Here is a 56261-nt window from a genome sequence, read left to right as displayed (position 1 = left end):
ACGGCTTCTCGCCGCTGGAGGCCGCGGCCTTCGCGATCGACGTCCACAACGCCTCCAGCGCCTGGAACAAGGCGCTGCTGGACAATTCCGCCCGGCCCTCGGGGGCGCTGGTCTATTCGTCCAAGGACGCCGGCGACCGCCTGTCCGACGAGCAGTTCGACCGGTTGAAGACCGAGCTGGCCGCCGCCCATTCGGGTCAGGCCAACGCCGGGCGGCCCCTGCTGCTGGAGGGCGGTCTCGACTGGCGGGCCATGTCGCTGACCCCAGCCGAGATGGACTTCACCGAGGGCAAGCACGCCGCCGCCCGCGAGATCGCCCTGGCGTTCGGCACGCCCCCGCAGCTACTCGGTATTCCGGGTGACAACACCTACGCCAACTATCGCGAGGCCAACGCCGCCTTCTGGCGCGGGACGGTGGTTCCGCTGGCCGAGCGGGCGGCGCGGGCCCTGACCGGCTGGCTGGCCGGCAAGTTTCCCGGCGCCAGGATCGCGCCGGACCTCGACGCCGTCCCGGCCCTGTCGGCCGAGCGCGACGCCCTGTGGAGCCGGCTGCAGGCCGCGTCCTTCCTGACCGACGCCGAGCGCCGGCGGCTTGCGGGGCTGGAGCATTGACCGCGCCCGCGCAAGGCTGGCGGTTCGACCGCCAGGTGTCGATCGGCCTCGTCGTCACCGTCTTCCTGCAGGCCGCCGCCGCCCTGATGTGGGCCGGCCGCGCCTCGGCCCGGATCGACGACATGCAGCGCCGCCTTGAGGCCCAGGCCCCGGTGGCCGAGCGCCTGGCGCGGCTGGAGGAGCAGGCCGCCGCGACCCGCCAGTCGCTGGACCGCATCGAGGCCAAGCTGGAGCGCCGACATGACGGATGAGCTGAGGATCGAAGGCTATGCCTCGCTGTTCTGGACCCGCGACCTCAATGACGACGTCACCGCCGCCGGGGCCTTCGCCGAGAGCCTGGCCGCCGGCGCGCCCGTGGCGATGCTGCACCAGCACGACGAAGCCGAACCCGTCGGGGTCTGGGACGAAGTGATCGAGGACGCCAAGGGCCTGTTCGTGCGCGGGCGGATCCTGAAGACCACGCCGAGAGGCCGCCTGGTCGCCGCCCTGGTCGAGGCCGGGGCCCTGGACGGCCTCTCCATCGGCTTTCGGCAGGTGAAGGCCCGCACCCAAGGCCGCCTGCGCGTGCTGTCCCGCGTCGAGCTGTGGGAGGTGTCGATCGTGACCTTCCCGATGCTGCCCCAAGCGCGGCTGACGATCCGCTGAGGCTCTCCTCCCCCTCTGGGGGAGGTGGCCCAGAGGGCCGGAGGGGGCCGCTCGGCCTAGGCGGGCGACGTCCCCTCAGTCGGCTTCGCCGACAGCTCCCCCAGAGGGGGAGCAGATTCTTTATCAACCCCGGAGATCCCCATGAAGGAAACCAAACACGCGGCCTCGCCCGAGGCCCGCGCGGCGCTGGCTGACGTCTTGTCGGCGTTCGAGAGCTTCAAGGCCGCCAACGACCAGCGGCTGGCGGCCATCGAGACCAAGCGGGCCGATGTCCTGCTGGAGGAGAAGGTCGGCCGCATCGACGACGCCGTCGCCCGCGCCCAGGACCGTCTCGACCGGCTGATGGCGGACCTGCGTAGGCCGACGCTGGCGGGCGAAACCCCGGTCGCCACGGTCGACGAACGCAAGGCCGCCTTCGACCGCTACGTGAAGACCGGCGAAACGCCCGCCGCGCTGCTCGAAGCCAAGGGGCTGTCGGAAGGAACCGCCACGGCTGGCGGCTATGTCGCTCCGCCGGAGCTGGAGCGGCTGATCCTGCGTCGCCTGGCCGCGACCTCGCCAATGCGCGAGATCTGCCAAGTCCGCACCATCGGCGCCGGTACGTTCCGCAAGCCGGTCTCGCCCACGGGCCTGGCCGCCGCCTGGGTGGCGGAGACCGCCGCGCGGCCCGAGACGACCGCGCCCACGCTGGACGTCATCGACTTCCCGGCGGGCGAGCTCTACGCCAGCCCGGCCGCCACCCAGGCCCTGCTGGACGACGCCTATGTCAGCATCGACGAGTGGCTGGCCGAGGAGGTGCAGGACGCCTTCGCCGCCCAGGAGACCACGGCCTTCGTGACCGGCGACGGGGTCAACAAGCCCAAGGGCCTCTTGGCCTACACCGCCGCGCCGGAAGCTTCGTACGCCTGGGGTCAGGTCGGCTATCTGGCCACCGGCGTCGCCGGCGCCTGGCCGGCCAGCAACCCGACCGACAAGCTGATCGACCTGATCTACGCGGCCAAGACCCAGTACCGCCAGAACGGCCGCTTCGTGATGAACCGCCGCACGGTCAGCGCCGTGCGCAAGTTCAAGGACGCCCAGGGCAACTACATCTGGAACGCGGCCCTGCAGCCGGGTCAGTCGGCGAGCCTGCTGGGTTTCCCGGTCACCGAGATCGAGGCCATGCCCGACGTCGGCGCCAACGCCATGGCCCTGGCGTTCGGCGACTTCGAAAAGGGCTATCTGATCGTCGACCGCGCCGGCGTGCGGGTGCTGCGCGACCCGTACTCGGCCAAGCCGCACGTGCTGTTCTACACCACCAAGCGCGTCGGCGGCGGCGTGCAGAACTTCGACGCCGTGAAGCTGCTGAAGTTCGCGGCGAGCTAGTCGTCAGACCCGGTCACTTGCCCCCGCCTGACCGCTTCGCGGTCGTCCGCCCCCAGAGGGGGCGGAAGGTGATTCCTCTTCCCCCTCCGGGGGAGGAGCGCGCCAGCGCGGAGGGGGCAAGTGACCCCATTCCCGAAAGCCCCACATGCCCCAATCCCTCACCCTGGCCGAGGCCCGGGCGTTCCTGCGCGCGCCCGATGCGTCGGAGGACGCGCTCCTCACCCTGCTGATCGACGCCGCCGAGGCCCATGTCGCGGCCGCCGCCGGCGTCACGCTGACCCCGGCCAGCCCGGCGCCGTTGCGGCTATCGGTGCTGACCCTGGTCGCCCACGCCTACGAGCATCGCGCGTCCCCGGGCGACGCCGGCCAGCCGTCGCTGGCCCTCGCCCAGCCGTGGCTGACCCCTTACCGAAAGGCCCGGCTGTGAGCGACAAGCCCCTGATCGACGCCGTCGTCGCCAGCCTGAAGGCGGCGCCCGCCGTCACCGCGATCGTCGCCCAGCGGATCCACGCCAGCCCGCCGCGCATGCCGACCTATCCCTGCGTCGTCGTCACCCGCGCCGAGGGGCGTCCGGCGGGCGAGAACGACGCGATCGAGCATCTGCTGACCCTGACCTGCGCCAGCCGTTTCGGCGGGCCGGAGGAGGCGAGGGCCCTGGTCGCCGCCGTCCGCGCGGCCCTGCACGACGCCCGCCCGGCGCTGAGCGGCCGGCGGCTGGTCAATCTGCGCGTCCCCTATGCCGACGTCTTCGCCGGCGCCGACCGCGAAACCACCCTCGGGATCGTCCGCGTGCGGGCGGTGACCGAACTTCTTTAAGACAAGGAGACGATCATGGCCGCCCAAGCCGGCAAGGACATCCTGCTGAAGATCAGCGACGGGGCGGCTACGCCGGCCTTCGTCACCATCGCGGGCCTGCGCGCCCGCACCATCAGTCTCAACGCCAAGACCATCGACGCGACGGACAGCGACAGCGCTGGCCGCTGGCGCGAGCTGCTGGCCGGGGCCGGCGTGCGCTCGGTGGCCGTCTCGGGCTCGGGCGTGTTCCGCGACGCCGCCTCCGACGCCCAGGTGCGGACCAGCTTCTTCGACCAGTCGGCGCGGGTGTGGCGCCTGGTGGTGCCGGATTTCGGCCAGCTGGAGGGGCCGTTCATCGTCGCGGCGCTGGAATATGCCGGCGAGCATGACGGCGAGGCGGCGTTCGCGCTCAGCCTGGCCTCGGCCGGCGCCGTGACGTTCACGGCGATCTAGATGCTGCCGCCCAACACCGCCCGCGGCGAGGTCGTGGTCACCCTGGCCGGCGCGCCGCGACGCCTGTGCCTGACGCTGGGCGCGCTGGCCCGCATCGAGGCGGCGCTGGGGCTGTCGGACTGGTCACAGCTGCCGGACCGCATCGCCACGCTGAGCGCCGCCGACCTGGCCGCCGTGCTGGCGGCGCTGCTGGATGGCGGCGGCGAGTCCGCCGAGATCGCCGCCCGCGCCACGGTCCCGGAAGCCGCCAGCGCCCTGGCCGCCGCCTTGGCCGCGTCCGCGTGAGCTGGGTCGAGCCGTTGCGGGTGGCCGTCCGGCTGGGCGTCGCGCCCGAGGCCTTCTGGCGGCTGTCGCTGGTCGAGTGGCGGGCGCTGACCGAAGCGCCGGCCTCGCCCGTCCTGACCCGTTCGGGCCTCACCGACCTGATCGCCCGCTATCCCGACGAGGAGATCCCATGAGTTTTGAGCAAGATGGCCTGTCCGCCGTCCCCGCGCGCGCCGCCGAGGCCGCCGCGTCGCTGGAGGCCCTGAAGGCGCCGGCCGAACGCGCGGCCCGCTCGATCGACGAGGCCTTCGCACGGGCCGGGACGTCCCTGGCCCGCTCCCTGGCCCGCGCGGCGTCGGACGGACAGGTGTCGCTGGCGGAACTGGCCCGCGCCGTTCTGGGCGCGGCCGGCGCGGCCCTGAAGGGCGGAGGGCTCGGCGAAGCGCTGGCCAAGAGCTTCTCGGGCGCGCGCGCCGACGGCGGGCCGGTGCTGCCCGGCGGGAGTTATCTGGTCGGAGAGCGTGGGCCGGAGGTGTTCCGTCCGGCCTCGGCCGGCAGCATCGAGCCGGCCGGCGGTGGCGGGATCTCGGTGACGGTCAATGTCCAGGGCGGGGAGGCGTCGGGGCTGATCCGTTCCGACGCTCAGATCGCCCAGGCCTTGGCCAGAGCCGTATCGCTCGGCGCCCAGAAACTATGAGCCCTCCCCCTTGATGGGGGAGGGTTCGGGGGGATCAGATCGCCACCGCCGCGGCGTTGGCCGGGGCCGGGCCGTACTGGTTTTCGCGCGGCTGGCCGCTGCTGCAGCCGACCCACAGGGTGAAGGCCAGCCACACCGCGAAGGCGATGAAGCACGAGACGAAGAAGCCGCCCAGGGCCGTCAGGGCCGACAGTTCCGGCTCGCCGTTGGTGATCGCCGCGATGGCCGGCAGGACGCCGATCGACAGGGCCGAGCCCATGATCAGCAGGGGGCCGAACACCCAGGGCAGGACCTGCCACCAGCCGGTCTGCCCCATGTCGTGCAGGCGCTTGGTATGGATGCAGACGCTGGAATAGATCGTGGCTAGCGCGATGATGTGGCCCACCAGCGGCAGCCAGCCCACGGCGACGTTCACGCCCAGCAGGACGAGCCAGCCGATCCAGAACGACTGCCGGCCGATGCGGCCCTCAGGCGACAGGAACAGGGTCTTCCAATCCATTTTGGTCTCCAATCTCGAACCCATACGTAGGGCTCGACGACCCGTCCTTGAAGTGAAAACCGGGTCATGACGCAGACTTAATGGCGTTGGCCGCCCAATAGCTCCGCTTGGCGCCGATTTTCCGCAAACCTTTTCACGAATGAGGGATCGCGATGAGCGAGTTCCACGAGGCGCGCCTGCCCGCGCGCCTGGCGTTCGGCTGCACCGGTGGCGTCGAGCGGCGCACCGAGGTCGTCACCCTGGCGTCCGGGTTCGAACGGCGGACCAGTCCGTGGTCGCGGGGGCGCCGCCGTTACCTGATCGCCACCGCCGCCCGGCCGCTGGACGAGATCGCCGAGCTGACCGCCTTCTTCGAGGCGCGGGGCGGGCGCCTGGCCGGTTTCCGTTTCCGCGACCCCGCCGACTTCAAGTCGTGCGCGCCCTCGGCCCAGCCGGCGGCGGGCGACCAGCCGATCGGCGTCGGCGACGGGACCCGCAAGGCGTTCCAACTGACCAAGGCCTACGGGACGGCGTCGCGGACCATCGCCAAGCCGGTGGCCGGGACCGTCAAGGTCGCCGTGGCGGGCGTGGCCGCGCCCTTCACCGTCGATACGACCACCGGCCTCGTCACCCTGACCACGGCCCCGGCCGTCGGGGCGGCGGTGACGGCGGGCTTCGAGTTCGACACGCCGGTGCGCTTCGATCTCGATCGGCTGGACGTGACCCTGGAGGGTTTCGCCGCCGGCCGGGTCACCGCCTGCGCCCTGGTCGAGGTGCGGGTCTGATGCGCGTCCTGCCCGAGGACCTGGACGAGGCCCGCCTGTGCCGCGCCTGGATCGTGATCCGCGCGGATGGGGCGAGACTTGGCTTCACCGACCACGACCGCGACCTGGTGGTCGACGGCGTGACCTGCCGGGCCGGCGGCGGCTGGAGCCCTGGCGCGCGCGACGCGGCGGTCGGCTATGCGCCGGGGCAGGGCGCCGCGCTGGGCGTGCTGGACGACGCGGGGATCACCGAGGCCGACCTGGCGGCGGGGCTTTATGACGGCGCGCGGGTCGCCGAACTGCGCGTCGACTGGAGCGCGCCCTACCGCGTCGTGCGCCTGTGGACGGCGACGATCACGGCGGTCAGCCGCGAGGGCGAGGCGTTCAAGGCCACCCTGGCCGGCCCGCTGGCCGAGCTGGACCGGGTGGCGGGACGGACCTTCACGCGGCTCTGCGACGCCCGGCTGGGCGACGCGCGCTGCGGGATCGCCGCCCCGGCCGGCGGGACCTGCGACAAGCGCTGGGCGACGTGCGTGGGGACGTTCGCCAACGGCGTGAACTTCCGAGGCTTCCCGACCGCGCCGGGCGAGGACTTCCTGACGCTGTACCCCGTCGAAGGCGAGCGGAACGACGGAGGGCGGCGGTGAGTGGCGCGGCTAGATGCTCCCCCGCGATGCGGGGGAGCTGTCGCGAAGCGACTGAGGGGGCTAATGCGGCCTCGTTCCAGCTGGCCCCCCTCCGGCCCTCTGGGCCACCTCCCCCGCATCGCGGGGGAGGAACTGGTTGCACAGACCCGCCTCTGGCTCGGCACCCCCTACCGCCACCAGGCCTCCACGCGCGGCGCGGGCTGTGACTGCCTGGGCCTGGTCCGCGGCGTCTGGCGCGCCTTGCACGGCGCCGAGCCCGAGCCGCCGCCGCCCTATCGCCCGGACTGGGCCGAGACCGGCGGCCGCGAACTGCTGCTCGAGGCCTTTTCCGCTGGCTTATCCCTCTCGACGCGCCCGAGCCGGGCGACGTCCTGGTCTTCCGCATGGCCCCCGGCGCGGTCGCCAAGCACTGCGCGATCCAGTCCGGTCCCGACCGCATGATCCACGCCTATTGGGGGCGTGCCTGCGTCGAGAGCGTCCTGGGCCGCTGGTGGCGCGAGCGGCTGGCGGCCGTCTTCCGCTTCCCCGCAAACTGAAGGAGGCCGCATGGCCCAGGTGATCCTCTCCAGCGTCGGCGCGGCGATCGGCGGGCCGATCGGGGCCGTGGCCGGCGCGGCGCTGGGCGCGATGGTCGACCAGGCGGCGATCAGCGCTCTGAGTCCCACGCGTCAGGTCGGGCCGCGCATCCCGGAGCTGCGCCTGACCGGCGCGGCCGAGGGCGCGGCGCTGCCTTGCGTGTTCGGCCGCGCCCGCGTCGGCGGTCAGGTGATCTGGGCCGCCCGCTTCCGCGAGAAGCGGGTCGAGGGCCGGGTCGGCGGCTCCAAGGGCCAGAAGACGGCCAGCTACGCCTACAGCCTGTCGTTCGCCGTCGCCGTGGCCGAGGGGCCGATCGATGGCCTGGGCCGCGTCTGGGCCGACGGCAAGGTCATGGACATGACCGGCGTGACGATGCGCCTGCATCGCGGGGCCGAGGATCAGGCGCCCGACCCGCTGATCGCCGCCATCGAGGGCGAGGCCCCGGCCTATCGCGGCGTCGCCTATGTCGTGTTCGAGGACCTGCCGCTGGAGTCCTTCGGCAATCGCCCGCCGCAGCTGTCGTTCGAGGTGTTCCGCCGGCCGCGCGCCCCCGGGACCCTTGGCCTGGAGGAGCGGCTGAAGGGCGTGTGCCTGATCCCCGGGGCGGGCGAGTTCGTCTACGCCACCGAGGCGGTTCTCCGCCGCGAGGGCCTGACCCGCACGGCCTCAGAGAGCGTCCACAACGCCGAGGGGCGGCCGGACCTGGTCGTGGCGCTGGATCAACTTCAGGCCCAGCTGCCGGCCGTCGACCACGTGACCCTGGTGGTGGCCTGGTTCGGGACCGACCTGCGCTGCGGCCAGTGCGAGATCCGCCCCGGCGTCGAGCAGGCGGCCAAGGACACTCTGCCGATCGCCTGGAGCGTGGCGGGCGTCGAGCGCTCGGGCGCGCACCTGATCTCCCTGAAGAACGACGCTCCGGCCTATGGCGGCACGCCGGCCGACGCGGTGGTGCTGCAGGCGATCGCCGAGCTGAAGCGGCGCGGGCTGAAGGTGACGCTCTATCCGTTCATCCTGATGGACACGCCCACCTATCCTTGGCGCGGCCGGATCAGCTGCGCGGCGGGCGCGGACGGGACGGCGGCGGCGACCAGCCAGGTGAACGCCTTCTTCGATGGCGCGTGGGGCTTGCGGCGGATGGTGCTGCACCAGGCTAGCCTGGCGGTTCAGGCCGGCGGGGTCGACGGTTTCATCATCGGCTCGGAGCTGCGGGGCCTGACCACCGTGCGCGGCGCGGGCGGGACCTATCCGGCGGTCGCGAAGCTGAAGAGCCTGGCCGCCGAGGTCCGCGCCGTCGTCGGTCCCACGACCAAGCTCGGCTACGCGGCCGACTGGAGCGAGTATTTCGGCCACCAGCCGGGCGGCGGTCACGCGGTGTTCCACCTCGACCCGCTGTGGGCCGACCCGAACATCGATTTCGTCGGCGTCGACTGGTATCCGCCGGTCACCGACTGGCGCGAGGGCGACGCCCATCTCGACGCGGACGCCGGATTCCTGGGGCCGCGCGATCCGGCGTATCTGCGGGCCGGCCTGACGGGCGGCGAGAGCTTCGACTGGTACTACGCCAGCCCCGCCGATCGCGACGCCCAGGTCCGCGCGCCGATCACCGACGGCGCCCATGGCGAGCCGTGGATCTGGCGGGCCAAGGACCTCAAGTCGTGGTGGAGCAACCCGCATCACGACCGGCCGGGCGGCGCGCGCTCGGCCACGCCCACGGCCTGGATTCCGATGTCCAAGCCGATCCGCCTGACCGAGTTCGGCTGTCCGGCGGTCGACAAGGGCGCCAACGCCCCGAACCTGTTCGTCGATCCCAAGAGCGCCGAGAGCGCCCTACCGCCGTACTCGACCGGCGAGCGCGACGACTTTGGCCAGCGGCGCTATCTGGAGACCGTGCTGGCCTGGCTGGAGGAGCCGGCCGCCAATCCCGTCTCGCCACTTTATGGCGGGCCTATGATCGAGAGCGCCAGCGCCTGGTGCTGGGACGCGCGGCCGTTCCCCGACTTCCCGGCGCGCGCCGACGTCTGGAGCGACGGCGACAACTGGACCCTGGGCCACTGGCTGACCGGCCGGGCGGGCATCGCGCCGCTGCCCGAACTGATCGAGGCCCTGGGCGCGCGGGCCGGCGTGGCGATCGATCCGGGCGAGGCGGGCGGGAGCGTTGGTGGCTATGTCGTCGACCGGCCGATGCGGCTGCGCGACGCGCTGACGCCCCTGACCGAGGCCTTCGCCCTGGATCCGGTCGAGCGCGGCGATCATGTGAAGATGCTGGCCCGCGCGGGCCGCGCCGTCGGGGGCTGACCGAGGACGATCTGGCCCTGCCCGACGACGCGCCCCGCGAGACGCAGACCCGCACTCTGGACCCCGCCGCCGAAGCCCTGCGCCTGCGGTTCCTGGACGCCGCCCGCGACTACCAGGTCGGGGCGCTGGTCGTGCGTCGCGAGGCCGGGCAGGGGACCCGCGACGCCGACGCCCCGATCGTGCTGGCGGCGTCGGAGGCCGAAGCCGTCGCCCACCGGATGCTGGCCGCCGACGCGGCCGCGCGGCGCTCGCGGATCGTGCATCTGTCGCCCTCGGCCGCTCTGCGCCTGGAGGCCGGCGATCGCCTGGCCCAGGACGGAGAGACCTGGCGGGTCCAACGGCTGGATCTCGACGAGCGGCCGCGCGCCACCCTGGTCCCGACCCTGGCCGAGATCGGCGTGGGCGGCGGCGTCGACTGGACGCCCGCCCCGCCGCGCGACCCGCCGTCGCCGCCGCTGGTCCACGTGCTGGACCTGCCGGCCGACGGGGCTCCGACGGAGGATCCGAGGCCGCTGGTCGCCGCGGCGAGCGAGCCGTGGCGGCCCCTGGAAGTCCATGCCGGCGCCGGGGTCGAGACCCTGACGCTCCGCGCCCGCGTCGCCAGCCCGGCCACCCTGGGCGAGACACTGTCGGACCTGCCGCCGGCCTCGCCGCATCGCCTGGACCGCGCGGGCGTCCTGACGGTGCGCCTGGAGGGCCGGAGTCTCGGCCTCCGCCCCGCTGGCCGCCGTGCTGGCCGGCGACAACGCCCTGGCCGTCCGCGCGTCGTCCGGCGACTGGGAGGTCATCGCCTTCCAGGCCGCCGAGCTGGTCGCGCCGGACGTCTGGCGGCTCTCGGGCCTGCTGCGCGGCCAGCGCGACGGGCGCCGAGCGAGGTCGTCATCCCCACGGGCGCTCCGGCCGTGCTGCTGGACGCGGCGGTGGTCCGACTGGACGTCGCCGCCTTCGAGCGCGGGGCGCCGCTGGTCGTCCGCGCCGCGCCGGCGGGCGGCCCGCCCTCGGGGCCGGCGATGACGGAAGTGTCGACGACCTGGGACGGTCGCGCCTTGAGTCCGCTGGCCCCGGCTCACCTGCGCAGGCGGCTGGTCGGCGGCGATCTGCGCCTGGCCTGGATCCGCCGCGCGCGGCTGGGCGGCGACGTCTGGGAGGGCGAGGTCCCCTTGAGCGAGGGCGTCGAGCGCTATCGCGTGCGGGTGCTGGACGGCGGGGCGGTGCTGCGCGAGGCGGAGGTTCCGGAGCCGGCCTTCGTCTACACCGCCGCCATGCGGACCGCCGACGCGCCTTCGCCCTCGGCCCGGATCGAGGTGACCCAGGGCTCGTCGCTTTACGGTTGGGGCGTCCCCGCGACGACAGGTCTGTGATAAATTAGCCACATGGGGCCTTGCGCGGCGCGCTGGACGTTCTAGATGGAGGGCGGTAACCCAACCTCCCGTTTCTTGGGCCTATTTCTGCAGAGGATACTCCTTGGCGCGCGACCCCTATCAGGAACTCGGCGTTTCCCGCACCGCGACCGCGGACGAGATCCGCAAGGCGTTCCGCAAGCTCGCCAAGCAGCATCACCCGGACGCCAATCCGGGGGACAAGAAGGCGGAAGAGAAGTTCAAGCAGGTCAGCGCCGCCTTCGACATCGTCGGCGACGCCGAGAAGCGCAAGAAGTTCGACCTGGGCCAGATCGACGCCGACGGTCGCGAGACCATGCGCGGCTTCGGCGGCCAGCCCGGCAACGGCCCGTTCAACGCCGGCGGCTTCGGTCGCGGCGGCTTCCACCGGGACGAGGGGCCGGAGATCGACCTGTCGGACCTGTTCGGCGGCATGTTCGGCGGCGCCCAGGCCGGCGGACGCGGCCCGTTCGGCGGCGGGGCCAGCGGAGGCTTCTCGTCCAGGGGTGCGGACATCAAGGCCCGTCTCGACATCGACCTGGAAGACGCCATCAAGGGCGGCAAGAAGCGCGTGGCCTTCTCGGACGGCCGCACGATCGACGTCACCATCCCGACCGGCGCCCAGGAAGGCCAGACCCTGCGTCTGAAGGGCCAGGGCAGCCCGGGCCGTGGCGGCCAGGGCGACGCGCTGATCGAGCTCTCGATCAAGCCGCACCCGATCTATCGCCGCGAGGGCGACGCGCTGGTCATGGACCTGCCGATCTCGATCCCCGACGCGGTGCTGGGCGGCAAGGTCGAGGCCCCGACCCCGGACGGCAATGTGATGCTGAACGTGCCCAAGGGCAGCAACAGCGGCCAGACGCTTCGCCTGAAGGGCCGCGGCATGCCCGACGCCAAGGGCAAGCGCGGCGACCTGCTGGCCAAGCTGGTGGTGACCCTGCCGGAGACGGTCGACCCGGACCTGGAAAAGTTCGCCCAGGCCTGGCGCGATCAGAAGCCCTACACGCCGAAGCGGAAGTAGGCGGACGGTCTTCCCCAACCGCTCATTGTCGGTCCTACTGCCAACCTTGAGGGGGACGCGATATGACTGTTGGAGTGATGACCTTTCTGGGCGTTGCGGCGAAGGTCGTCGTCGGACCGCTGTCAGGTGCCTTTGCCGGGGCTTGGGCGGCTCAAGGGATCGCCAAGCGCAATGCGGGCGTCCAGCGTCGATTGGAAGAGCTTAGGGCGACCAATGCGGCGATCAGCACGACGCTTTCGATCCTGAGCACATGCGTTGCGCTGAAGCGACAGCACGTACTGCCGATGAAGACGAACTACGACGCGCAGAAGGAAGAACTCGCGCGAAGTCCTGGCGGCCCGCGGAGATAGGACGTTCAGTTTCACGGCTGATTTCAAGTCCGTCGTTCTGCCAGCGGTCGCCATGCCGGCTCTTGAGAAGTTGCTCTACGACCGGGTGAGTGCCCGGCCTGGCGCAATGGGACTGTTTGCGTATCTCACGCAGGCCGTTTCGAATCTCTCGAGCATGCTTGCTGAGCGAAATGCGTTGGTAGCGGAAGCAAGGGGAGCTTCTCGGAATCCGAGAGAAGTAGCTCCGATATATTTCGGTGTGGCAGATGACGCGGGGCGCGTTGATACAAGGTACCCCGACTGTATGTCGGCCATGTATCTTTATGCGGATGACGCCATTCTGTTCTCCTATCTCCTAATTCATGAGTTAGTTGCTCATGCGAAAACGTTGGCGCTGCCGAAGAGAAAGGGCTTCCCCTCACCAACGCAGGCGGATTTCACTGAGCTTCAAAGTTCTGGTCTCCTGCCCAAGATCGGTAAAGCTGAGATGCAACTGCTTAGGTCACTGCGGGTAGAGCCGGATGCGGCTCTGATCGTATCAGAGGCATAGGCTTGAGCAGGTCGGTGCAAGACCGAAGCCGGTTCGTTCCAGGCGTGTCCGGTCGTGACAGAACGTCGCAGCCCGTTCATAACCCGGACGTTCAGTCTCCATTCAGCCGCGACCCGTTAGACCGGAGAGCATGAAAACGATCCGCGCCATCATCGTCGCCGCCGCGCTGGCCGCAGCCCTACCGGGCGCGGCGTGGGCGCAGCGTCATGACCGAGGTCCCGACTCGCTGGGCGCCGACTGGCGCGCGCGAGTCGGACCAGGCGCGGGGCGGCGTGCAGTCGGGCCAGCTGGTGCCGCTGTCGCGGGTGATCGACATGATCGGCCGCCGCGTGCCCGGCCGCGTGCTGGACGCCGGCCTGGAAGGCTCGAACTATCGCGTGCGCTGGGCCGCCGCCGACGGCCGCCGCATCGACTTCATCGTCGACGCCCGCACCGGCCAGATCCTGAGCGGCGGCTAGATAGGATTTAGGAGTTTTCCATGCGTATCCTGCTCGTCGAGGACGATCCCGACCTGTCGCGTCAGCTGAAACTGACCCTGGGCGACGCCGGCTACGCCGTCGACCACGCCCCGGACGGCGAGGAAGCCCAGTTCCTGGGCGAGACCGAGCCCTATGACGCGGTGATCCTCGACCTGGGCCTGCCCAAGGTGGACGGGGTGTCGGTGCTGGAGCGCTGGCGCCGCGGCAATGTCGCCACGCCGGTGCTGATCCTGACCGCGCGCGGCGCCTGGAGCGACAAGGTCGCCGGCTTCGACGCCGGGGCCGACGACTACCTGGCCAAGCCGTTCCATACCGAGGAGCTGCTGGCCCGCCTGCGGGCCCTGCTGCGCCGCTCGGCCGGCCACGCCGCGCCGTCGCTGTCGTGCGGCGCGCTGCGGCTGGACCCCCGCGCCGCCCGCGCCAGCGTCAACGGCGAGCCGCTGCGCCTGACCTCGCTGGAATACCGCCTGCTGCACTACATGATGATGCACCAGGGCCGGGTGATCGGCCGCACCGAGCTGGTCGAGCACCTGTACGATCAGGACTTCGACCGCGACAGCAACACCATCGAGGTGTTCATCGGCCGTCTGCGCAAGAAGCTGGGCGCCGACCGCATCGAGACCGTCCGCGGCCTGGGCTATCGCCTGGCGCCGCTGCCCGGGGAAGAGGCCGCCTAAACCTTGCTGGACCTGCGCCGCCGTTCGCTGGTCCGCCGCCTGGTCCTGATCGCCGGGATCTGGACCCTGCTGGTCGTGCTGATCGCCGGGGTGTTCCTGACCGCGCAGTTCCGCAGCGCCGCCATCCGGCGCTTCGACCAGTCGCTGGCCGTGCTGACCGACGACCTCTATGCCGGCTCGACCGTCGAGGACGGCCAGCTGCGCGCGCCCGTGCTGACCGACATCCGCGCCACCCGCGCCTATTCCGGCCGCTACTGGGTGATCCTGGACAAGTCGCCAGAGGGGGCGATGCGGCCGGTCGAGCGTTCGCGCTCGCTGTTCGACAGCGACCTGATGCTGTCGTCCAAGCAGATCGACCGGCTGGACGCCGCCCCGGGCCAGACCCAGTACTTCAACATGCGCGGTCCGCAGGACAAGCCGCTGCGCGCCGCCGCCATCCTGGCCCGCCTGCCGGGCTATGCCGACCCGGTGGTGTTCCTGGCCGCGGAGGACCGCACGCCGATCGACGCCGACGCCGACCGCTTCGCCGGGGTCACGGCCATCGCCCTGACGATCCTGGCTGGCGGCCTGGTGCTGGCGACGGTGGTGCAGGTGCGGTTCGGCCTCACGCCGCTGTTCCGCCTCCGCCGCGAGGTGGCCGCCGTGCGCCGCGGCAAGGCCGAACGGGTCGACGGGGTCTATCCGGAGGAGCTGGAGCCGCTGGCTGTCGAGCTGAACGCCCTCCTGGCCCATAACCAGGAGGTCGTCGAGCGCCAGCGCACCCACGTGGGCAACCTGGCCCATGCCCTGAAGACGCCGCTGTCGGTGATGCTGACCGAGGCCTCCCAGCAGCCCGGCCAGCTGGCCGAGGTGGTCGAGCGTCAGGCCCAGACCATGCGCGAGCAGGTCGACCACCATCTGCGCCGCGCCCGGGCCGCCGCCCGCTCGCAGACCTCGGGCGAACGCACGCCGGTGGAGCCGATCCTGGACGAACTGGCCGTGACCCTGGAGCGGATCTTCCAGGACAAGGGCGTCGAGATCGACTGGCGCTGCCCAGAGGACCTCTGCTTCCAGGGCGAGAAGCAGGACTTCATGGAGCTGGCGGGCAATGTGATGGAAAACGCCGGCAAGTGGTGCAAGGGCCGGATCCGCGCCGAGGCCGCGCCGTCGGGCGAGGCGCGGATGCTGCTGACCGTGGACGACGACGGTCCCGGCCTGCCGCCCGAGGAGCGCGCCCAGGCCCTCAAGCGGGGGCAGCGGCTCGACGAGAACGCGCCCGGATCGGGCTTGGGCCTGTCGATCGTCGATGAATTGACCCGCGCCTATGGCGGATCGGTGCTGCTTGGTGAATCGCCCATGGGCGGATTGCGGGTGAGCCTGGACCTTCCCAGGGCCGAAACCTAACTTCCGGTTGCGTTCAATTGTTACGAGGCGGCCTGCCATGCACGCGATACCCGTGGCCTAAACTTCTGGTGGATAAAGGCTTTCAAACCGGGACACGCGGTCGCGCCCGGGGTGAATTTTTCACGATTTCGGAAATCCTTAACCTCGTTCCGAACATGGTTGACGCCTGTCGGAATCGGTTTCTCCGACACGGGGGACCATGGCCGCCATCGCCGCGCATAAATTGCAGATCATCCGGACGCTGGTGGAAACCGCTCCGGACGCGGCGCTGCGCAGCCTGGAGCTGGCCCTGTCGAGCGCCGGCGCGACCGGTTCGCTGGCCGCCGTGCGCGGCCTGGTCGAGGACGAAACCGCCCAACGCTTCGTCCGCAACAATATCCTCGGCCCCATCGTACCGCTGTGCGCCAAGCGCCGCGAGGGCCAGATCCAGTTCCCCTCGGCGGTGCTGCCGCGCTTGTGGCGGGCCCTGAGGGCGGTGTCGCCGTCGCGGGTCGAGGAGGCCGCCGCCAAGTGCAATCCGTGGGATCTCGAACAGGGCGTGCCCGACGTGTTCGACGATCTCTGCCGGGCCGCCGCCGCCGGTCTGCGCGATCCCGAGAACGCCGCCTTCGACAGCGTGCGCTCGATCTGCGACCCCGAGCAGCTGGCCATGTGCCTGCAACTGTCGGCCATCACCCGCTCGTGCCTGCCCAAGCTGTCGGAGTGGGTCAGCCGCATGTCGGACGAGCGCGCCGCCGCCGCGCGCCTGGCCTATCGCGACGCCTGCCGGATCAGCGATGACGCCGGCCCCCTGATGCTGGACATCCTCTCGGCCCACCTGCCCGACGACTGGCGCATCCTGCGCGTGATCTCGGCGGTCATGGACCGCCCCAGCGACCGCTACCTGGCCTCGTCGGAGGTCAAGGCGTTCGGCGAGCGCGTGCTGGCCGAGATCGACGCCGCCATCGTCCAGGTCGAGACCTTCAACTTTTCGGACGGCGAGCGCGCCGGCCGCGCGGCCGCGCAGGCCGCCCACAAGGTCCAGCTGCAGATCGCGGAGTTCCAGCAGTCGGTCGACGTCGCCAAGGACGGACCGTGGGGCAAGCGCCTGGCGCGGCACAAGCAGGCGATGGCCAAGGCGTGCGAGCAGCGCATGGACCAGGCCGACCGGACGCTGGAAGCGGCCCTGCCGCTGCGGTCGCTGTCGATGCTGTCCAAGAAGGGCAGCAAGGGCGCGGCCAAGCTGACCGACGAGCCGGACGAGGCGATGATCCGCCGCGCCCAGTCGGCGCTGGCCTTCATCGCCGAGCTGCGCGCGTGCGCCGACAAGGCCGGTTACGGCAGTTCGCGCAACAAGGTCCTGGAAAAGCTGAACAGCCGCCTGGATCCCTATATCGAGGACGTCCTCCACGTCGCCCGCACGGGCGACGGCGGCGATGCGGGGCTGGCCGTGAAATACCTGGACGTCGCCGCCGGCTTCATCGCCTACACCCGCGACGACAAGACCGCCGAGATCGTGCGACGCCGCGCGGCGGCCGCCATCGCGGCCTGACAAACCGGGGCTTTTGGCCGCCCTTACGCACTTTTCCTACTAACGGCGAACGCGGGAACAGGCTACCACGCGGCCATGATCGCTTTCTGGATCGCCGCGGCGGGGCTGTCGGTCGCGACGGCGGGGCTGGTGCTGCGGGGCGCGGCGCGCGCCCGGCCCGTCGACGACGCCCAGGCCCGGCTTGAACCGCATCGCCGCCGTCTGGCCGAGGTCGAGCGCCTGGCCATCGACGGCCTGCTGGCTGAAACCGAACTCAAGGCCGCCCGCGCCGAGGCGGGACGCGGCCTGCTGGCCGCCGCCGACCAGACCGAGACCTGGGAGCGCGACGGCGCCGGCCCCCGCAAGGCGGTGGTGATCGCCGTCGGCGCGGCCTGCGTGGCCGCCGTCGGCCTCTATGTGACCGTGGGCAAGCCGGAAATGGCCGACCAGCCCTACGCCAAGCGCGTGGCCGCGTGGAAGGCCGCCGATCCGGCCACGCTGGAGCCCGCCAAGATCGCCGCCGTGCTGGAAGGCGTCGCCGCCGACCGACCAACCGATCCCGAGCCGCTGGTGTTCCTGGCCAAGGCCCGGGCCGCCGCTGGCGACCTGCCTGGGGCCGAGGCCGCCCTGCGCAGGGCCGTGCGCCTGGCGCCCAAGCGCGGCGATCTCTGGAGCCTGCTGGGCGAGACCTTCGTCGTGGAGGCCAAGGGGCAGGTCGGCGCCGACGCCAAGCTGGCCTTCGGCGAGGCGCTGAAGGTCGCCCCGAACGATATCCGCGCCCGCTACTACCTTGGCCGCGGCAAGATCGCCGACGGCGACGTGGCCGGCGGTCTCGCCGACTGGCGCGCCGTGGTCTCCAGCCTGCCGGCCAACGATCCGGGCCGGACGGCGCTGGGCCAGGAAATCGCCCAGGTCGAGGCCATGGGCCGCCTGCCCAGCGACCAGCCGGCCGCCGACGCCAATCCCCAGGTCCAGGGCATGATCGTGGGCATGGTCGAGGGCCTGGCCGCGCGCCTGGCCCAATCGCCCGACGATCCCGAAGGCTGGGTCCGCCTGGTCCGCGCCTACGCCGTGCTCGGCGAGAGCGCCAAGCGCGACGCCGCCCTGGCCTCGGCCACCGCCCGTTTCAAGGATCAGCCCAAGGTGCTGTCGGCCCTGCGCCAGGCCGCCGACACGCCCGCTCAGAAGACCGTCCAGCCATGAGTTTCTGGCCCAAATCCCGCAAGGCGCGCCGTCGCCTGACCATCCTGCTGGCCGTCGCGCCGGTGCTGGCCCTGGCCGTGGGCCTGGCCCTCTATGGCCTGCGCGACAGCATCTCGCTGTTCTACACGCCGGCCCAGGCCAAGGAGGCCCATGTCGCCCCTGGCCGCAAGGTGCAGTTGGGCGGCCTGGTTCAGCACGGCAGCGTGGTCAAGCACCCCGGCGGCGACGTCGAGTTCGTGGTGGCCGACCAGCGCGCCACGGCCAAGGTGAGCTACCACGGCGACCTGCCGGACCTGTTCCGCGAAGGGCAGGGGATCGTCGCCGAGGGCGCGTTCGACGAAAGCGGCGTCTTCGTCGCCAAGCAGGTGCTGGCCAAGCACGACGAGCGCTACATGCCGCGCGACGTCGCCAAGGCGCTGAAGAAGCAGGGCGAGTGGCGCGGCGAGGGCGCGCCCCCGCCGAACTATGGCGCGCCCGCCTACGGAAAACCGACCACATGATCGTCGAACTGGGCGCCTTCGCCCTGATCCTGTCGCTGATGCTGTCGGTCGCCCAGACCGGACTGTCGGCCGTGGGCGGCGCGCGGCGTTCGCCCGTCCTGGCCGGGGCCGGACGCGGCGCGGCGGTGGCGACCTTCGTGGCCGTGGCCGTGGCCTTCGCGGCCTTAATCCACGCCTTCGTGGTGTCGGACTTCTCCGTCGCCAATGTGGCCAACAACTCCCACACCGCCAAGCCGATGCTCTACAAGGTGGCCGGGGCCTGGGGCAGCCACGAAGGCTCGATGCTGCTGTGGTGCCTGGTTCTGACCGGGTATGGCGCGGCCATGGCCTTCTTCGGCGACAGCCTGCCGCCGCGCCTGCGCGCCTACGCCATCGCCATCCAGGGCGCGCTGGGCGTGCTGTTCCTGGCCTATACGGTGTTCGCCTCTAACCCGATGGAGCGCCTGCTGGACCCGCCGGTCGAGGGGCGCTCGCTCAATCCGTTGCTGCAGGACCCGGCGCTGGCCTTCCACCCGCCGTTCCTCTACGCCGGCTATGTCGGATTCTCGGTGGTCTATTCGCTGTCGCTGGCGGCCCTGATCGAGGGCCGGATCGATGCGGCCTGGGCCCGCTGGGTGCGGCCCTGGACCCTGGCGGCCTGGAGCCTGCTGACCGTCGGCATCACGCTGGGCGCCTTCTGGGCCTATTACGAACTGGGCTGGGGCGGCTGGTGGTTCTGGGACCCGGTCGAGAACGCCAGCTTCATGCCGTGGCTGATCGGCGCGGCCCTGCTGCACTCGGCCATCGTCACCGAAAGGCGCGGGGCGCTGCCGGGCTGGACGGCGTTCCTGGCCCTGGCGGCCTTCACCTTCTCGATGCTGGGCGCCTTCCTGGTGCGCTCGGGCGTGCTGACCAGCGTCCACGCCTTCGCCGTCGACCCGACGCGCGGCGTGCTGCTGCTGATCATGATGGGCGTCGCGGCCGGCGCGGGCTTCCTGCTGTTCGGCCTGCGGGCCGGCAGCCTCAATCCCGGCGGCCAGTTCCGCCCCGTCAGTCGCGAGAGCGCCATCGTGTTGAACAACATCCTGCTGTCGACGGCGACGGCGGTGGTGCTGTTGGGCACGCTCTATCCGCTGATCCGCGAGGCCATGGACGGCGAGGCCGTCTCGGTCGGCGCGCCGTTCTTCAACCTGACCTTCGTGCCGCTGATGATCCTGGCGTTCTGCGTCCTGCCGGCCGGGCCGCTGCTGGCCTGGAAGCGTGGCGACGCCAAGGGCGTGGCCCGCAAGCTCTGGATCGTGCTGGCCGCCGCCGCCGCGCTGGGCCTGATCGCCTACGGTATCGTCCAGCCGCGCAAGGCCCTGGCCAGCGGCGGCCTAGTCGTCGGCTTCTGGCTGCTGGGCGGGGCGCTGCTGGAGATGGGCGAGCGCCTGAAGCTGCTGCGCGTCCCCGTCGCCGAGAGCGCCCGTCGCGCCCGAGGCTTGCCGCGCGGCGCCTGGGGCACGACCCTGGCGCACGCCGGCCTGGGCGTCTTCGTTCTGGGCGCGTCGTTCGAGACCGCCTGGCGGGTCGAGGCGGCCCAGGCCCTGAGCCTCAACGACAGCCACGCCCTGGGCGCCTACACCCTGACCCTGACCGATGTCGGCACGGTCGAGGGGCCGAACTACCTGGCCGAGCGCGGGATCGTGAAGATCACCGACAAGGCCGGTCGTGAAATCTGCCACGCCGAGCCCGAGCGCCGCTTCTATCCGACCGGGTCCCAGACCACCTCGGAGGTCGCCATCTGCCCGCGCGTGCTGGACGACATCTATGTCGTGCTGGGCGAGCGCCGGGCGGGCGAGGGCGGCGAGCCGGCCTGGCTGGTGCGCGCCTATGTGAACCCGTGGGTGCGGCTGATCTTCCTGGGGCCGCTGATCATGGCCCTGGGCGGGGCCGTGTCGCTCTCCGATCGCCGGGTGCGCCTGGGCGTTGGCCGTCGCGCCGGCGAGGCCGTGTCGTGAGCCGCGTCCGCGCCCTGCTGGTGGCCCTGGCCGCCGTCGCCCTGATGGGCAGCGCCTCGGAACCCACCGAGCGTCTGCCCGATCCGGCGCAGGAGGCCCGCGCCCGCGTCCTCTTCAAGGAAGTGCGCTGCCTGGTCTGTCAGAACGAGTTGATCGACGACTCCGAGGCCCAGTTGGCCGGCGACCTGCGACGAATTGTCCGCGAACAGGTCAAGGCGGGCCGCAGCGATGGCGAGATCCGCGCGTTTCTTGTGCAGCGTTATGGTGAGTTCGTGCTGCTGAAGCCGCGCTTTTCCGCTGGCAATGCAGCGCTTTCGGCTGGCGCCGGTCGGGGGTTCTGCTGGTGGGCGGAGTCCTGATGGTCGGCCTGCTGCGGCGTCGGCGGACGGTCGAGACAGAGCTGTCGCGGGAAGAAGAAGACCGCGTCGCCAGGTTGCTGCAAGACGATTGACACGATTGCGCCGAAATGGAGCCGCAAGAAGCGGGCTCCAATGACGCGAAGGTAATCCGAGAACCATTGCACCTTTCGCCGTCACGACTAGGTTCTCAGATCCAAAGGGACCGCGCGTAGGACGCGCGGGTGAGGAAAGCAGAGAATGACCGCTAGGAAGTCGGGTTTCGTTGTGGGCGCCATCGCTGGCGCGGGCGTGGCTTGCGCCGCTCTGGCCGGTGTGGGGATGCGCATGGGAACGGCGGCCGCCGAGGCCCCGGTGGCCCGTCCGTCGATGACGGGCGCGCCGACCTTCGCGCCGCCGCCGGGCGCGCCGATGTCGTTCGCCGACATCTTCGAGAAGGTTTCGCCCGCGGTCGTCCAGATCAACGTGACCTCCAAGGCCTCGCCGCAGGGTCTGCGCATTCCGGGTCTGGAAGGTTTCGACATCGTGCCGCGCGGCCAGAAGGGCAAGCCGGGCCAGGACGGAGAGGACGGCGACTCGCCGGCCACGCCGAAGCAGCAGTCGGCGGGCTCGGGCTTCTTCATTTCGGCCGACGGCTACATCGTCACCAACAACCACGTCGTGGCCGACGCCGACGACATCCAGGTGGTGATGAAGGACGGCCGCGAGCTGAAGGCCACCCTGGTCGGCCGCGACGAGGGCACGGACCTGGCGGTGGTCAAGGTCATCGACCCCAAGGCCAAGGGCGCGGACTTCCCGTATGTGAACTTCGAGAACCAGGCCAAGCCGCGGGTCGGCGACTGGGTCATCACCATCGGCAACCCGTTCGGCCTGGGCGGCACGGCCACGGCCGGCATCATTTCGGCCTATGGTCGTGACCTGGGCGACAACACCTCGTCGTTCGTCAACTACATCCAGATCGACGCGCCCATCAACCGGGGCAACTCGGGCGGTCCGTCGTTCGACATCTACGGCCGGGTGATCGGCGTCAACAGCGCCATCTACTCGCCGTCGGGCGGCTCGGTCGGCATCGGCTTCGCCATTCCGGCGGACATCGCCGAGGCCACCGCCAAGCAACTGATCTCGGGCGGCAAGGTCGTTCGCGGCTATATCGGCGTCACCATCCAGGATTTCAGCGCCGAGTCGGCCGAGGCCCTGGGCCTGAAGGACGTGAAGGGCGCGATCGTCGCCGAGCTGGTCCCGGGCGGTCCCGCCGCCAAGGCCGGCCTGCTGCCGGACGACATCCTGACGGGCGTCAATGGCGTGACGATCGCCAACCGCTCGGAGCTGACCCGCGAAGTGGCCAAGGCCCGTCCGGGCGAGAGCATCAAGATGTCGATCATCCGCGACGGCAAGCCGCGCGTGATCGACGTCAAGTCGGGCACCCGTCCGGCCGAGAACGCCCTGGGCCTGAACGACGACGATCAGGATCAGGACGGCGGGGCCGCCCCCGACCCCGGACAAGCCGGTCAGCCAGAAGGTCGACGCCCTGGGCCTGACCCTCGGCCCGATCGATCCGGCCTCGCGCCAGACCTACAAGATCGACAGCGAGATCAAGGGCCTGTTGATCACTGGCGTGAAGGGCGACAGCGACGCCGGCGAGAAGGGTCTGGCCAAGGGCGACGTGCTAGCCAACATCAACGGTGCGGCGGTGAACAGCGTCGTCGACGTCAACAACGCCGTGGCCTCGGCCAAGAAGGCCGGCCGCAACAGCGTTCTGGTCAAGGTGATCCGCCAGAACCGCCCGGTCTTCGTGCCGCTGAAGATCGCGCCGTAAGTTGAACGCTTAACTTCGAATGTCATGGCCCCGCTTCGAGAAATCGGAGCGGGGCTTTTTCTGTCCAAGGTTTAAGTTACGGCGCTCGCCGAAACCGCTATTGCAAGAGCAACTATCGCGCGATGCGCGGAATCGGGGGAACGTCGATCGTTCCGCCATTCCGCCTGAGCGCATGAGGGGCTCTGACGATGCGTATTCTGATTATCGAGGACGACCTGGAGGCCGCCGCCGCCATGGCGCATGGCCTGACGGAGGCTGGTTACGACGTCCAGCACGCGCCCGACGGCGAGGCCGGCCTGGGCGAGGCCCAGAAGGGCGGCTATGACGTGCTGGTCGTCGACCGCATGATGCCCAAGATGGACGGGGTCACCGTCGTCGAGACCCTGCGCCGCGAGGGCGACCAGACGCCGGTGCTGTTCCTGTCGGCCCTGGGCGAGGTCAATGACCGCGTGGTGGGCCTGAAGGCGGGCGCCGACGACTATCTGGTCAAGCCCTACGCCTTCCCGGAGCTGATGGCCCGCGTCGAGGCCCTGTCGCGCCGCCGCGAGACCGGCGCCGTGGCCACGACCCTGAAGGTCGGCGAGCTGGAGATGAACCTGATCAACCGGACGGTTCACCGCCAGGGCAAGGAGATCGACCTGCAGCCGCGCGAATTCCAGCTGCTGGAATTCATGATGCGCCACGCCGGCCAGTCGGTGACCCGCACCATGCTGCTGGAGAAGGTCTGGGAATACCACTTCGACCCGCAGACCAATGTCATTGACGTGCACATCTCGCGCCTGCGCAGCAAGATCGACAAGGGCTTCGACCGGGCCATGCTGCAGACCGTGCGCGGCGCGGGCTACCGGCTCGATCCGTAGGAGACAGGCGGCGACATAGCCGCCGGACCCGCCATGCGTCTGCCGCGCCTTCTCCGCACCACGCCGTTCCGGCTGACCCTGCTGTTCCTGGCCCTGTTCGCGGCGGCCGCCAGCGCCTTCCTGGGCTACATCTACGTGGCCACGGCGGGCGAGGTGAACCGCCGGGCCCAGGCCGAGATCAGCCGCGAGTTCGAGAGCCTTGAGGCGGCCTATCGCCAGGGCGGCGTCGACGCCCTGAACCAGACCATCGTCGAACGGGCGACGGGCGAGAAGCCGTTCCTCTATTTCCTGGCCGACAAGACCGGCAAGCGCATCTCGGGCTCGATCGAGGAGTCTCCGGTCAGCGACTTCACCGGCGACGGCCCGCAGTGGGCCAGCTTCAAGGTGACCGAGACCGACCTCGACGGGGCCGAGGTCAAGGCGGCCGCGCGCGGGGTGCAGCAGCGCCTGGACCACGGCGAGATCCTGTTCGTCGGCGCCGATGTCGACGCCTCCGAAGCCTATGTCCGCAAGATCGTCCGGGCCCTGTGGGGCGCTGGGGCGCTGGTCATCCTGCTGGGCATGGCCGGGGGCGTCCTGATCAGCCGCAATGTCAGCCGCTCGATGCAGGGGCTGGTGGACGTGGTCAACGACGTCCGGGCCGGCGATCTGCACGCGCGCGCCAAGGTGCGCGGCACGCGCGACGAGTATGACGAGCTGGCCGAGGGCCTGAACGACATGCTCGACCGCATCGAACGCCTGATGGGCGGCCTGCGCCACGCCGGCGACGCCATCGCCCACGACCTGCGCTCGCCGCTCACCCGCCTGCGCGCCCGCATGGAGGTCGCCCTGATCGACGCCGAGAACGGCAAGGGCGATCCGGTGGCGGCGCTGGAGACCGCCCTGCAGGACGCCGACGGCGTGCTGAAGACGTTCAACGCGGTGCTGGCCATCGCCCGCCTGCAGGCCGCCGGCTCGGCTCCGGACCAGCGTGTTTTCGACGCCTCGGAACTGGCCGGCGACATGGCCGAGCTCTACGAATTCGCGTGCGAGGACAAGGGCCTGGACTTCAAGGCCGAGATCGTCCCGGCCCTGACCATCAAGGGCAACCGCGAATTCCTGGCCCAGGCCCTGGCCAACCTGCTCGACAACGCCATCAAATATACGCCCGACGGCGGGGCGATCATGCTGCGCGCGCGGCGCACCTCGTCCGGCGAACTGGAGTTCTCGGTCACCGACACGGGGCCGGGCGTGCCGGAGAGCGACCGCGCCCGCGTGGTCCAGCGCTTCGTGCGCCTGGAGAACAGCCGCAGCGAGCCCGGCGCGGGCCTGGGACTGTCGCTGGTCCAGGCTGTCGCCGCCTCGCACGGCGGACGGCTGGAGCTGTCGGAGGGGCCGGGCGAATACAACGGCACGGGCCCGGGCCTCCGGGTGGCCCTGGTGCTGCCGCGGGTGGAATAGCGACGACGATGCTCCCCTCTCCCTGGGGAGGGGCGTGAAAGAGGATAGCCGAATGGATCGCCGACACTTCCTCGCTGGATCATTGCTCGGCGCCGTCGTCGCGCCGTCCGTGGCGCTGGCCCAGGCGCCAGCCTCGCCGCCGCCGTTTCCGCCCGTCGACGCCCGGAGCGTCTGGCTGGTCGGCGACAGCGCCCCGCCGGACCCCGTACGCACCGCCGCCCGCCTGGCCGAGCTGGTCCAGAAGGGCAAGCCGCGCGACGGCTATCTCTCAGGCGGCGCGGTGGGCGAGCTGGAGACGCGGTTCGCCGCGCTGCTGGGCAAGGAGGATTGCGCTTTCCTGCCCACCGGGACCCTGGCCAACCATGTCGCCGTGCGGATCCTGGCCGGCGATGCGACGCGGGTCATCGTCCAGCACGAGAGCCACCTCTATCGCGACGAGAGCGACGCCACTCAGCTCCTGTCCGGCCTGAACCTGGTCAACCTGGCCCCTGGCCGCGCCGGGCCCTCGCTGGACGAGATCAAGGCCGCGGTCGACGAGGCCGAGAACGGGCCTTACCCGTTGCGGATCGGCGCGATCTCGCTGGAGAGCCCGGTGCGCCGCGCCCGTGGCGAACTGCTGGAGGTTTCGGCCCTGCGCGACATCGCCGCCTACGCCAAGGGCAAGGGCGTCCGCCTGCACCTGGATGGCGCGCGTCTGCTGCTGGCCCCGCCGAGCTATGACGTGGCTGGCGCGGCGGCGCTGTTCGATACCGTCTATGTCTCGCTCTACAAGTATCTGGACGCGCCGTTCGGGGCGGTGCTGGCCGGTTCCAAGGCCGATATCGCCAAGGCCCGCGCCCTGCGCCATCAGTTCGGCGGCACGATCTATCAGGGCTGGGAGAGCGCGGTGCTGGCCTTGGCGGCGCTGGACGACTTCCAGGCTCGCCAGAAGGCCGCCTTCGCCACGGCCGACCAGGTGTTCGCAGCGCTGGACAAGGCGGGCGCCGCCAGGCTGAAGCCCGCGCCGAACGCCTCGAACATCCGCCAGCTGGTCGTGAAGCCCAAGGTCGCCGAGGGCCTGTTCGATCGGATGCGCGTAGCCGGCGTGCGACTGCCCAAGCCCGACAAGGACGGCGTAGTCGACTTCTGGATCAACGACACGATCAATCGCCGACCGGCCGAAGAGTATGTGAAGCTGTTCCTGGGTTAGGGCCGCTCCGGCCCTGGGCCCTCGACTGGCTCGGATGGCTCAGCGCTTGGCCTGGACCCAGACGATCGCGCCGGTATAGGGGTCGATCTGCGCGGCCAGGCCGGGCCGCAAGTCGCCGGCGTTAGGCCCTCGTGGCGCCACGCTCCACACCGTTCCCATGGCCGAGATCGCCAGGAACGTCATCGTCAGGAAGCCGATGATGTCCCGCGTCAGGCTGGGCTCCCGGCGGTTCAGCAGCGATACGCGCAGGATCAGCGGATGGGTGGCCCAGCCGCAGCTCAGCGGCGAGGCGGAGGCGTTCATCTGGGCCTTCATCAGCGCCCTGGCGTAGTCGGCGCGGATGTCGGAGCGCAGGGCCACGACCGTGGCGTCGCAGGCCAGTTCCTGGTCGATGCGCACCAGGACCGACGCCAGATGGATCATCGGGTTGCACCAGCCCAGCACGCCGATCACGGCGACGACCAGGTTGGCGATCGGATCGCCGCGGTTGATGTGAGTGCGCTCGTGCAGGGTGATCATCTCGCGCTCGCGGGCGTCGAAGCGCTGGGCGAAGTCGGACGGCAGCACGATGCGCGGCCACAGGGCGCCGACGACGGCCGGGCCGGCCTGGCCCTTGTCCACGCGGCGATGGAACAGGCGCTCGCGGAGAACCAGCACCGCGGTCGCGACCACGCAGCCGGCCAGCCACAGCAGCACGAGCTTTCCGGCCCAGGCGCCCCACGGACGGGCCGGATCGCCGATCTCCATGGTCTCGGCCAGGCTGGGGAAGAAGGCGGCGGCCGCGGCGGCCGGCACGATGGCCCACAGGCCGTAGGCGCGGCGCGGTCCGAACAGCCGGCGCGCCGACGGACGCAGGATGACGACGAGCAGCACCGCGGCGGCGGCGGCGATCTGAGCCCGGACCAGGGCGAGGGCGAAAAGCTCGATCATTGTCGGAGCGGTTCCTGCCGTTTCCTTCTTTGAATGGTTACAGCTGTAATTTTACTCGTCAAGCGATTGTGTTGGCTCGGCGCCCGCCCCGGCGTCGTCCCCGGCCTTTCGGGCGCCCAAGCCTCCGGCGTCTGGAAATAAACGCGTGTCGGGCCCCAGGAGAGGATGACCGCGGGGGCGGCTTCCGCTCAACTGGCGCCAGGCGGCGATCGAGGGATTTCCAACCATGGCCATGGCGACTTCTGGGGCGGCGCGCGCTGTTGGCGGGCCTGGGAGGTTGGAGCGCGGCGGGCTTGGCCGGTTGCGCTGGCGGTCCGACCCTTTCCGGCCCGTCGGCGGTTCGGCTGGCTCGGCCGCGTCTGCTGCTGCCGCCGGTCCGCGCCGAACTGGATCGCATCACGCGCGTCACCGTGTGTCTGAGGCCGTTCCGCAAGGCGGGGCCGCGCTTCGATGTCGAGACCGTTGGCGACAAGACGGTGGTCCACAACTATGGCCATGGCGGCAGCGGCTGGTCGCTGTCCTGGGGATCGGCCGAGGTGGCGACCCGCAAGGCCCTGGCGGGCGGGGCGCGGGACGTGGCCGTCATCGGCTGCGGCGCTCTGGGATTGACCGCGGCCACGGTGCTGCGTCGCGCGGGCGCGAACGTGACCATCTATGCCGCCGATCGCCTGGCCGACACCCGCTCGTCCCGGGCCACGGGCACCTGGTCGCCGGACTTCTCGCATCGCCGCCGAGGGCGAGACGGCGGCCGACTTTCCCGAGCTGTGGGAGGCGATGTGCCGGACCTCGTTCCGAGGCTTTCAGAACTATGTCGGCCTGGCCGGATCGCCGGTGGAATGGAGCGAGCGCTACAGCCTTCTCGAGGACGGACCCTCCGCGCCGACCCATGCCGAGGCCAGCGGCGCGCCCCGCTTCCTGTCGCTGATCGACCGCGTTCGCGACATCACCCCCAAGCAGACGCCGGTCCCGCCGGGCGAGAACCCGTTCCCGGTCGCCAACGTCCGGCGCGGAGCGTCGCTGCAGTTCAACGTCACCGAATACGCCCACGTGCTGATGAGCGACTTCCTGCTGGCCGGCGGACGGATCGAGACCCGGGCTTTCAACACGCCCGGCGAGCTGACCGCGCTGAAGGAGCCGGTGATCGTCAACTGCACGGGCTACGGCGCGCGGGCGCTCTGGAAGGACGAGAGCATCGTTCCGGTGCGGGGCCAGATCGCCTGGCTGATCCCGCAGCCCGAGCTGACCTACGGCCTCTATTACCGGCACATCTCGGTCCTGCCGCGACGCGACGGGATCGTCGTGCAGCAGGTCGGCGGCAGCGAGGCTTATGGCTGGGGCGACGACCGCGAGGTTCCCGACTTGACCGAGGCGCATGAGGCGGTGTCGACGATCGCGGCGCTGTTCGCGCGGATGGCGGCCGCCTGACCCTTGCCCAAGGGGCGGGGGCGGGCCACCGTGCCGCCATGACTCGTCTCGCTGATCGTCTGGCCGCCTGTGGCCCCGTCCTGGACGCCAAGGCGGCGGAACGCGCGCACGAGGCCATCGCCAAGCGGGTGGGCGAGGCGATGCCCGAGATCGAGGCCGCCTGGCCGGCCCTGGCGCCGGTCTTCGCCGCCTCGCCCTATCTGGCCAGCCTGGCGCGGCGCGACGGCCAGCGCCTGCCGATGATCCTGGACCGCGATCCGATGGAGACCCTGGCCGCGACCCTGGCGGCCGCCGAGGCCGTCGCCGCCGAACCCGACTTCGAGACCGCCCGGCGGGCGCTGCGCGAACTGAAGGCCGATCTGCATCTGCTGACGGCCCTTTGCGACCTGGGCGGGGTCTGGGACCTCGACCAGGTGACCGGCGCCCTGACCCGTTTCGCCGACGCGGCCCTCAAGGCCGCCTTGGCCCAGGCCGTCCGCCAGGAAGTCGATCGCGGCGCCCTGACCCACGTTGTCGAGGGCGAGGACGGTCCCGCGCCGGGGCTGTTCTGCATCGCCATGGGCAAGCACGGCGCGTTCGAGCTGAACTATTCCAGCGACATCGACTTCTCGATCTTCTACGCGCCGGAGAAGCTGCAGGTGGCCGACGGCGTCGAGCCGCAGGCCGTGGCGGTGCGGATCGCCAACCACCTGGGCCGCGTGCTGCAGGAGCGGACCGCCGACGGCTATGTCTTCCGCATCGATCTGCGCCTGCGCCCCGATCCGTCCTCGACGCCGCCGGCCATGCCGGTGGACGCGGCCATGGACTACTATGAGAGCGTCGGCCAGAACTGGGAGCGGGCGGCCCACATCAAGGCCCGGATCGCGGCCGGCGACCTGGCCGAGGGCCAGGCGTTCCTGGAGGCGTTGCAGCCCTTCATCTGGCGGCGGAACCTGGACTTCGCGGCCATCGCCGACATCCACTCGATCAAGCGCCAGATCCACACCTACAAGGTCGACGACCGGCTGACCGCCAAGGGCGCGGACCTGAAGCTGGGACGCGGCGGGATCCGCGAGATCGAGTTCTTCGTCCAGACCCAGCAACTGATCCTGGGCGGCCGCCAGCCGGACCTGCGCGGGCCGCGCACGCTCGACGCGCTCCTGGCGCTGGCCACGGCCGGCCACGTGAGCCTGGAAGACGCCGGCTGGCTGTCCAAGGCCTATCAAGACCTGAGGGCCCTGGAGCACCGCGCCCAGATGATCGCCGACGATCAGACCCACAAGCTTCCGGAGTCGGACAACGACCGGAAGAAGGTCGCCGCCCTGTGGGGCCAGGACAACCTGCGCAGCTTCGACGCGGCGGTGGGCAAGATCCTCAAGGGCGTCAACCAGCGCTACGGCCGCCTGTTCGCGGGGGAAGAGGAGCTGTCCTCGCGGTTCGGCTCCCTCGTCTTCACCGGCGTCGAGGACGACCCCGAGACCCTGGCCACCCTCAAGCGCATGGGCTTCTCCAGCCCCGAGCGCGTCGCCGCCACCATCCGCGGCTGGCACCACGGCCACATCGCCGCCACGCGCACCGAGCGGGGGCGCGAGCTGTTCACCCGCCTGGCCCCGCGTCTGCTGGACGCGGCCAACGCCACCGGCGCGCCGGACCAGGCGTTCAACCGCTTCGCCGACTTTTTCGCGTCGCTGAGCTCGGGCGTGCAGATCCAGTCGCTGTTCCTGGCGCAGCAACGGCTGTTGGAGCTGATCGTTCAGGTCATGGCCTTCGCCCCGCGCCTGGCCACGACCATGGCCAAGCGGCCGACGGCGCTGGACGCCTTGCTGGACCCCAGCTTCTTCGGTCCGATCGAGAACTCCCGCCCTCCCGTCCTGGGATCCCGCCGATTTCGAGGGCGCGATGGACGCGGCCCGGCGCCTTTTCCGCGACCAGAGCTTCCGGATCGGCGTGCGGGTGATGAGCGGCACCGCCGACGCTCGCGATATCGGCCGCGCCTTCGCCGAGCTGGGCGACCTGATCATCGGCGGCCTGGCCCCGGCCGCCCTGGCCGAGACCGAGCGCCTGGGCGGGGCTTTCCCCGGCCACGTCGCCGTGGTGGCCCTGGGCAAGGCCGGTTCGCGCGAGATGACGGCCAAGTCCGACCTGGACCTGATGACGCTCTACGTCGCCGATGAGCCAGCGGCCCATTCGGCCATAAAGGAATGGAGCGCCGACACCTTCTACGCCCGCTTCACCCAGCGGATGACCTCGGCCCTGTCGGCGCCGACCGGGGAGGGGACGCTGTACGAAGTCGATCTGAAGCTGCGCCCTTCCGGCACGAAGGGGCCGGTGGCGGTCAGTTTCGCGGCGTTCGAGGACTATTACGCGCGCGAAGCCGAGACCTGGGAGCTGTTGGCCCTGACGCGCGCGCGCGGTGGTCTGGGCCAGCTCGCCGGACTTCCACGCCCGGGCCGAGGCGGCGATCGAGGCGGCCCTGCGCCGGCCGCGCGACTGGAAGAAGACCGCCGCCGACGTCGTCGAGATGCGCGAGCTGATGGAGCGCGAGCGGCCGGGCAAGGGCGACTGGGACCTGAAGCTGGATCCCGGCGGTCTTGTCGACATCGAGTTCGCCGCCCAGTTCCTGCAGCTGGCCCACGCGGCCAAGGGCGGTCCCCTGCGGCAGAACACCGGCGAGGCCCTGGCGGCGCTGCGCGAGGCGGGTCTGGCCGACGCCGGCGCCCTGGCGCGGCTCGAGGCGGCCTGGCGGCTGGAGCAGGACCTCTCGCAACTGATCAAGGTGGCCCTCGAGGATGGCGGGGACCCCGAGGCCGAGCCCAAGGCGTTCAAGGCGCTGATGGCCAAGGCCGGCCACGTCGGCCAGTTCAAGTCGCTGAAGCCCAAGCTGGCCAAGGCCAAGGCGGAGGCCCGCGCGGCCTATACCGCCATCGTGAAGGCTCCGGGCTGAGTTTCCGAAAAAAGCCGCGACGGAATCTCCGCCGCCGTGCGTTCAGTCTGATGGGACGGGCCTTCCTCCATGGAGACCTTGAGACTGATGATCGTACGCACCCTGATCGCCGCCGGCGCCGTAATGGCGCTGGGCGGACCCGCGCTGGCCCAGAACGCGCCCGCGAAAGCCGCGCCGACCGCCGCCGGCATGACCCTGGAGCAGTTCCAGGCCAAGAATAGCGACAAGCTGTTCGCGCGGTTGGACGCCAACAAGGACGGCAAGATCTCGCCCGACGAGTTCGCCGCCTTCCGCAAGCAGAACGCCGAGGTCGACGCCAAGGCGTCAGGCAAGGCCGGCAAGCGCGGCCAGCGCCTGTTCGCCCGTTTCGACACCGACAAGGATGGCTCCCTGTCGCGCACCGAGGCCGACGCCCTGCTAGCCTGGCGCTTCAAGCGCATGGACACCAACAACGACGGCGTCCTTACGCTGGAGGAATTGCAGGCCAAGGGCGGCAAGGCCAAGGTCGGGGTCTGATGGCGACGTGCGCGGCGGAGTGACGGTTGGCGACCGACGGGAACGATCCCGACGAAGCCTTGCTGGCGGGGGTGGGACGGGGCGACCCGTCCGCCGTCCGCGCGCTGCTGGACCGGCGCCTGCCGCGCATCCTGGCCCTGGCCAGGCGCATGCTGAACGACTCGGGCGAGGCCGAGGATGTCGCCCAGGAGACCTTCCTGCGGGCCTGGAAGCAGGCGCGGGCATGGAAGCCGGGCGCGGCGAGGTTCGACACTTGGCTGCACCGCGTGGCGCTGAACCTCTGCTACGACCGACTGCGGCGACGGCGCGAGATCGCGACGGACACGCCGCCCGAGCAGGTCGACACCGGTCCGGCGCCGGATGCGGGCCTGATCGGCGCCGACCTGTCCAGGCGCGTCGAAGCGGCGCTGGCGGCCTTGCCGCCGCGTCAGCGCGAGGCGATCGTGCTCTGTCATCACCAGGGGCTGGGCAATATCGAAGCCGCGGGATTGATGGCGATCAGCGTTCGAGGCGCTGGAGAGCTTGCTCTCCAGAGGTCGCCGGACGCTGAAGGCTTCGCTGGCCGACCTGGCCGGTACGGGGGCGGGGGGATGAAGGACGCATGGTCATGATGACGCTCGAAAGGTTCGAGGACCTGGCCGAGGCCTATGGCGGCGAGATCGCCCGCTGGCCGGAAGGCGAACGCGAAACCGCCCGCGCCCTGCTGGCGGTGAACGCGGCGCGCCTTGCGCCAGTGTTGAGCGCCGCCGCGCAGATGGACCGCCTGCTGGACCTGGCGCCCGCTCAGAGCGCCGACGCCGCCCTGCTGGGCCGGCTGGTCGCCGCCGCCCCACGAGCGCCCGACACCGCCCGCCGCTGGCTCGCCGGCCTCGGCGCGGTGCTGGGCCTGTCGGCCGCGGCCTTCGCGGGCATAGCCGTCGGTGTGGCGGTCGGCCGTCCGGAGGCCGCCGCGCCGGTCGTCGTGGCCGAGCAGCCGGTCGTCACGGCCGTCGATACCTCCTCGGCCCTGCAGGACGCCATCGCGGAGCCCTCCGAACTATGACGTCGCGGCCCTGGATCATCGCGCTGGCCGCCTCCGCGGTGGTCAATGTGTTCCTGATCGGCGGCCTGGCCGGCATGGGCTATGCGCGTCTGACGGCGCCGCCGGTCGCGCCGGCCATGGCGACCGCCCCGGCGCCGCGCACCGTGGCGCCGACAAGTCCTCCGGTCGTGGTTCCGGTCGCGCCGACCGAGGCGCCGTCGAAGCCGGCGCGTCACGCGACGGTCCGGGAGACGCCGCCATCGGTCGTGACGCCTCCCTCGCCGCCGGTCGAGGCGGTTCGGCCTCCGATGGACGACGCCGCGCCGGCGGCCCCGGCCCGGCCGCCCTTGATTTCGGCGGGAGACGTGCTCTCGCCTGACAGTCGCAAGGCGTTCCGCAAGGCGTTGGGCGAGGCCAACAAGAAGAACCGGCCCCTGACGCAGCAGGCCCGCGCCGAGCGGCAGGCGGCCCTGGCGGCCCTGGGCTCGCCCGGCTTCGACGCCGCCGAGGTGGCCAGGCGATTGAGCACCGCGCGCGCCCTGGATCTGCAGGCGCGCGGCAATGTCGAGGCCGCTCTGGCCAGCTACGCCGCCACTCTGACGCCGCCCGAGCGGGCGGCCCTGGCCGAGGGGCTGGCGCGGGTCTACGCCCCGGCCGCGGCGCGACGGGCGGCCTTCGAGGGGCCGCCCCGCTAGAGCCTATTTCCCGGCCACGCTCTTGGCGTAGGCCTGCGCCCCGGCGATGAGCCGCAGCACGTTGCCGCTCCAGATCGCCTGGATGTCGGCGTCGCTATAGCCCTCGGCCTTCAGGCGGGCGGTGATCTTGGGCAGGTCGGCCACGTCCTCCAGGCCCTCGACGCCGCCGCCGCCATCCCAGTCGGCGCCGATGCAGACGGCCTTGGGACCGGCGATCTTCAGGGTGTGCAGCATGCTGGCCATGAAGGTCTCGAAATTGGCGCGCGGCGGGAACGCATACTGGGTCTTGAGCGCCGCCATCTTGACCATCCGGGCCTTGACCTGGGCCTCGGTGGCCTCGTCGTCCAGCGGCCCCAGGGCTTTCAGCGCGGCCATCAGTTCCGGGCTCGGTTGCTCCGAGGCCTTCAGATAGACCGAGTTGATGCAGATCGCGCCGCCGCTGTCGGCGATCTTCTTGATGCGGGCGTCGTCGAGATTGCGCGGGTGGTCGAAGATCGCCTTGGCGCCCGAGTGCGAGGCGATGATCGGAGCCTTCGACAAGGCCACCGACTGGTCGACGATGTCGTCCGACGCGTGACTGACATCCACCAGTATGCCCAGTCGGTTGGCCTCGGCCAGCCAGCGCAGGCCCAGCGGCGAATAGCCATGCCAGATCTTGCCCTTGGGATCGGTCGAGCTGTCGGCGAACTGGTTGTTGCGGAAGTGGACCGGCCCGGCCATGCGCACGCCGGTCTTGTAGAAGGTTTCCAGCAGGGTCAGGTCTTCGCCGATCGGCCAGGAGTTCTCGATGCTCTGGAAGACAAAGACCTTGCCGGCCTTGTTGATCCGGGCGGCGTCCTCGGCGGTGTAGGCCAGCTCGAACTGGTCGGGATGGGCGGCGACCATCTCGCGGATCTCGGTCGCGCGGTTCAGGGCGAAGTCGCGCGCCTTGCGATAGCCTTCCGCCGTCAGCTCGCCCTGGCCCGTGTAGATGACGAAGAAGCCGCCATCCAGGCCGCCGGCCTTCATGCGGGGGAGATCGACCTGGGTGCCGTCTTCGGCGACCGCGTGACGGTCGATCATCGACCAGCCCTGGCGCGCGAAGTGCTCGGGCGTGTCCAGGTGGGTGTCCAGGGTCAGGAAGCCGTCATGCAGCGTCTTGATCGCCTTGGGGACCTCGGCGGGCTTTTCGGGAGCCTTCTTGTCGGCCGCGTGGGCGACCCCGGTCAGCAGGGCGGCCGAGCCGAGGAGAACGGTGAGCAGGCGGCGCATGCGGAGACTCCGGAACAACTTGCGGGCAAGCGGGAGCCGCGACGCTCAAGGTTTCAAGGCGAGGCGTCAAGCCGAGCTTGCGCGTCCCGTCCGGAAATTGACGTCCCGATCCGGATCTACATCAACCCCAGCGCCTTGAAGCTGGCCACGCCCTCGCGGCCGACCACCAGGTGGTCGTGGACGGCGATCTTGAGGGCCTTGCCCGCTTCGACGATCTGCCGGGTCATGTCGATGTCCGGCCGCGACGGGGTGGGGTCGCCGGATGGGTGGTTGTGCAGGACCCGATGTAAATTAGGTAAGTTATTGGATATTTTGAAGATAATTCCACCATCCGGCCGCCGATGGGGGCGGCAATCGGGGATGTTGCCATGCCGACCTATGCCTCGGTAGTTGGGCGCACATGATCTTACACGAGCGTCCATATTCAATCATCCCCGGCGCAAGACGACGAATGACCGCCCGCTGAGACGCCTAGCCCGCCAGCGCCTCGATCACCCGGCAGTCGGCGGCCCGTCCGTCGCAGGTCGCCGCCACCATCCGTTGCAGTTCACCGCGCAGGGTCTCCAGCTGGGCGATCTTGGCCTCGACATCGTCGAGCTGTCGCGCCGCCAGGGCGTTGGCCTCGCCGCAGGGGCGCTCGGGATTGTCGGAAAGATCCAGCAGATTGCGGATCGCCTCGACCGAGAAGCCCAATTGGCGCGCGTGGCGGATGAAGGCCAGGCGGCGGACGGCGTCCGCGTCATAGACCCGGCGATCATTGGCTGCTCGCCGGGGCTCCGGCAGCAGCCCGATCTCCTCATAGAAGCGGATGGTCGGGACCTTGACGTCGGCGGCCTTGGCCAAGAGGCCGATGGAAAGGGTCATGAGGTGCTCCTTAGTTTTGCAGATAGGCCCTTGATCCTCTAGTGGCTAGAGGATGCATGGTGGCCTCATGAGCGAATCCTGTTCCAGCAAACCGGCCGCGTCGGGCTGCGGTTGCGGAAGCGACGTCAAGTTCGACGGCGCCACGCCCGCCTATAGCCGCGCCCTGGCCTGGGTGATCGCCATCAACCTGGTCGGCTTTGTCGTGGTGCTGATCGGCGGCATGGTCGAAGGCTCGGCGTCGTTGTCGGCCAATGCGCTCGACTTCCTGGCCGACAGCGCCACCTACGCCATCAGTCTATGGGCCATCGGCAAGTCGGTGGGCATCCGCACCGGCGCGGCCCTGTTCAAGGGCGTCAGCCTGGGCCTGGTCGCCCTGTCGGTCGCGGGCTTCGCCGCCTGGCGCGCCTGGAGCGGCGCGGCGCCCTCGGGCGAGGCGATCTCGGCCCTGGGGCTGTTTGGCGCCCTGGCCAATCTCGTCGCCGCCGCCTTGCTCGTCCGCTATCGGGATGGCGACGCCAATGTCCGTTCGGTGTGGCTCTGCACGCGCAACGATCTGATCCAATGCCTGGGCGTGGCGGCTACCGGCGGGTTGGTCTGGCTGACCGGTTCGCGCTGGCCTGACCTGATCGTCGGCGTGCTCCTGGCCGGCGTCTTCCTGAGTTCGGCCTACCAGATCATCCGCCAGGCTCGCGACGAACACCGCGCCGACCTCGCGACTTCCTGACATATGCTCAAGCTCTTGCCACACGCGCCTTTTTGCGCCCATGGATTGATAATGATTACTGGTCTCAAGGGGCGTCTGGCCTCGATCCTTGGCGGGCTGCTGGCGGTCCTGATCTTCACGGCGGCGCCGATGGCCCATGCCCAGGAGGCCAGTTCCTCGCAAACCGCCTGGCGGCTGCTCGACTATCTGTCGGTCGACTACGCGGGCGCGGTGAAAGACGGCAAGGTCATCAGCCCGTCCGAATATGCCGAGATGAACGAGTTCGCCGGCCAGGTGCGTGAGCGCATCGCCGGCCTGCCGGCCACCAAGGCTCAGCCGGACCTGCTGGCTAAGGCGCAAAGCCTGCAAGCCACGATCGCCGCCAAGCAGGAGCCGGCCGTGGTCTCGGCCAAGGCCCATGCCCTGGCCAACGACCTCCTGGCCGCCTATCCCACGCCCCTGGCCCCCAAGCGCGCGCCGGACCTGGCGCGCGGCGCGGCGCTCTATGCGGAAAACTGCGCGGCCTGCCACGGCGAGACCGGCAAGGCTGACGGCCCCAACGCCGCGGGCCTGGATCCGCCGCCGATCGCCTTCGCCGACGCCGGCCGCGCGCGCCAGCGCAGCGTCTTTGGCCTCTACCAGGTGATCCAGCAGGGTCTCGACGGCACCGCCATGGCCAGCTACGCCCACCTGCCGTCCGACGACCGCTGGGACCTGGCCTTCTATGTCGGGCGCTTCGCTTTCAGCGACGCCGAGGCCGCCGTCGGCGAAAAGCTCTGGAACGAGGACGCCGCCGTCCGCGCCCGCTTCCCCGACCTGCAGACCTTGACCCAGACCACGCCGGCCGCCCTGGCCACCACCCTCGGCGAGACCAAGGCCCGAGCGCTGACCGCCTATCTGCGACGCCATCCCGAAGTCGTCACCCGCACCGGCGGCGGCTCGCTCGATGTCGCCCGCCAGAAGCTCGCCGCAAGCCTCAAGGCCTACGAGGCCGGCGACCGCAAGGCCGCCGCCGACCTCGCGCTCGCGGCCTATCTCGATGGCTTCGAGCCGGTCGAGCCGTCGCTGGGCGCGCGCGATCCGGCCCTGATGCGACGGATCGAAGGGGCGATGGGCGACGTGCGCGGCGCGATCGGTAAGGCCGCGCCGGCCAGCGAGGTCAAGAGCCAGATCGAGCGGCTCGACGCCCTGTTCGCGGCCGCAGGCAGAGCCTTGGCCCCGGAAAAGGCCAACAGCCTGTCGAGCTTCGCCGGCGCCTTCACCATCCTGTTGCGCGAGGGCCTGGAAGCCCTGCTGATCGTGGTCGCCATGATCGCCTTCCTGCGCAAGGCCGAGCGAACCGACGTGCTGCCCTACGTCCACGGCGGCTGGATCGCAGCCCTGGCGGCTGGTGGTCTGACCTGGGCCGCAGCGACCTTCTTCATTTCGATCAGCGGGGCCAGCCGCGAGCTGACCGAGGGCTTCGGTTCGGTGATCGCCGCCGCCGTGCTGATCTCGGTCGGACTCTGGATGCACGGCAAGGCCCAGGCCGACGCTTGGCAGGTCTATATCCGCGAGAAACTATCCCACGCGCTCTCCAAGTCGTCGGCGTGGTTCCTGTTCCTGCTGGCCTTCATCGTCGTCTATCGCGAGGTGTTCGAGACCATCCTGTTCCTGACGGCGCTGTGGACCCAGGGCGGGGCAGGGGCGGTGCTGGCCGGCGTCGGCTGCGCCGTCGTCGTCCTGGCCGCCATCGCCTGGGCCATGCTGCGGTTCTCCAAGCGCCTGCCGATCGGCAAGTTTTTCGAATACAGCGCCATCCTGATGGCGATCCTGGCGGTCGTCCTGGCCGGCAAGGGCGTGGCCGCGCTGCAGGAGGCTGGCCTCTTGGACCTGCACCCGCTGGCTCTGCCGCGCATCGAACTGCTGGGCTTCTTCCCGACCATCGAAGGCGTCGCCGCCCAGGCGCTCACCCTGGCCATCCTGGTCGGCGGATTCTGGTGGTCTCGGCACAGAGCCGGCGAAATGGGGGCAAAGAGGTCCGCCTAAGGGCCATCTGACCACTTCAAACGGGATGGGCAGGGCATCGAGAGAGATTTCGATCATGGCGCGACAACGCGGTACGGGCTTCTGTAGCTTTCCGCTTTGCCCCAGTTATCGCGAAGTCTTCGCCAGGTGTTTGTTGCCGTAATTGGAGCGCTCGGCAATGTGACACTATAACATGTAATCATATAACGCATTTCAATCTGGACTGAGCGGAGGTATTGCAGATTTCGATGGCTGGAATCGCGCCCCTTCGTCGGCAAGTCGGCAGATATGCCGACACGTGGCGCTCGCGCCGCGCGCCGTCCTCGCGATTCAGCTTCGGCAAGGCATGGGCGCTGTTCGTAACCTGCACGTTCATCCTCGGCATCGTCATCTGCGGACCTGCTGAGCACGCTGCGCTGGAGACCGAAACTCAGGTCGCCAGCCAGATCGTCATGTCGAGCGTCCAGGCGCCAGCATTGATCAAGACCGCTGGCGACCAGAAGACCCCCATCAAGAGAACGCTCACGGCCTGCACCGGTCATTGTTCGGCGCATGGCATAAGCTTGCCCGTGTCCTTCGCGCCCGAGATGATAGCGTTTGAGCATCGTGCCGTTTGGCTGGCCGAGCCGGATGTGGGCCTGCTCATCGATCGTTCCGTCCTGCTCGAACGTCCGCCTAGAGCCTGACGCGACCCTTCCGCCCGAGGAGGCGGACCGTTTGCGTCTCAATCTCTAGGAACACATCTTCATGACTCTCATCATGCGTGGACAGCTGCGTTTCGCGGCCGTGAGCGTGGTCGCGATTGTCGGCGCGTTGGCGTCCGCTCGCGGCGCGGCGGCCGATCCGGCGCCGCCTTTCAAGGACCTTCTCGCCCAGGCGCAAGCCAATGCCCCAAGGCTCGCCGAAGCCGCCGCCGGCGTGCGCCAGGCCGAGGGCCTGGCTCGTCAGGCTGGCGCTCGACCCAATCCCACCGTCGGGATGGAGATCGAGAACTTCAGCGGCAGCGGCGTCTATAGCGGCGCGAACAATGCCGAGACGACCTTTTCGCTGAGCCAGCCGCTCGAAGTCGGGGGCAAGCGCGGCGCGCGGGTCGCCGCCGGTCGGGCGGCTCTCGATGCTGCACGGGCGCGGCTGGTCCAGTCGAAGGCCGATTTCGCCTTCGCTCTGGCCGACGCCTACGCCCAGGCCGAAGCCGCCGAACGCCGGGTCGCCCTGGCCGAAGAGGCCGTGACGCTGTCCGACGAGACCCTGCGCGCCTCCCGAGCTCTGGTCGACGCGGGCAAAGAGGCCGAACTGCGAACCCTCCAGGCGCAAGCCGCGCTCACCGGCGCGCGCGCGTCGTTGGAAGAAGCGCGGGCCGAGCGGACGGGCGCCTTCTCGCGGCTCACCGCTCTCGTCGGATCGACCACGCCCTACACCTCGCTCAGCGACAGCCTGCTGACCAACCCCAAGGTCACGAGCCAGCCGGGCGACATCGACGCGCTGTCGACGCCCGCCGTTCTGGCGGCCGAGGCCGATCGCGAAGCCGCCGCCCGTCGCGTGCGCATCGAGCGGACCCGCGCTGTGCCGGACGTCACGGTCTCGGCCGGCGTTCGCCGGTTCAGCGGCGACGACTCCACGGCCTTGGTCGCGGGCGTGTCGCTTCCGATCCCGGTCTTCGACCAGAACCGCGGCAACATCACCGCCGCCCAAGGCGAGCTGCAGGCCGCCGAGGCTCGGCTCAATGCCGCGCGGTTCGACGCCGAGGCCGACATCCGCACGGCCCGCTTCCAGCTGGGCGCGGCCCAGTCGCGCGCCGACGCGGCCGGCCAGGGCGAAACCAGCGCCGCCGAAGCCTTCCGCCTCACGCGGATCGCCTACGAGTCCGGCAAGGCCCCCCTTGTCGAACTAATCAATGCGCGCCGGTCCCTGGCCGAAGCGCGTGACCAAACCATTCAGGCCCAATTGGCGCGCGTTCGCGCCGAGGCCGACCTGGCGCGCCTGCAAGGCCGCCTCTTCGGAGATCGCTGATGCGCAAGTCCAACTCCTCGAACCGGCAGTTGCTGCTGGCCGGCGCGGCCGTGGTGGTCGTGGCGATCGCCGCCTTCTCGGTCGGCAAGATGTCGGGCGGCAAACCCGCCGAGACCGCGACCGCTGAAAAGCCGGCGGCGGCAGCTCCCGCGGCCGGACCCCAGAGCCTGTCGATGGGCCCCGAGCGCATCACCGCCTCGGGCGTCCAACTGCAGACGGTCAACACCGGGGGCCTGGCTTCCGAGGTCGTCGCGCAGGCCACGGTCGAAGCCGAACCCGGTGGGGAGGCGGCTCTGACCGCCCGCGCCGCCGGTTCGATCACCCGGATCACCAAGCGCCTCGGCGACCCCGTGCGGGCCGGCGAGACCCTGGCCCTGGTCTCCAGTCGCGAGGCCGCCCAGATCTCAGCCGACCGCAGCGTGGCTTCGGCCAGGGCCGACCTGGCCCGCAAGAACCTGGCCCGCGAAAAGCGCCTCTTCGAACAGAAGGTCAGCCCGCGTCAGGACTACGAGACGGCTCAGGCCGAAGTCGCGGTGGCCGAGGCCGAGGCCCGTCGCGCGGCCACGGCCGCCGGCGCCTCGGCGGTGTCGGGCGGCTATGTCGCCGTCATCAGCCCGATCAACGGCCGCGTCACCGCCATGACCGCCAGCCTGGGCGCCTTCGTGGCCCCCGAGACCGAACTCTTCCGTATCTCCGATCCGGCCAAGATCCAGGTCGACGCGTCGGTTACCGCCGCGGACGCCCGCAGGGTCCAGCCCGGCGACCAGGCGATCGTCGAGACGACCAGCGGCGAGACCCGCACCGCCGTCGTGCGATCGGTGACCCCCGGCGTCAACGAGGAGACCCGCAGCGCCACGGTGGTCCTGACCCTGACCGGGGGAACCGGCGCGCTGCAGCCGGGCCAGTTGGTCCGCGCCCGCATCACCTCGCGCCAGTCGACCTCCAGCGGGATCGTCGTCTCCGAGGAGGCTGTTCAGAACCTGAACGGGAACGACGTCGTCTTCGTCCGGACCAAGGAGGGCTTCCGCGTGCAGCACGTTCTGGTCGGCCAGCGCAGCGGCGGCCGGGTGGTCATCGTCGACGGCTTGAAGGGGGGCGAGACCGTAGCGGTCAAGAACGCCTTCTTGCTGAAGGCAGAGCTCGGCAAGAGCTCGGAAGAAGACTGAACCCCTAACCGCTAGTCCGGAGACACGCCGAAATGATCGGTCGCTTACTCTCGATGTCGGTGAAGGGGCGTTGGTACGTCCTGCTTCTCACCGTCATCATCGCCGCCCTCGGCACATGGCAGCTGACCAAGTTGCCCATCGACGCCGTTCCCGACATCACCAACAAACAGGTGCAGATCAACACCGTGGCCGGCGCGCTTTCGCCGGTCGAAATCGAAAAGCGGGTGACCTTCCCAGTGGAAACGGCCCTGGCCGGCATCCCGGGCCTGGAGACCACCCGCTCGATCTCGCGCAATGGCTTCTCGCAGGTCACCGCGATCTTCTCGGAGAAGACCAACCTCTACTTCGCCCGCCAGCAGGTGGCCGAGCGTCTGACCCAGGCCGGCGACAGCCTGCCCGCTGGGATCCAGCCGCAGATCGGGCCCGTCACGACGGGTCTGGGCGAGGTTTACATGTACTCGGTGGAGTACGCCAATCCGGGCGGCAAGGGCGCCAAGGTGCGTGACGGCCAGACCGGCTGGCAGAGTGACGGCGCCTATCTGACGCCGGAAGGCGAGCGCCTCACCGACGCCACCTCGCAGGGCGCGTACTTGCGCACCATCCAGGACTGGGTCGTTCGTCCGCAACTGCGCACCGTCAAGGGGGTGGCCGGCGTGGACTCCATCGGCGGCTTCCAGAAGCAGTACGTGGTCGAACCCGACCCGGCCAAGCTCGTGGCCTACGGCGTCTCCTACACCGACCTGGCCAAGGCCCTGGAAGGGGCCAACCTCTCGGTCGGGGCCAACTTCATCCAGCGCGCCGGCGAGGCCTATCTGGTCCGGGCCGACGCGCGGGTTCGCACGCTCGACGAGATCCAGAACGCCATCATCGCCACCCGTCGCACCGTACCCGTCGCCGTCAAGGACGTCGCCACCGTGCGGGTCGGCGGCGACCTGCGCACCGGCGCGGCCAGCAAGAACGGCGAAGAAGTGGTCGTCGGCACCGCCCTGATGCTGATCGGCGAGAACAGCCGCTCGGTGGCCAAGTCGGTCGGCGACAAGCTGGTCGATGTTCGCAAGGCCTTGCCGAACGGCGTGGTCATCACCACCGCGCTCGACCGATCGGTGCTGGTCAACGCCACCATCAAGACCGTCGAACGCAACCTGACCGAAGGCGCCATCCTGGTCGCCGCGACCCTCTTCCTGCTGCTCGGCAACGTCCGCGCCGCCTTCATCGCCGTGCTGATCATCCCGCTGTCCTTCGTGATGATGGCCATCGGCATGAACGAGCTGAAGGTGCCGGGCAACCTGATGAGCCTGGGGGCGCTGGACTTCGGCCTGATCGTCGACGGCACCGTCATCATTATCGAAAACTGTCTGCTACGGCTGGCCGAGCGCCAGCACCACGAAGGCCGGCTGCTGCGTCTGCCCGAACGCCTGGAGACCGTGCTTCGCGCGGCCCAGGAAATGATCCGTCCGACCGTCTTCGGCCAGGCGATCATCTTCCTGGTCTTCGCTCCGCTGCTGACCTTCACCGGCGTGGAAGGCAAGACCTTCTCGCCGATGGCCATCACCATCATGCTGGCCCTGGGCGCAGCCTTCATCCTGTCGCTGACCTTCGTCCCGGCCCTTGTCGCCATCCTGATGCGCGGCAAGGTCTCGGAAAAAGAGGTCAAGCTGATCGCTGTCTCCCGGCAGCGCTATGAACCCGTCCTCAAGCGCGTGGTCGATCGCCCCTGGCCGTTCATCGGCGGCGCGGTGGCGCTCTTCCTGGTCGCTGGCGTGGTCTACACGACGCTGGGCCAGGAGTTCATCCCGCAGCTCGACGAAAAGAACGTCGCCATGGGCTCGCTGAAGATCCCGTCGACGGCCCTGGAACAGTCGCTGACCATGCAGCGCCAGGTCGAAAAGAGCGTCTCGTCCCTGCCCGAAGTGGAGATGATGTTCTCCAAGACCGGCACGGCCGAGGTCGCCACCGACCCGATGCCGCCCAACGCCTCGGACGGCTTCATTATCCTGAAGCCCCAGAAGGAGTGGCCCAAGGACGTCGCCAACAAGGCCAAGGTCGTCGAGCGCATCGAGGGCAAGGTCTCGCCGTTGCTGGGCAACAGCTTCGAAGTCACCCAGCCGATCCAGATGCGCTTCAACGAGCTGATCGCCGGCGTGCGTGGCGACGTCGCCATCAAGCTCTACGGCGACGATCTGGACAAGATGAGCGCCACGGCCGCCAAGATCGGCGCGGTCCTGCAGTCGATCCAAGGCGCCGAGGGTGTCCGTGTCGAACAGGTCGGCGGGGCCCCGACCCTGGACGTCAAGTTCGACCGCGCCGCCATCGCCCGCTTTGGGCTCAGCATCGACCAGGTGGCCGACACCGTGGCCACGGCCATGGGCGGTCGCCAGGCCGGCGACGTCTTCGAGGGTGATCGCCGCTTCGACATCACCGTCCGCGTGCCGATGACCCAGCGCAACGACCTCGATGCCCTGGGCGCTCTACCGGTCATGCTGCCGGCCGGCGAGAACGGCCTGCAACGGTCGGTGCCGCTGCGGGAGCTGGTGCAGTTCCGCTTCTCGGATGGTCTGAACCAGATCAGCCGCGAAGACGGCAAGCGCCGGGTGGTTATCCAGGTCAACGTTCGTGGCCGCGACATCGGCTCGTTCGTCACCGAAGCCCGCAGCAAGGTCGACGCCGTCCAGCTGCCGACCGGCTACTGGCTGACCTGGGGCGGCCAGTTCGAGAACCTGAAGGCCGCCACCCAGCGCCTGTCGATCGTCGTGCCGCTGTGCTTCGCGCTGATCTTCCTGGTGCTCTACATGGCGCTGGGCGGTTTCGGGCCGGCAGCCTCGGTGTTCGCGGCCATTCCGCTGGGACTATCCGGCGGCGTGTTCGCCCTGGCCCTGACCGGGATCACGTTCTCGATCTCAGCCGCGGTCGGCTTCATCGTGCTGGCCGGCGTGGCCGTCCTCAACGGCCTGGTCGTTATGACCAGCGTCCGAGAGCGGCTCGACGCCGGCGTGCCCGTCGCCCAGGCGATCTATGAGGGCTCGGTCGAACGCTTCCGCCCGGTCCTGATGACGGGCCTGGTGCCGGCCATCGGCTTCATCCCGATGGCCCTGGCCAGCGGCACCGGCGCCGAGGTCCAAAAGCCCCTGGCCATGGTGGTCATCGGCGGCCTGATCACGGCCACCGCCGTGACCCTGCTGGTCCTGCCCGCCATCGCCAAACTCATCCTCCAACTGGGGTCTGGTCGGAAGACCCCAGACGAGGGACCGGCCGCGTCGGATTTGAGCACGACGCACTAGCCGGGGCGCCGGCGCGGCCCCTCAGCCCCCACAGCGTCGCGCCGGCGCATCACCTTCAACCGTCCCGAGCGAACAGCTCTCACGGGCCGTAATCATCAAGAGGAGACGCCTATGCAAACCCCCGGACAAGCCGTCCTGCTCCGCATCTACACCGACGAAAACGCCCTGGTCGGCGATCGCTCCCTGATGGACGTCATCGTCCAGCGCGCCCAGACCGCGCGTCTGGCCGGCGCCACGGTCCTGCGCGGCCGCAAGGGGTTCGGTGAATCCGCACGCATGCACGAGCCGCGCCCGCTCGACTTCAACGACAACCTGCCCGTGGTCATCGAGTTCGTCGATGAGGAAGCCCGCCTGCGCGAGTTCCTGACCAAGCTCGACGACCTCAAGGACATCGGCCTGGTCACCTTCGAGAAGGTCGAGGTCCTTCGCTACGGCGGCCATCACGTCGAGCCGCACCGGTAGGAGCGAGCATTATGACCAGCAAGTCTGCGCACGATCATAAGGGCCACGATCATGGCCCGAATGACGACCACAAGCACGGTGAAGGGGAGGGCGGCCACGGCCACGCCCATGGTGGGCTTTTCGGCGAGCGAACCGAACTGATCTTCGCCCTGCTGTGCGGCGCGACCCTGCTGGTCGGCTGGCTCATCAGCCTCAAGGCCGATGGCTGGATCCCGCTGGCCTTCTATATGGCCGCCTACGTGTTCGGCGGTTGGTTCACCCTGACCGAGGCGATCGAAAACCTGCGCAAGCGCAAGTTCGAGATCGATACCTTGATGCTGGTGGCCGCCGCCGGGGCCGCGGCCCTGGGGCAATGGGCGGAAGGCGCGCTTCTCCTCTTCCTATTCAGCATGGGTCATTCCCTGGAGCATTACGCCATGGGCCGGGCCCGCCGGGCGATCGAAGCCCTGGCCAAGCTGGCCCCCGAGCGGGCCACGGTTCGCCGCGACGGCAAGACAGAGGACGTCGCCGTCGAGGCCCTGGAGATCGGCGACATCATCCTGGTGCGGCCCAACGAGCGCATCGCCGCCGACGGCGTCGTCGTAGCCGGCGACAGCAGCGTCAACCAGGCCCCGGTCACCGGCGAAAGCGTGCCGGTCGACAAGCGCGCCAGCGCCGATCGCGACCTCGACTTCGCCAAGGCCAGCGCCGAGTACCGGGTCTTCGCCGGCACCATCAATGGCGCGGGCGCGCTCGACATCCGCGTGGCCCGCAAGGCCGGCGAGAGCACCCTGGCCCGCGTCGTGCGCATGGTCGCCGAGGCCGAGGCCCAGCGTTCGCCCACCCAGCGCTTTACCGACCGGTTCGAGAAGGTCTTCGTGCCGGCCGTGCTGGTGCTGGTCGCGACCCTGATGCTGGCCTTCCTGGTGCTCGACGAGCCGTTCAGCCGCAGCTTCTACCGCGCCATGGCGGTCCTGGTAGCCGCTAGCCCCTGCGCCCTGGCCATTTCGGTGCCCAGCGCCGTGCTCAGTGGCGTGGCCCGGGCAGGGCGCGGCGGCGTCCTGGTCAAGGGCGGCGGTCCCCTGGAAAATCTCGGAACGCTGACCGCTCTGGCCTTCGACAAGACCGGCACCCTAACCGAGGGCAAGCCCAAGCTGACCGATATCGTCCCTGCCGAAGGCGTCGATGAGGCCGAGCTGCTCGCCATCGCCGTGGCCGTCGAGGCGCTCAGCGACCACCCGCTGGCGGCCGCCGTGGTGCGCGACGGGGAGGCCAAGCTGATCGGCCAGGCCCATCGTGAAGCCACCAACGTCAAGAGCCTGACAGGGCAGGGCATCCAGGCCCAGGTCGATGGCAAGGACGTCGTGATCGGCAAGCCGGGCCTATTCGAAGGCGACCAGAAAGACCTGCCCGTATCGGTCTGGAGCGATGCCAAGCGCCTTGAAGCGCGCGGCCGGACAGTGGTCGTCGTCCGCTACGGTGATCGTTTTCTCGGCGTGCTGGGCCTGATGGACACCGCCCGCCCCGCGGCCCGCGACGTTATCGTTCGCCTTCGCTCGCTGGGGATCACCCGCATGATCATGCTGTCGGGCGACAACCAGTCGGTCGCCGATGCGATCGCCCGTGATCTGGGTCTCGACGAAGCCCGCGGCGGCCTGATGCCGGAGGACAAGGTCGAGACCATCAAGGCCCTGCGCCAGCACTACGGCAAGGCCGCGATGGTCGGCGACGGGGTCAATGACGCCCCGGCCATGGCCAACGCCACCGTCGGCATCGCCATGGGCGCGGCCGGCTCGGACGTGGCGCTGGAAACCGCCGACGTCGCGCTGATGGCCGATGACCTGACCCATCTGCCGTTCGCCGTGGGCCTTAGCCGCAAGACCAGCGCCATCATCCGCCAGAACCTGTGGGTCAGCCTGGGCATGGTCGCGGTGCTGATCCCAGCGACCCTGTTTGGCCTGAAGATCGGCGAGGCGGTGATCTTCCACGAGGGCTCGACCCTTCTGGTGGTGGCCAACGCGCTGCGGTTGCTCGCCTACAAGGACCGCCAGGCATGAATGGCGAAGAACCTCGCACCGAAGCGTCGGACTGGGCCCGCCGATCGGCCCGCCGTGCGATAATGGCCCTGGCTGCGGCGATGCTTCTGCTCGTCATGTCGATTGGGGTTTTGGCGATCGACCTGGAGCATCGAACATGAACCGACAACACTTGCGCCACCTAGGCGGAAAAGGAATTGGGCTTCTGATCCTGGCCTTTTCGGGCGGGGCTACTGCAGACACGATCGAAAAGCCCATCGTGCTCAACACTCAGCGGGGCTTCGCACTTGAGTCGGTCCGCGCCATCGCCGAAGGTGAGGGGGTCCGTTTCCATGGCGCGATCTGTCGACGGTCCATAGGATCCTCGCCGCGGATCATCCGAGCGGATCGTCTTGACGCGGGTGGAAACGTCATCAGCACGGCGACGCGTGTCCTGTGGGGCCTGCGTGGGCGCGAGCGCCATTGCATTTTCTTCGACCTGCCGACCCCCGGCCCGGTCATGTCAGGCGAGCAGTTTCGGGTCTGTACGCTTTCCACCAACCGTCCGTGCCCGCAGCCTGTCTCGGCTGCATCGAGCTCAAGCGAGATGGCGACGAAAGGCCGCCCATGATCATTGAATCTGAGATCGATATCGCCGCCCCCCCCACTAAGGTCTGGCGAACCTTGTCGGAGTTCGGTGGCTACCCGCGTTGGCATCCTCATTGGGAAATCGACGGCGTCCCCATTCGGGGCGCCAGCGTCTACATCCGTATCGGCTCCAATCCGGAAAAGCGTCTGAGGGTCAGGGCTCGGGTCATTGGCATGGCGCCAGGCGAGGAGATCGCCTTCCAGTCCGGTCCATTCTTCGCGCGATCGTATGAATACTTCCACCTGGAGCGCAGCGCGCGCGGCACGCTGCTTCGCCACACCAACAAGATAACCGGCCTAGCGGCGCTGCAGTTCAAGTTTAAGGCCGAGCGCGAAAAGTTGATCAGAATCTATAGCTTCCGCCTGGACGCTCTTTCGAAATACGTGACCACCAGCACGCCGCTGCGAGCGGTGACACGGGCCCGTCCGCGAACTCGGATCTAACTCTCACTGCCGCGCTGATGCGCCACGCCAAGTGTATCTTGTAACGTATTTCCTCGACGCATCACGGACGCTATAGGCCCTTACATGTTCGATGTGGCGACATGGCTGAAAACCTGGACGGGAGCGCTTCTAGCGTGCCTGCTGGTGCTCGCCGTAGCTGCGCCATCATTGCGTTCAGGCTTATGCTCGGCCGACTCCCTGTCGAGCAAGAAGACGAGCGCCGTCGCCGAGGCCACGACCTTTGCCCAGGCCAATGACCAGGATCCCGCAGACCTGGCCGACGGCGAGGTCTGCGGGATTGGCCATTGCCATCATTCTCCGTCGCTGATCGGGCTCGCCACGGCCGGGCAGACCTACGTCTCCGTCACGCGCATCCGCCTGACTCCAGCGCCGCCCCACATGCCGCTCTCGCGCATGCCGGACGGCCCCAACGAGCCCCCTCGAGCCTGACCCTGGCCGCGCCCTCGCGCGCGTAATCGCCTTCGTCAGTTCTCACATAGGGACCTCTCATGCATTCCCGCTATGCTCGGTCCGCCGCCATTTTCGGCGCGGTCCTGGCGCTTGCCGGCAGCGGCGCGCTTTCGCGCGCGCTCGCTGAGCCGCTCACCCTGGACGCCGCTATCATGCGCGCCCAGACCCAGTCACCGCTTGTCACGGCAGCCGAAGCCTCGGTGAAAGCGGCTGAGGGCCGCGCTCGCCAAGCCGACCTGATGCCAAACCCTGAAGCCGGCCTCCAATCGGAGAACTTCGCCGGTTCGGGCCCCTATGGCCGCTTCGGCGCAGCCGAAACCACGGCCACCATCAGCCAGCGCCTGGAGCTGGGCGGCAAGCGTCGCACCCGCGCCGCCGCCGCCAACGCCGAGGTCGACGCCGCCCGGATCGGCTTCGTCATCGCCAAGGCCGACCTCACCCAAGAAGTCAGCGTCCGTTATGCCGAAGCCCTCGCGGCGCAGGATCGTCTGGCCCTGGCCCGAGAGACGGCCACCCGCGCCGAAGGCCTTTCCAAGGTCGCCGGCACGTTGGTCGAAGCCGGTCGCGAGCCGCCCCTGCGGGCGTTGCGGGCTGAGGCGGCCAGCCGTGAGGCCGCCGCCGCCGTCATTGCCGCCGAGGCCGAGGCCGCAGCCGCGCGCCGCGCTCTAGTAACCCTCTGGGGCGATGCGGCCGAGACCATCGAGCTGGTGCGGTCCCCGCAGCCGGCGACGCCGGTGATGGCCACGATCGATCCCGGCGAAACCCTGGATGTGCGCCAAGCGCGCGCCCAGCTGGAGACCGCCCGGGCGGTGATCGATCGCGAACGCGCCGCTGGTCGTCCGGACCTCACCGTCCAGGCCGGGGTTCGGCGGTTCGAGCAGACCGGGGACTCGGCGATGATCGTCGGCTTTACCGCCCCGATCCCAATCTCCAACCGCAACCAGGGTACCGTCGCGGCCGCCCGCGCGGACGCCACCGCGGCCGAGGCGCGCGAACGCCTGGCCCTGGCGCGCTCGGTTCGGGCCGTTCGGGACGGGGAGGCGGCATTGCGCGCCGCCACCGCCAGGCTGGAAGTGCTCGACAGCAAGGTCGTGCCCCAGGCCCAGACCGCCGTCGACCTGGCGCGAGGCGGCTTCGAGGCGGGGAAATTCTCGCTGCTCGAAGTCCTAGACGCGCAAGCCGCCCTGACGACCGCCCGCACCGAACTCATCGCCGCGCGTCTCGACCGCGCCAAGGCGCTGGCCGCGCTCGAACGCGCCGCCGCCCAATAGGAAAGCTCACCATGAAATCCAACGATCGAAAGACCCTGCTGACGGCCGTGGCGGTCAGTAGCCTGCTGGCCGCTGGCGTCGGCGCGCTGGTCGGCAAGTCCCTGCTGTCTTCGCCGGCCAAGGACGCCCCCGCGGCCGAGGCCAAGGAAGACCACGCCGGCGAAAAGCCCCACGTGGGCATGACCGCCGATCGCATCGTCTCCGATGGCATCCAACTGTTGACCCTCACCGGCGGCGGCCTCGACGCCGCCGTTTCGGCCCAGGCCACCGTGGTGGCCACGCCCAACGGCGCGGCGATCCTGGCGGCCCGCGCCGACGGGGCTATCGTCCGCATCAACAAGCGCCTGGGGGACCCCGTCGCCGCCGGTGAAGTGATCGCCGCCATAGAAAGCCGCGACGCCGCGGCCATCAGCGCCGACCGTAGCACCGCGGCCGCCAAGGCCGCTGCCGCCCGCCAGGCCCTGGTCCGCGAGCAGCGCCTGTTCGACGCCAAGATCACCGCTCGCCAGGACCTCGAAGCCGCCCAGCGCGAGGCGGCCATCGCCGAGTCGGAGTTGCGCCGCGCCAGCGGCGCCAGCGCCGCCGCCGGCGTCAGCGGCAACGGTCGTACGTTGGCGGTCACCAGCCCGATCTCCGGCCGGATCACCGCCGCTAGCGCCACGCTCGGCGCCTATGTCACGGCCGGTTCCGAACTCTTCCGCGTCGCCGACCCGGGCCGCATCGAGATCCAGGCGGCCCTGCCGGTCGCCGACGCCCAGCGCGTCAAGCCAGGCGACACGGCCATCCTGGAGACCGCCAGCGGCTCGGTGAACGCCACGGTGCGCAGCATCACGCCAGCCTTGGACGCCGAGAACCGCTCGGCTACCGCCGTGCTGGCCGTCAGCGGCCGCGCTCCGATGTTGACACCCGGCCAGGCCCTGCGCGCGCGGATCACCCCGCGCGGTCCGGCCGCCGGCCCAGAGGGTCGCATCTCCGCACCCGATGAAGCCGTCCAGACGGTCAATGGCGCGGAGGTCGTCTTCGTCCGCACCAAGGAGGGCTTCGAGCCGCGCCCGGTCCGGGTGGGCCGCCGCGGCGGCGGTCACGTCGAGATCCTCTCGGGCGTGCGCGCCGGCGAGCAGATCGCCGGCAAAGGCGCCTTCCTGCTCAAGGCCGAACTCGGCAAGGGGGAGGCGAGCCATGAGGACTAAGGTCATCCTCGCCGTGGCCGCCCTGGCCGCGAGCTTCACCGCCTCGGCCGCCGTGGCCAAGGATAGCGTGACCATCGACCGCCTCGGCGGTCGGGAGGTCGAGATCATCACTGCCTCGGCGCGCGACACCGCAAGCGGTCTGCGTGTCTTTGGCCTGATCCGGCGCGCGTCTGGTGCAAGCCTGCCACCTGTCACCGCTCACCTCGACATCAGCGCCTACGATCCTGACGGTCACTGGGCCATCACCGTGCCCACACGCCTGGCCGCGCTCAGTCCCCAGCGCATGGATCGCGAACCGGCTCGCTACGAGGCGACCTTGCCGCTGGTGCAGCGGGCGTCGGTGACCAGGCTGCAGGTCCGCTACGCCGCCAAACCACACGCCATGGAAACCGGCGAGGTGGCCCGATGATCGGCCGCATCCTCGACCTTTCCGTTCGCTTCCGCTGGGCGGTCATCGCTCTGGTCACGCTGGTCGCGGCCCTGGGCGTCTACAACCTCGTGCGCCTGCCGATCGACGCAGTGCCCGACATCACCAACAAGCAGGTGCAGATCAACACCGTCTCGGGGACCCTGGCCCCGGCCGAGGTGGAAAAGCTCGTCACCTTCCCGGTGGAGACGGCCATGGCCGGCATCCCCGGTCTGGAGTCGACCCGCTCGATCTCACGCAACGGCTTTTCCCAGGTCACCATCGTCTTCAAGGAAAAGACCGACATCTACTTCGCCCGCCAGCAGGTGGCCGAGCGCCTGACCCAGGTGCGCCAAAGTCTGCCCGCCGGCGCCGAACCGGCCATGGGCCCAATCTCGTCGGGTCTCGGCGAGGTCCTGATGTGGACCGTGGCCTACGAGCATCCGGGCGGGAAGGGCGCCGAGGTCACCGACGGCGCCCCGGTTGGCAAAGCGATGGAACCTACCTGACCTCTACGGGCGAGCGACTGTCGGATTCCACAGCCCAGGCGGCCTTCCTGCGCGAAGTGCAAGACTGGATCGTGCGGCCCCAGATGCGTTCGGTCGCGGGCGTGGCCGGCGTCGACTCCATCGGCGGCTTCGAAAAGCAGTTCATCGTCCAGCCGGACGCTGTGCGCATGGCCTCGCTGGGCGTGTCGTTCAACGACCTGGCCAAGGCCCTGGAGGCGGCTAACCTCGCGGTCGGCGCCAACTTCGTCGAGAAGGGCGGGGAAGCCTTCCTCGTCCGCGCCGACGCCCGCGTGCGCACGGTCGACGAGATCGCCAACGCCACGGTCGCCGCGCGCGAAGGCGTTTCGATCCGCGTCCGCGACGTCGCCGTGGTCAAGCTCGGCGGCGCCTTGCGCACCGGCGCGGCCTCGGAGAATGGCGAGGAGGTCGTGGTCGGCACCGTCCTGATGCTGACCGGCGAAAACAGCCGCACCGTGGCCGGCGCCTCGGCCGAGAAGCTGGCCGAGGTCACCAAGAGCCTGCCGCCCGGCATCAAGGTCCAGGTGGTCTACGACCGCTCCAAGCTGGTCGGCGCGACCATCAAGACGGTCGAGAAGAACCTGACCGAAGGCGCGCTGCTGGTCATCGTGGTGCTGTTCCTGCTGCTGGGTAACTTCCGCGCCGCCCTGATCACGGCCCTGGTCATCCCGCTGTCGATGCTGATCACCGCGATCGGCATGAACAAGCTTGGCGTCTCGGGCAATCTGATGAGCCTGGGCGCGCTGGACTTTGGCCTGATCGTCGACGGCGCCGTCATCATCGTCGAGAACGCCCTGCGGCGCCTGGCCGAGCGCCAGCACCACGAGGGCCGTCTCCTGACCCTGTCGGAGCGTCTTGGCGAAACCCGTGAAGCCGCCCGCGAGATGATCTCGCCCACCGTCTATGGCCAGGCGATCATCCTGTTGGTCTACGCCCCGCTGCTGACCTTCACCGGTGTCGAGGGCAAGACCTTCTCGCCGATGGCCATCACCGTGATGCTGGCCCTGGCCGGCGCCTTCGTGCTGTCGCTGACCTTCATCCCGGCCATGATCGCCATCTTGATCAACGGCAAGGTGGCCGAGAAGGAAGTCGCGCCGGTCCGTTGGACCAAGTCCCGCTACGAACCGGCCCTGCGCAAGGTCGTGGCCAAGCCCTGGCCTGTGATTGGCGCGGCGGCCGGCATCTTCGTCGTCGCCGCAGTGACCTTCGGGTTCCTGGGCCGGGAGTTCACGCCTCAGCTCGACGAGAAGGACATGGCCGTCCAGGCCCTGCGCATCCCGTCGACCTCGCTGGAACAGTCTCTGCGCATGCAGCGGCGGATCGAGCGCGTCGTGGCAGGCTTCCCCGAAGTGGCCTTCGTCTACTCCAAGACCGGCACGGCCGAGGTCGCCAGCGACCCCATGCCGCCCAACGCCTCGGACGCCTTCATTATCCTCAAACCCCAGAAGGAATGGCCCAACAAGGGTGAGACCAAGGCCGAGCTGATCGGCCGTATCGAGAGCAAGCTGGAAGGCCTGACGGGCAACGCCTACGAGTTCAGCCAGCCGATCCAGATGCGCTTCAACGAGCTGATCGCCGGTGTGCGCGGCGATGTGGCCATCAAGGTCTATGGCGACGATCTCGATGCCATGAGCCGAACGGCCGAGGAGATCGCCACGGTCCTGCGGACGGTGAAGGGCGCGGCGGACGTCAAGGTCGAGCAGACCTCTCGGCTTCCCGACCCTCGACGTTCAGCTCGACCGCGACGCCATCGGCCGCCTGGGCCTGACGGTCGAAGAGGTCGCCGACACCCTGGCCGTGGCCATGGGCGGTCGCGAGGCCGGCCTGGTCTTCCAGGGCGACCGCCGCTTCGACGTGGTGGTCCGCCTGCCGGACGCCAGCCGCAACGACCTGGACGCCGTCGGCGCCCTGCCGGTGATGCTGCCGGAACGGGCCGGTGGCGGGGCCCGCGCATCTGTGCCGCTGCGCGACGTGGCCAAGTTCTCCTATTCGGAAGGCCTCAACCAGGTCAGCCGCGAGAACGGCAAGCGTCGCGTCGTCGTCCAGTCCAATGTTCGCGGCGCGGACCTGGGCTCGTTCGTCACGCAGGCCCAGCAGAAGGTCGATGCGCAGGTCAAGCTGCCGGCCGGCTCCTGGCTGGTCTGGGGTGGTCAGTACGAGAACCTTAAGGCTGCCCAAGGCCGCCTGGCGCTCGTGGTCCCGCTCTGCTTCCTGCTGATCTTCGGCCTGCTCTATATGGCCTTGGGTGGCATCGCGCCGGCCGCGGCCGTGTTCTCGGCCATTCCGCTGGCCTTGGCCGGTGGGGTGTTTGGCCTGGCGCTGCGGGGCATCCCGTTCTCGGTCTCGGCCGCCGTCGGCTTCATCGCGCTCTCGGGCGTGGCGGTGCTGAACGGCCTGGTGATGATGACGGCCATCCGACAGCGCCTGGCCACCGGCATGGCGCTGGAGAAGGCGATCATCGACGGGGCCATGGAACGCCTGCGGCCGGTGATGATGACCGGCCTCGTCGCGTCCCTGGGCTTCGTGCCCATGGCGCTGGCGACGGGCACCGGCGCGGAGGTCCAGCGCCCGCTGGCCACCGTCGTCATCGGCGGCCTGATCACGGCCACGGCCCTGACCCTGTTCGTGCTGCCGGCCATCTGCCGGTTCGTCCTGCGCAAGGCCGAAATCCGGAGTCCTGAACACAGCTGAGCCAAGGGCGGCGCGCCGAGCAGGTCTCGGCGCGCCGTCTTTTTCTTCAAACCCAAGTCCGGAGACAGTCCATGACCAAGTCGTCGATCGAAGGGGGAAGCACGGCCATCGCCGTGTCGGGGCTGCAGGCCCAGAAGAAGCGTATCCAGATCCTGGCCGAGAACATCGCCAACGCCAACTCGACCGCCAGAACTCCCGGCGGCGAGCCCTATCGACGCCAGATTCCCGTCTTCAAGGTCGAGCCCATGGGCGGCGACGAGGGCGTGGTGCTGAGCGGGGTGAAGGCCGATCCCAAGCCATTCCCGCAAGCCTATGACCCTGGCCACCCGGCGGCCAACGCCGCCGGTTACGTGCTGTTGCCCAACGTCAACAGCCTGGCCGAGAGCCTCGACCTCAAGCAGGCCATGAAAGCCTACGAGGCCAATCTCAACGTCCTGGACACCCAGGACGCGATGGAGAAGGCCACCCTTTCCATTCTCGATAAGAAATAGACCATCGGATCACGCGCGACGCCCACAATTGATCGGTTTCGTGCGTTGATCCCTCAAACTTGGCAGGCGCGTCTCGGCGCACGGGAAAGGGAGACGTTTTCGATGGGAGCGGGACACGATCACGGCGCGAGCCAGGCCAATGGCCGCAGGCTCGCGATCGCCTTGGCGCTGACCTCGACGTTTCTGATCGCCGAGGTCGTCGCCGGCATCGCCTTCAACAGCTTGGCGCTGCTGTCGGACGCGGCGCACATGTTCACCGACGCCGCCGCCCTCGCCATCGCTCTGGCCGCCATCCGCGTCGGTCAGAAAAAGGCGACCGAGGAATTCACGTTCGGCTATCGGCGCTTTGAAATCCTCGCCGCGGCCTTCAACGCCATCCTGCTGTTCGGCGTGGCCATCTACGTGCTGGTCGAGGGCGTCAAGCGCATCGTCAATCCCGAGCCGGTCGGGTCGGTGGGGATGTTCATCGTCGCGGTGCTGGGCCTGGTCATCAACCTGGTCTCCATGCGCCTGCTCAGCAGCCACAAAGACAAGAGTCTCAACGTCAAGGGCGCCTATCTGGAGGTCTGGGCCGACATGCTCGGCTCGCTGGGCGTGATCGTCGGCGCCGTCGTCA

Annotated in this window: 50 protein-coding genes and 9 pseudogenes (2 of these 59 running past the window's edge); 53 read left to right on the top strand and 6 right to left on the bottom strand. The window is 69.8% G+C overall.

Translation table 11 applies throughout. The features are described from left to right. From ACHMW8_RS01370 to ACHMW8_RS01325, 10 genes and pseudogenes are all read left to right on the top strand, one after another. Nucleotides 1-611, top strand: a pseudogene (locus ACHMW8_RS01370) (phage portal protein) (it extends 686 nt beyond the left edge of the window). Continuing rightward, nucleotides 608-862, top strand: coding sequence for a hypothetical protein (locus ACHMW8_RS01365; protein ID WP_125155720.1), 255 nt, complete (start codon nt 608-610; stop codon nt 860-862). The pseudogene ACHMW8_RS01370 and the gene ACHMW8_RS01365 overlap by 4 nt, the downstream one beginning before the upstream one ends. Then, a complete protein-coding gene (locus ACHMW8_RS01360) occupies nt 852-1256 on the top strand; it encodes an HK97 family phage prohead protease (RefSeq protein ID WP_395444531.1) in 405 nt (134 codons plus the stop codon). Before ACHMW8_RS01365 ends, ACHMW8_RS01360 begins: the two co-directional genes overlap by 11 nt. A 141-nt stretch (nt 1257-1397) precedes the next feature. Then, nucleotides 1398-2621: a phage major capsid protein gene (locus ACHMW8_RS01355; protein WP_125155722.1), complete on the top strand. Its 1224-nt coding sequence runs from the start codon at nt 1398-1400 to the stop codon at nt 2619-2621. Between the two features lie 145 nt (nt 2622-2766). Next, on the top strand, nt 2767-3048 hold the full coding sequence (locus ACHMW8_RS01350; protein WP_395444530.1) for a head-tail connector protein: 282 nt from the start codon (nt 2767-2769) through the stop codon (nt 3046-3048). Further along, nucleotides 3045-3437 carry a DUF3168 domain-containing protein gene (locus ACHMW8_RS01345; RefSeq protein ID WP_395444529.1) on the top strand — a complete coding sequence of 131 codons (393 nt, stop codon included), beginning with the start codon at nt 3045-3047 and terminating at the stop codon, nt 3435-3437. Before ACHMW8_RS01350 ends, ACHMW8_RS01345 begins: the two co-directional genes overlap by 4 nt. Before the next feature lie 15 nt (nt 3438-3452). Further along, nucleotides 3453-3869, top strand: coding sequence for a phage major tail protein, TP901-1 family (locus ACHMW8_RS01340; protein ID WP_395444528.1), 417 nt, complete (start codon nt 3453-3455; stop codon nt 3867-3869). Continuing rightward, on the top strand, nt 3870-4154 hold the full coding sequence (locus tag ACHMW8_RS01335; RefSeq protein ID WP_395444527.1) for a GTA-gp10 family protein: 285 nt from the start codon (nt 3870-3872) through the stop codon (nt 4152-4154). Further along, nucleotides 4151-4327 carry a phage tail assembly chaperone gene (locus ACHMW8_RS01330; RefSeq protein WP_395444526.1) on the top strand — a complete coding sequence of 59 codons (177 nt, stop codon included), beginning with the start codon at nt 4151-4153 and terminating at the stop codon, nt 4325-4327. Before ACHMW8_RS01335 ends, ACHMW8_RS01330 begins: the two co-directional genes overlap by 4 nt. Beyond that, a complete protein-coding gene (locus tag ACHMW8_RS01325) occupies nt 4324-4830 on the top strand; it encodes a phage tail tape measure protein (protein WP_395444525.1) in 507 nt (168 codons plus the stop codon). Before ACHMW8_RS01330 ends, ACHMW8_RS01325 begins: the two co-directional genes overlap by 4 nt. A gap of 34 nt (nt 4831-4864) precedes the next feature. Here the strand turns inward: ACHMW8_RS01325 and ACHMW8_RS01320 are convergent, their stop codons facing one another. Then, complete coding sequence (locus ACHMW8_RS01320; RefSeq protein WP_395444524.1) at nt 4865-5329, bottom strand: DUF805 domain-containing protein; 465 nt, start codon at nt 5327-5329, stop codon at nt 4865-4867. 152 nt (nt 5330-5481) lie between these two features. Between ACHMW8_RS01320 and ACHMW8_RS01315 the strand changes: the two genes are divergently transcribed. The 20 genes and pseudogenes from ACHMW8_RS01315 to ACHMW8_RS01220 all read left to right on the top strand — a co-directional run bounded on the left by ACHMW8_RS01315 (nt 5482) and on the right by ACHMW8_RS01220 (nt 26261). After that, the gene (locus ACHMW8_RS01315) at nt 5482-6093 is read left to right on the top strand and encodes a TIGR02217 family protein (RefSeq protein ID WP_395444523.1); all 612 of its coding nucleotides are present in this window, start codon (nt 5482-5484) and stop codon (nt 6091-6093) included. Beyond that, nucleotides 6093-6719: a DUF2163 domain-containing protein gene (locus tag ACHMW8_RS01310; RefSeq protein ID WP_395444522.1), complete on the top strand. Its 627-nt coding sequence runs from the start codon at nt 6093-6095 to the stop codon at nt 6717-6719. The genes ACHMW8_RS01315 and ACHMW8_RS01310 overlap by 1 nt, the downstream gene beginning before the upstream one ends. Before the next feature lie 63 nt (nt 6720-6782). Further along, nucleotides 6783-7255: pseudogene (locus ACHMW8_RS01305) on the top strand (NlpC/P60 family protein). A 10-nt stretch (nt 7256-7265) separates the two neighbouring features. Continuing rightward, nucleotides 7266-9590: a glycoside hydrolase TIM-barrel-like domain-containing protein gene (locus ACHMW8_RS01300; RefSeq protein WP_395444521.1), complete on the top strand. Its 2325-nt coding sequence runs from the start codon at nt 7266-7268 to the stop codon at nt 9588-9590. Further along, nucleotides 9587-10951, top strand: coding sequence for a phage tail protein (locus ACHMW8_RS01295; RefSeq protein ID WP_395445861.1), 1365 nt, complete (start codon nt 9587-9589; stop codon nt 10949-10951). The genes ACHMW8_RS01300 and ACHMW8_RS01295 overlap by 4 nt, the downstream gene beginning before the upstream one ends. Nucleotides 10952-11054: 103 nt before the next feature. Further along, nucleotides 11055-11990, top strand: a complete 936-nt coding sequence (locus ACHMW8_RS01290) for a DnaJ C-terminal domain-containing protein (protein ID WP_395444520.1) — start codon at nt 11055-11057, stop codon at nt 11988-11990. Nucleotides 11991-12067: 77 nt separating this feature from the next. Further along, the gene (locus ACHMW8_RS01285; protein ID WP_395444519.1) at nt 12068-12340 is read left to right on the top strand and encodes a hypothetical protein; all 273 of its coding nucleotides are present in this window, start codon (nt 12068-12070) and stop codon (nt 12338-12340) included. A gap of 283 nt (nt 12341-12623) precedes the next feature. Then, on the top strand, nt 12624-12869 hold the full coding sequence (locus ACHMW8_RS01280) for a hypothetical protein (protein WP_395444518.1): 246 nt from the start codon (nt 12624-12626) through the stop codon (nt 12867-12869). Between the two features lie 130 nt (nt 12870-12999). After that, a pseudogene (locus ACHMW8_RS01275) lies at nt 13000-13327 on the top strand (PepSY domain-containing protein). A 20-nt stretch (nt 13328-13347) separates the two neighbouring features. After that, nucleotides 13348-14025 (top strand): response regulator transcription factor, encoded by a 678-nt coding sequence (locus tag ACHMW8_RS01270; protein ID WP_125155735.1) that lies wholly within the window; start codon nt 13348-13350, stop codon nt 14023-14025. Between the two features lie 3 nt (nt 14026-14028). Beyond that, nucleotides 14029-15408, top strand: coding sequence for an ATP-binding protein (locus ACHMW8_RS01265; RefSeq protein ID WP_395444517.1), 1380 nt, complete (start codon nt 14029-14031; stop codon nt 15406-15408). A gap of 199 nt (nt 15409-15607) precedes the next feature. Next, nucleotides 15608-16939, top strand: a complete 1332-nt coding sequence (locus ACHMW8_RS01260; RefSeq protein WP_395444516.1) for a hypothetical protein — start codon at nt 15608-15610, stop codon at nt 16937-16939. 75 nt (nt 16940-17014) lie between these two features. Further along, entirely contained in the window at nt 17015-18121 is a 1107-nt protein-coding gene (gene ccmI / locus ACHMW8_RS01255) for a c-type cytochrome biogenesis protein CcmI (protein ID WP_395444515.1), read from the top strand. Next, complete coding sequence (gene ccmE / locus ACHMW8_RS01250; protein WP_395444514.1) at nt 18118-18621, top strand: cytochrome c maturation protein CcmE; 504 nt, start codon at nt 18118-18120, stop codon at nt 18619-18621. The genes ccmI and ccmE overlap by 4 nt, the downstream gene beginning before the upstream one ends. Further along, entirely contained in the window at nt 18618-20600 is a 1983-nt protein-coding gene (locus tag ACHMW8_RS01245) for a heme lyase CcmF/NrfE family subunit (RefSeq protein WP_395444513.1), read from the top strand. Before ccmE ends, ACHMW8_RS01245 begins: the two co-directional genes overlap by 4 nt. Next, nucleotides 20597-21051, top strand: a pseudogene (locus ACHMW8_RS01240) (cytochrome c-type biogenesis protein). The gene ACHMW8_RS01245 and the pseudogene ACHMW8_RS01240 overlap by 4 nt, the downstream one beginning before the upstream one ends. A 145-nt stretch (nt 21052-21196) precedes the next feature. Further along, nucleotides 21197-22772, top strand: a pseudogene (locus tag ACHMW8_RS01235) (Do family serine endopeptidase). Between the two features lie 188 nt (nt 22773-22960). Next, on the top strand, nt 22961-23632 hold the full coding sequence (gene uczR / locus ACHMW8_RS01230) for a two-component system response regulator UczR (RefSeq protein ID WP_125155742.1): 672 nt from the start codon (nt 22961-22963) through the stop codon (nt 23630-23632). Nucleotides 23633-23665: 33 nt separating this feature from the next. Further along, nucleotides 23666-25072, top strand: coding sequence for a two-component system sensor histidine kinase UczS (gene uczS, locus ACHMW8_RS01225; RefSeq protein WP_395444512.1), 1407 nt, complete (start codon nt 23666-23668; stop codon nt 25070-25072). 52 nt (nt 25073-25124) lie between these two features. Further along, complete coding sequence (locus ACHMW8_RS01220; protein WP_395444511.1) at nt 25125-26261, top strand: threonine aldolase family protein; 1137 nt, start codon at nt 25125-25127, stop codon at nt 26259-26261. A gap of 39 nt (nt 26262-26300) precedes the next feature. On the opposite strand, the gene ACHMW8_RS01215 is transcribed toward ACHMW8_RS01220, so the two are convergent. Further along, the gene (locus ACHMW8_RS01215) at nt 26301-27191 is read right to left on the bottom strand and encodes a M56 family metallopeptidase (protein WP_395444510.1); all 891 of its coding nucleotides are present in this window, start codon (nt 27189-27191) and stop codon (nt 26301-26303) included. Nucleotides 27192-27678: 487 nt separating this feature from the next. Beyond that, nucleotides 27679-27843: a hypothetical protein gene (locus ACHMW8_RS01210; RefSeq protein ID WP_395444509.1), complete on the bottom strand. Its 165-nt coding sequence runs from the start codon at nt 27841-27843 to the stop codon at nt 27679-27681. On the opposite strand from ACHMW8_RS01210, the gene ACHMW8_RS01205 reads away from it, so the two are divergent. From ACHMW8_RS01205 to ACHMW8_RS01180, 6 genes and pseudogenes are all read left to right on the top strand, one after another. After that, the gene (locus ACHMW8_RS01205) at nt 27767-28567 is read left to right on the top strand and encodes an FAD-dependent oxidoreductase (protein WP_395445860.1); all 801 of its coding nucleotides are present in this window, start codon (nt 27767-27769) and stop codon (nt 28565-28567) included. The genes ACHMW8_RS01210 and ACHMW8_RS01205 overlap by 77 nt on opposite strands. Nucleotides 28568-28654: 87 nt before the next feature. Further along, nucleotides 28655-31539, top strand: a pseudogene (locus tag ACHMW8_RS01200) (bifunctional [glutamine synthetase] adenylyltransferase/[glutamine synthetase]-adenylyl-L-tyrosine phosphorylase). Between the two features lie 87 nt (nt 31540-31626). Next, entirely contained in the window at nt 31627-32055 is a 429-nt protein-coding gene (locus ACHMW8_RS01195; RefSeq protein WP_395444508.1) for an EF-hand domain-containing protein, read from the top strand. A 26-nt stretch (nt 32056-32081) separates the two neighbouring features. Continuing rightward, a pseudogene (locus tag ACHMW8_RS01190) lies at nt 32082-32649 on the top strand (RNA polymerase sigma factor). A 13-nt stretch (nt 32650-32662) separates the two neighbouring features. Further along, a complete protein-coding gene (locus tag ACHMW8_RS01185; RefSeq protein ID WP_395444507.1) occupies nt 32663-33097 on the top strand; it encodes a hypothetical protein in 435 nt (144 codons plus the stop codon). After that, the gene (locus ACHMW8_RS01180; protein WP_395444506.1) at nt 33094-33771 is read left to right on the top strand and encodes a periplasmic heavy metal sensor; all 678 of its coding nucleotides are present in this window, start codon (nt 33094-33096) and stop codon (nt 33769-33771) included. Before ACHMW8_RS01185 ends, ACHMW8_RS01180 begins: the two co-directional genes overlap by 4 nt. A gap of 3 nt (nt 33772-33774) precedes the next feature. On the opposite strand, the gene ACHMW8_RS01175 is transcribed toward ACHMW8_RS01180, so the two are convergent. From ACHMW8_RS01175 to ACHMW8_RS01165, 3 genes and pseudogenes are all read right to left on the bottom strand, one after another. Continuing rightward, nucleotides 33775-35022, bottom strand: coding sequence for a dipeptidase (locus ACHMW8_RS01175; RefSeq protein ID WP_395444505.1), 1248 nt, complete (start codon nt 35020-35022; stop codon nt 33775-33777). A gap of 116 nt (nt 35023-35138) precedes the next feature. Beyond that, nucleotides 35139-35303 (bottom strand): annotated as a pseudogene (locus tag ACHMW8_RS01170) (JAB domain-containing protein); the annotation flags it as partial. A 190-nt stretch (nt 35304-35493) separates the two neighbouring features. Then, the gene (locus tag ACHMW8_RS01165; RefSeq protein ID WP_062093426.1) at nt 35494-35886 is read right to left on the bottom strand and encodes a helix-turn-helix domain-containing protein; all 393 of its coding nucleotides are present in this window, start codon (nt 35884-35886) and stop codon (nt 35494-35496) included. Nucleotides 35887-35953: 67 nt separating this feature from the next. On the opposite strand from ACHMW8_RS01165, the gene ACHMW8_RS01160 reads away from it, so the two are divergent. From ACHMW8_RS01160 to ACHMW8_RS01080, 17 genes and pseudogenes are all read left to right on the top strand, one after another. After that, nucleotides 35954-36610, top strand: coding sequence for a cation transporter (locus ACHMW8_RS01160; RefSeq protein ID WP_062093427.1), 657 nt, complete (start codon nt 35954-35956; stop codon nt 36608-36610). A 51-nt stretch (nt 36611-36661) separates the two neighbouring features. Further along, a complete protein-coding gene (locus ACHMW8_RS01155; RefSeq protein ID WP_062093428.1) occupies nt 36662-38617 on the top strand; it encodes an FTR1 family protein in 1956 nt (651 codons plus the stop codon). A 215-nt stretch (nt 38618-38832) separates the two neighbouring features. Continuing rightward, nucleotides 38833-39282, top strand: coding sequence for a hypothetical protein (locus tag ACHMW8_RS01150; protein WP_062093429.1), 450 nt, complete (start codon nt 38833-38835; stop codon nt 39280-39282). A gap of 61 nt (nt 39283-39343) precedes the next feature. Next, nucleotides 39344-40606 carry a TolC family protein gene (locus tag ACHMW8_RS01145; RefSeq protein ID WP_062097155.1) on the top strand — a complete coding sequence of 421 codons (1263 nt, stop codon included), beginning with the start codon at nt 39344-39346 and terminating at the stop codon, nt 40604-40606. Continuing rightward, entirely contained in the window at nt 40606-41772 is a 1167-nt protein-coding gene (locus ACHMW8_RS01140; protein WP_099538406.1) for an efflux RND transporter periplasmic adaptor subunit, read from the top strand. The genes ACHMW8_RS01145 and ACHMW8_RS01140 overlap by 1 nt, the downstream gene beginning before the upstream one ends. A gap of 32 nt (nt 41773-41804) precedes the next feature. Continuing rightward, entirely contained in the window at nt 41805-45050 is a 3246-nt protein-coding gene (locus tag ACHMW8_RS01135; RefSeq protein WP_062095852.1) for an efflux RND transporter permease subunit, read from the top strand. 111 nt (nt 45051-45161) lie between these two features. Next, nucleotides 45162-45512, top strand: coding sequence for a DUF190 domain-containing protein (locus ACHMW8_RS01130; protein WP_004616671.1), 351 nt, complete (start codon nt 45162-45164; stop codon nt 45510-45512). A gap of 11 nt (nt 45513-45523) precedes the next feature. Next, complete coding sequence (locus ACHMW8_RS01125; RefSeq protein WP_062095850.1) at nt 45524-47548, top strand: heavy metal translocating P-type ATPase; 2025 nt, start codon at nt 45524-45526, stop codon at nt 47546-47548. Nucleotides 47549-47684: 136 nt separating this feature from the next. Further along, nucleotides 47685-48137, top strand: a complete 453-nt coding sequence (locus tag ACHMW8_RS01120) for a hypothetical protein (RefSeq protein WP_137803453.1) — start codon at nt 47685-47687, stop codon at nt 48135-48137. Next, nucleotides 48134-48598 carry an SRPBCC family protein gene (locus tag ACHMW8_RS01115; RefSeq protein WP_062095849.1) on the top strand — a complete coding sequence of 155 codons (465 nt, stop codon included), beginning with the start codon at nt 48134-48136 and terminating at the stop codon, nt 48596-48598. Before ACHMW8_RS01120 ends, ACHMW8_RS01115 begins: the two co-directional genes overlap by 4 nt. A gap of 84 nt (nt 48599-48682) precedes the next feature. Further along, the gene (locus ACHMW8_RS01110; RefSeq protein WP_062095847.1) at nt 48683-49048 is read left to right on the top strand and encodes a hypothetical protein; all 366 of its coding nucleotides are present in this window, start codon (nt 48683-48685) and stop codon (nt 49046-49048) included. 59 nt (nt 49049-49107) lie between these two features. After that, nucleotides 49108-50340 carry a TolC family protein gene (locus ACHMW8_RS01105; protein WP_066683571.1) on the top strand — a complete coding sequence of 411 codons (1233 nt, stop codon included), beginning with the start codon at nt 49108-49110 and terminating at the stop codon, nt 50338-50340. Nucleotides 50341-50351: 11 nt separating this feature from the next. Further along, the gene (locus ACHMW8_RS01100) at nt 50352-51530 is read left to right on the top strand and encodes an efflux RND transporter periplasmic adaptor subunit (RefSeq protein ID WP_062099737.1); all 1179 of its coding nucleotides are present in this window, start codon (nt 50352-50354) and stop codon (nt 51528-51530) included. After that, on the top strand, nt 51520-51939 hold the full coding sequence (locus tag ACHMW8_RS01095; RefSeq protein ID WP_062099738.1) for a hypothetical protein: 420 nt from the start codon (nt 51520-51522) through the stop codon (nt 51937-51939). The genes ACHMW8_RS01100 and ACHMW8_RS01095 overlap by 11 nt, the downstream gene beginning before the upstream one ends. Further along, nucleotides 51936-55154 (top strand): annotated as a pseudogene (locus ACHMW8_RS01090) (efflux RND transporter permease subunit). The gene ACHMW8_RS01095 and the pseudogene ACHMW8_RS01090 overlap by 4 nt, the downstream one beginning before the upstream one ends. A 71-nt stretch (nt 55155-55225) precedes the next feature. Continuing rightward, nucleotides 55226-55645: a flagellar basal body rod protein FlgC gene (gene flgC / locus ACHMW8_RS01085; RefSeq protein WP_062099726.1), complete on the top strand. Its 420-nt coding sequence runs from the start codon at nt 55226-55228 to the stop codon at nt 55643-55645. A 102-nt stretch (nt 55646-55747) separates the two neighbouring features. Beyond that, nucleotides 55748-56261 carry the 5' portion of a cation diffusion facilitator family transporter gene (locus tag ACHMW8_RS01080; protein WP_062099725.1) on the top strand. Its footprint extends 377 nt past the window's final position, so the window shows 514 of its 891 coding nt (coding positions 1-514); its start codon is at nt 55748-55750; its stop codon lies off the right edge, out of view.

Source organism: Caulobacter sp. UC70_42 (assembly GCF_044056025.1).
Taxonomy (GTDB): Bacteria; Pseudomonadota; Alphaproteobacteria; order Caulobacterales; family Caulobacteraceae; genus Caulobacter.
The sequence above is the reverse complement of the archived record's forward strand: the minus strand, read 5'-3'. Positions and strand labels throughout refer to the sequence as shown.

Coding starts and splice junctions, on each gene's coding strand:
- ACHMW8_RS01340 (WP_395444528.1), top strand. CDS start 3,453: ATGGCCGCCCAAGCCGGCAAGGACATCCTGCTGAAGATCAGCGACGGG.
- ACHMW8_RS01115 (WP_062095849.1), top strand. CDS start 48,134: ATGATCATTGAATCTGAGATCGATATCGCCGCCCCCCCCACTAAGGTC.
- ACHMW8_RS01210 (WP_395444509.1), bottom strand. CDS start 27,843: ATGGTCACGTTCGCGCCCGCGCGACGCAGCACCGTGGCCGCGGTCAAT.
- ACHMW8_RS01100 (WP_062099737.1), top strand. CDS start 50,352: ATGAAATCCAACGATCGAAAGACCCTGCTGACGGCCGTGGCGGTCAGT.
- ACHMW8_RS01185 (WP_395444507.1), top strand. CDS start 32,663: ATGATGACGCTCGAAAGGTTCGAGGACCTGGCCGAGGCCTATGGCGGC.
- ACHMW8_RS01175 (WP_395444505.1), bottom strand. CDS start 35,022: ATGCGCCGCCTGCTCACCGTTCTCCTCGGCTCGGCCGCCCTGCTGACC.
- ACHMW8_RS01320 (WP_395444524.1), bottom strand. CDS start 5,329: ATGGATTGGAAGACCCTGTTCCTGTCGCCTGAGGGCCGCATCGGCCGG.
- ACHMW8_RS01140 (WP_099538406.1), top strand. CDS start 40,606: ATGCGCAAGTCCAACTCCTCGAACCGGCAGTTGCTGCTGGCCGGCGCG.
- ACHMW8_RS01195 (WP_395444508.1), top strand. CDS start 31,627: ATGATCGTACGCACCCTGATCGCCGCCGGCGCCGTAATGGCGCTGGGC.
- ACHMW8_RS01285 (WP_395444519.1), top strand. CDS start 12,068: ATGACCTTTCTGGGCGTTGCGGCGAAGGTCGTCGTCGGACCGCTGTCA.
- ACHMW8_RS01125 (WP_062095850.1), top strand. CDS start 45,524: ATGACCAGCAAGTCTGCGCACGATCATAAGGGCCACGATCATGGCCCG.
- ACHMW8_RS01215 (WP_395444510.1), bottom strand. CDS start 27,191: ATGATCGAGCTTTTCGCCCTCGCCCTGGTCCGGGCTCAGATCGCCGCC.
- ACHMW8_RS01325 (WP_395444525.1), top strand. CDS start 4,324: ATGAGTTTTGAGCAAGATGGCCTGTCCGCCGTCCCCGCGCGCGCCGCC.
- ACHMW8_RS01130 (WP_004616671.1), top strand. CDS start 45,162: ATGCAAACCCCCGGACAAGCCGTCCTGCTCCGCATCTACACCGACGAA.
- uczS (WP_395444512.1), top strand. CDS start 23,666: ATGCGTCTGCCGCGCCTTCTCCGCACCACGCCGTTCCGGCTGACCCTG.
- ACHMW8_RS01260 (WP_395444516.1), top strand. CDS start 15,608: ATGGCCGCCATCGCCGCGCATAAATTGCAGATCATCCGGACGCTGGTG.
- ACHMW8_RS01120 (WP_137803453.1), top strand. CDS start 47,685: ATGAACCGACAACACTTGCGCCACCTAGGCGGAAAAGGAATTGGGCTT.
- uczR (WP_125155742.1), top strand. CDS start 22,961: ATGCGTATTCTGATTATCGAGGACGACCTGGAGGCCGCCGCCGCCATG.
- ACHMW8_RS01315 (WP_395444523.1), top strand. CDS start 5,482: ATGAGCGAGTTCCACGAGGCGCGCCTGCCCGCGCGCCTGGCGTTCGGC.
- ACHMW8_RS01360 (WP_395444531.1), top strand. CDS start 852: ATGACGGATGAGCTGAGGATCGAAGGCTATGCCTCGCTGTTCTGGACC.
- flgC (WP_062099726.1), top strand. CDS start 55,226: ATGACCAAGTCGTCGATCGAAGGGGGAAGCACGGCCATCGCCGTGTCG.
- ACHMW8_RS01245 (WP_395444513.1), top strand. CDS start 18,618: ATGATCGTCGAACTGGGCGCCTTCGCCCTGATCCTGTCGCTGATGCTG.
- ACHMW8_RS01105 (WP_066683571.1), top strand. CDS start 49,108: ATGCATTCCCGCTATGCTCGGTCCGCCGCCATTTTCGGCGCGGTCCTG.
- ACHMW8_RS01355 (WP_125155722.1), top strand. CDS start 1,398: ATGAAGGAAACCAAACACGCGGCCTCGCCCGAGGCCCGCGCGGCGCTG.
- ACHMW8_RS01310 (WP_395444522.1), top strand. CDS start 6,093: ATGCGCGTCCTGCCCGAGGACCTGGACGAGGCCCGCCTGTGCCGCGCC.
- ACHMW8_RS01350 (WP_395444530.1), top strand. CDS start 2,767: ATGCCCCAATCCCTCACCCTGGCCGAGGCCCGGGCGTTCCTGCGCGCG.
- ACHMW8_RS01220 (WP_395444511.1), top strand. CDS start 25,125: ATGGATCGCCGACACTTCCTCGCTGGATCATTGCTCGGCGCCGTCGTC.
- ACHMW8_RS01270 (WP_125155735.1), top strand. CDS start 13,348: ATGCGTATCCTGCTCGTCGAGGACGATCCCGACCTGTCGCGTCAGCTG.
- ACHMW8_RS01110 (WP_062095847.1), top strand. CDS start 48,683: ATGTTCGATGTGGCGACATGGCTGAAAACCTGGACGGGAGCGCTTCTA.
- ACHMW8_RS01180 (WP_395444506.1), top strand. CDS start 33,094: ATGACGTCGCGGCCCTGGATCATCGCGCTGGCCGCCTCCGCGGTGGTC.
- ACHMW8_RS01160 (WP_062093427.1), top strand. CDS start 35,954: ATGAGCGAATCCTGTTCCAGCAAACCGGCCGCGTCGGGCTGCGGTTGC.
- ACHMW8_RS01135 (WP_062095852.1), top strand. CDS start 41,805: ATGATCGGTCGCTTACTCTCGATGTCGGTGAAGGGGCGTTGGTACGTC.
- ACHMW8_RS01095 (WP_062099738.1), top strand. CDS start 51,520: ATGAGGACTAAGGTCATCCTCGCCGTGGCCGCCCTGGCCGCGAGCTTC.
- ACHMW8_RS01145 (WP_062097155.1), top strand. CDS start 39,344: ATGACTCTCATCATGCGTGGACAGCTGCGTTTCGCGGCCGTGAGCGTG.
- ACHMW8_RS01335 (WP_395444527.1), top strand. CDS start 3,870: ATGCTGCCGCCCAACACCGCCCGCGGCGAGGTCGTGGTCACCCTGGCC.
- ACHMW8_RS01155 (WP_062093428.1), top strand. CDS start 36,662: ATGATTACTGGTCTCAAGGGGCGTCTGGCCTCGATCCTTGGCGGGCTG.
- ACHMW8_RS01280 (WP_395444518.1), top strand. CDS start 12,624: ATGTCGGCCATGTATCTTTATGCGGATGACGCCATTCTGTTCTCCTAT.
- ACHMW8_RS01300 (WP_395444521.1), top strand. CDS start 7,266: ATGGCCCAGGTGATCCTCTCCAGCGTCGGCGCGGCGATCGGCGGGCCG.
- ccmE (WP_395444514.1), top strand. CDS start 18,118: ATGAGTTTCTGGCCCAAATCCCGCAAGGCGCGCCGTCGCCTGACCATC.
- ACHMW8_RS01165 (WP_062093426.1), bottom strand. CDS start 35,886: ATGACCCTTTCCATCGGCCTCTTGGCCAAGGCCGCCGACGTCAAGGTC.
- ccmI (WP_395444515.1), top strand. CDS start 17,015: ATGATCGCTTTCTGGATCGCCGCGGCGGGGCTGTCGGTCGCGACGGCG.